The 56,789-nt window shown below is 74.3% G+C and carries 57 protein-coding genes and 1 tRNA gene (1 of these 58 running past the window's edge); 29 read left to right on the forward strand and 29 right to left on the reverse strand.

Translation table 11 applies throughout. The features are described from left to right. The first annotated feature begins 138 nt into the window (after positions 1 to 138). The 17 genes from E4P43_RS03320 (at position 139) to E4P43_RS03400 (ending at position 16,210) form a co-directional block, all read left to right on the forward strand. Positions 139 to 990, forward strand: coding sequence for a flagellar hook-length control protein FliK (locus E4P43_RS03320; protein ID WP_135144016.1), 852 nt, complete (start codon positions 139 to 141; stop codon positions 988 to 990). 18 nt (positions 991 to 1,008) lie between these two features. Next, a complete protein-coding gene (locus E4P43_RS03325; protein WP_245158916.1) occupies positions 1,009 to 1,440 on the forward strand; it encodes a flagellar hook capping FlgD N-terminal domain-containing protein in 432 nt (143 codons plus the stop codon). A 78-nt stretch (positions 1,441 to 1,518) separates the two neighbouring features. Further along, a complete protein-coding gene (locus E4P43_RS03330; protein ID WP_245158917.1) occupies positions 1,519 to 2,745 on the forward strand; it encodes a flagellar hook protein FlgE in 1,227 nt (408 codons plus the stop codon). Positions 2,746 to 2,922: 177 nt separating this feature from the next. Next, positions 2,923 to 3,204, forward strand: coding sequence for a flagellar FlbD family protein (locus E4P43_RS03335; RefSeq protein WP_135144018.1), 282 nt, complete (start codon positions 2,923 to 2,925; stop codon positions 3,202 to 3,204). A 3-nt stretch (positions 3,205 to 3,207) separates the two neighbouring features. After that, the gene (locus E4P43_RS03340) at positions 3,208 to 3,978 is read left to right on the forward strand and encodes a MotA/TolQ/ExbB proton channel family protein (RefSeq protein WP_209313700.1); all 771 of its coding nucleotides are present in this window, start codon (positions 3,208 to 3,210) and stop codon (positions 3,976 to 3,978) included. A 16-nt stretch (positions 3,979 to 3,994) separates the two neighbouring features. After that, the gene (locus E4P43_RS03345; RefSeq protein ID WP_135144019.1) at positions 3,995 to 4,894 is read left to right on the forward strand and encodes a flagellar motor protein MotB; all 900 of its coding nucleotides are present in this window, start codon (positions 3,995 to 3,997) and stop codon (positions 4,892 to 4,894) included. Further along, positions 4,891 to 5,370 carry a flagellar basal body-associated FliL family protein gene (locus tag E4P43_RS03350; RefSeq protein ID WP_135144020.1) on the forward strand — a complete coding sequence of 160 codons (480 nt, stop codon included), beginning with the start codon at positions 4,891 to 4,893 and terminating at the stop codon, positions 5,368 to 5,370. The genes E4P43_RS03345 and E4P43_RS03350 overlap by 4 nt, the downstream gene beginning before the upstream one ends. 153 nt (positions 5,371 to 5,523) lie before the next feature. Continuing rightward, positions 5,524 to 6,588, forward strand: a complete 1,065-nt coding sequence (locus tag E4P43_RS03355; RefSeq protein WP_135144021.1) for a flagellar motor switch protein FliM — start codon at positions 5,524 to 5,526, stop codon at positions 6,586 to 6,588. Then, entirely contained in the window at positions 6,585 to 7,322 is a 738-nt protein-coding gene (gene fliN, locus E4P43_RS03360) for a flagellar motor switch protein FliN (RefSeq protein WP_135144022.1), read from the forward strand. Before E4P43_RS03355 ends, fliN begins: the two co-directional genes overlap by 4 nt. Further along, a complete protein-coding gene (fliO, locus tag E4P43_RS03365; protein ID WP_135144023.1) occupies positions 7,319 to 7,762 on the forward strand; it encodes a flagellar biosynthetic protein FliO in 444 nt (147 codons plus the stop codon). The genes fliN and fliO overlap by 4 nt, the downstream gene beginning before the upstream one ends. Further along, on the forward strand, positions 7,759 to 8,598 hold the full coding sequence (fliP, locus tag E4P43_RS03370; RefSeq protein ID WP_135144024.1) for a flagellar type III secretion system pore protein FliP: 840 nt from the start codon (positions 7,759 to 7,761) through the stop codon (positions 8,596 to 8,598). Before fliO ends, fliP begins: the two co-directional genes overlap by 4 nt. A 1-nt stretch (position 8,599) precedes the next feature. Beyond that, entirely contained in the window at positions 8,600 to 8,875 is a 276-nt protein-coding gene (gene fliQ, locus E4P43_RS03375) for a flagellar biosynthesis protein FliQ (RefSeq protein ID WP_135144025.1), read from the forward strand. A 6-nt stretch (positions 8,876 to 8,881) separates the two neighbouring features. Further along, on the forward strand, positions 8,882 to 9,646 hold the full coding sequence (fliR, locus tag E4P43_RS03380; RefSeq protein ID WP_135144026.1) for a flagellar biosynthetic protein FliR: 765 nt from the start codon (positions 8,882 to 8,884) through the stop codon (positions 9,644 to 9,646). Between the two features lie 3 nt (positions 9,647 to 9,649). Continuing rightward, positions 9,650 to 10,798 carry an EscU/YscU/HrcU family type III secretion system export apparatus switch protein gene (locus E4P43_RS03385; RefSeq protein WP_135144027.1) on the forward strand — a complete coding sequence of 383 codons (1,149 nt, stop codon included), beginning with the start codon at positions 9,650 to 9,652 and terminating at the stop codon, positions 10,796 to 10,798. Between the two features lie 96 nt (positions 10,799 to 10,894). Then, positions 10,895 to 12,940, forward strand: coding sequence for a flagellar biosynthesis protein FlhA (gene flhA, locus E4P43_RS03390; protein ID WP_135144028.1), 2,046 nt, complete (start codon positions 10,895 to 10,897; stop codon positions 12,938 to 12,940). Beyond that, on the forward strand, positions 12,927 to 15,959 hold the full coding sequence (locus E4P43_RS19765) for a hypothetical protein (protein WP_167759048.1): 3,033 nt from the start codon (positions 12,927 to 12,929) through the stop codon (positions 15,957 to 15,959). The genes flhA and E4P43_RS19765 overlap by 14 nt, the downstream gene beginning before the upstream one ends. Then, positions 15,956 to 16,210 carry a hypothetical protein gene (locus E4P43_RS03400; RefSeq protein WP_209313701.1) on the forward strand — a complete coding sequence of 85 codons (255 nt, stop codon included), beginning with the start codon at positions 15,956 to 15,958 and terminating at the stop codon, positions 16,208 to 16,210. The genes E4P43_RS19765 and E4P43_RS03400 overlap by 4 nt, the downstream gene beginning before the upstream one ends. A gap of 57 nt (positions 16,211 to 16,267) precedes the next feature. Here E4P43_RS03400 and E4P43_RS03405 read toward each other — a convergent pair whose 3' ends face one another. From E4P43_RS03405 to E4P43_RS03430, 6 genes are all read right to left on the reverse strand, one after another. Next, positions 16,268 to 17,566, reverse strand: a complete 1,299-nt coding sequence (locus E4P43_RS03405) for a PhoH family protein (RefSeq protein WP_135144029.1) — start codon at positions 17,564 to 17,566, stop codon at positions 16,268 to 16,270. Positions 17,567 to 17,842: 276 nt separating this feature from the next. After that, positions 17,843 to 18,601: an ABC transporter permease gene (locus E4P43_RS03410; protein WP_135144030.1), complete on the reverse strand. Its 759-nt coding sequence runs from the start codon at positions 18,599 to 18,601 to the stop codon at positions 17,843 to 17,845. Beyond that, positions 18,598 to 19,587: an ATP-binding cassette domain-containing protein gene (locus tag E4P43_RS03415; protein WP_135144031.1), complete on the reverse strand. Its 990-nt coding sequence runs from the start codon at positions 19,585 to 19,587 to the stop codon at positions 18,598 to 18,600. Before E4P43_RS03415 ends, E4P43_RS03410 begins: the two co-directional genes overlap by 4 nt. 69 nt (positions 19,588 to 19,656) lie before the next feature. Beyond that, positions 19,657 to 20,067 (reverse strand): hypothetical protein, encoded by a 411-nt coding sequence (locus E4P43_RS03420; protein WP_135144032.1) that lies wholly within the window; start codon positions 20,065 to 20,067, stop codon positions 19,657 to 19,659. 3 nt (positions 20,068 to 20,070) lie between these two features. After that, entirely contained in the window at positions 20,071 to 21,288 is a 1,218-nt protein-coding gene (locus tag E4P43_RS03425) for a DUF885 domain-containing protein (protein WP_135144033.1), read from the reverse strand. Positions 21,289 to 21,310: 22 nt separating this feature from the next. Beyond that, on the reverse strand, positions 21,311 to 22,090 hold the full coding sequence (locus E4P43_RS03430; protein ID WP_135144034.1) for an isoprenyl transferase: 780 nt from the start codon (positions 22,088 to 22,090) through the stop codon (positions 21,311 to 21,313). Between the two features lie 130 nt (positions 22,091 to 22,220). On the opposite strand from E4P43_RS03430, the gene E4P43_RS03435 reads away from it, so the two are divergent. Continuing rightward, positions 22,221 to 23,033 (forward strand): hemolysin III family protein, encoded by an 813-nt coding sequence (locus tag E4P43_RS03435; protein WP_135144035.1) that lies wholly within the window; start codon positions 22,221 to 22,223, stop codon positions 23,031 to 23,033. On the opposite strand, the gene E4P43_RS03440 is transcribed toward E4P43_RS03435, so the two are convergent. From E4P43_RS03440 to mca, 4 genes are read right to left on the reverse strand one after another with little or no spacing between them, the layout of a single operon-like run. Beyond that, a complete protein-coding gene (locus E4P43_RS03440) occupies positions 23,030 to 24,280 on the reverse strand; it encodes a geranylgeranyl reductase family protein (protein WP_135144036.1) in 1,251 nt (416 codons plus the stop codon). The two genes, E4P43_RS03435 and E4P43_RS03440, sit on opposite strands and share 4 nt — an antisense overlap. A 42-nt stretch (positions 24,281 to 24,322) precedes the next feature. Then, complete coding sequence (locus tag E4P43_RS03445) at positions 24,323 to 24,988, reverse strand: maleylpyruvate isomerase N-terminal domain-containing protein (protein ID WP_167759049.1); 666 nt, start codon at positions 24,986 to 24,988, stop codon at positions 24,323 to 24,325. A gap of 30 nt (positions 24,989 to 25,018) precedes the next feature. Further along, positions 25,019 to 25,357 carry a hypothetical protein gene (locus E4P43_RS03450; RefSeq protein ID WP_135144038.1) on the reverse strand — a complete coding sequence of 113 codons (339 nt, stop codon included), beginning with the start codon at positions 25,355 to 25,357 and terminating at the stop codon, positions 25,019 to 25,021. Further along, on the reverse strand, positions 25,354 to 26,241 hold the full coding sequence (gene mca, locus E4P43_RS03455) for a mycothiol conjugate amidase Mca (RefSeq protein ID WP_135144039.1): 888 nt from the start codon (positions 26,239 to 26,241) through the stop codon (positions 25,354 to 25,356). The genes E4P43_RS03450 and mca overlap by 4 nt, the downstream gene beginning before the upstream one ends. 190 nt (positions 26,242 to 26,431) lie before the next feature. Here mca and greA point away from each other — a divergent pair, with 190 nt between their 5' ends. Together greA and E4P43_RS03465 are read left to right on the forward strand one after the other, a co-directional pair. After that, positions 26,432 to 26,992: a transcription elongation factor GreA gene (gene greA, locus E4P43_RS03460; protein ID WP_245158918.1), complete on the forward strand. Its 561-nt coding sequence runs from the start codon at positions 26,432 to 26,434 to the stop codon at positions 26,990 to 26,992. A gap of 7 nt (positions 26,993 to 26,999) precedes the next feature. Further along, entirely contained in the window at positions 27,000 to 27,332 is a 333-nt protein-coding gene (locus E4P43_RS03465) for an RNHCP domain-containing protein (RefSeq protein ID WP_167759050.1), read from the forward strand. A gap of 4 nt (positions 27,333 to 27,336) precedes the next feature. Here E4P43_RS03465 and E4P43_RS03470 read toward each other — a convergent pair whose 3' ends face one another. The 5 genes from E4P43_RS03470 to ilvA all read right to left on the reverse strand — a co-directional run bounded on the left by E4P43_RS03470 (position 27,337) and on the right by ilvA (position 32,999). After that, positions 27,337 to 27,651 (reverse strand): hypothetical protein, encoded by a 315-nt coding sequence (locus tag E4P43_RS03470; protein ID WP_135144041.1) that lies wholly within the window; start codon positions 27,649 to 27,651, stop codon positions 27,337 to 27,339. A 65-nt stretch (positions 27,652 to 27,716) separates the two neighbouring features. Further along, the gene (locus E4P43_RS03475) at positions 27,717 to 29,780 is read right to left on the reverse strand and encodes a M3 family metallopeptidase (protein WP_135144042.1); all 2,064 of its coding nucleotides are present in this window, start codon (positions 29,778 to 29,780) and stop codon (positions 27,717 to 27,719) included. Between the two features lie 49 nt (positions 29,781 to 29,829). Further along, complete coding sequence (locus tag E4P43_RS03480) at positions 29,830 to 30,639, reverse strand: ABC transporter permease (RefSeq protein WP_135144043.1); 810 nt, start codon at positions 30,637 to 30,639, stop codon at positions 29,830 to 29,832. Next, positions 30,636 to 31,631, reverse strand: coding sequence for an ATP-binding cassette domain-containing protein (locus E4P43_RS03485; RefSeq protein WP_135144044.1), 996 nt, complete (start codon positions 31,629 to 31,631; stop codon positions 30,636 to 30,638). The genes E4P43_RS03480 and E4P43_RS03485 overlap by 4 nt, the downstream gene beginning before the upstream one ends. A gap of 141 nt (positions 31,632 to 31,772) precedes the next feature. Continuing rightward, positions 31,773 to 32,999, reverse strand: coding sequence for a threonine ammonia-lyase (gene ilvA, locus E4P43_RS03490; protein WP_135144045.1), 1,227 nt, complete (start codon positions 32,997 to 32,999; stop codon positions 31,773 to 31,775). A gap of 147 nt (positions 33,000 to 33,146) precedes the next feature. Between ilvA and E4P43_RS03495 the strand changes: the two genes are divergently transcribed. Together E4P43_RS03495 and E4P43_RS03500 are read left to right on the forward strand one after the other, a co-directional pair. After that, positions 33,147 to 34,619: a sigma 54-interacting transcriptional regulator gene (locus E4P43_RS03495; protein ID WP_135144046.1), complete on the forward strand. Its 1,473-nt coding sequence runs from the start codon at positions 33,147 to 33,149 to the stop codon at positions 34,617 to 34,619. Between the two features lie 2 nt (positions 34,620 to 34,621). Continuing rightward, positions 34,622 to 36,616, forward strand: coding sequence for a VWA domain-containing protein (locus E4P43_RS03500; protein WP_135144047.1), 1,995 nt, complete (start codon positions 34,622 to 34,624; stop codon positions 36,614 to 36,616). On the opposite strand, the gene E4P43_RS03505 is transcribed toward E4P43_RS03500, so the two are convergent. Then, entirely contained in the window at positions 36,613 to 37,980 is a 1,368-nt protein-coding gene (locus tag E4P43_RS03505) for a DUF2252 domain-containing protein (RefSeq protein WP_209313703.1), read from the reverse strand. The genes E4P43_RS03500 and E4P43_RS03505 overlap by 4 nt on opposite strands. 86 nt (positions 37,981 to 38,066) lie before the next feature. Between E4P43_RS03505 and E4P43_RS03510 the strand changes: the two genes are divergently transcribed. After that, positions 38,067 to 39,098, forward strand: coding sequence for an SGNH/GDSL hydrolase family protein (locus E4P43_RS03510; RefSeq protein WP_135144048.1), 1,032 nt, complete (start codon positions 38,067 to 38,069; stop codon positions 39,096 to 39,098). 130 nt (positions 39,099 to 39,228) lie between these two features. Beyond that, positions 39,229 to 40,449, forward strand: coding sequence for an acetyl-CoA C-acetyltransferase (locus tag E4P43_RS03515; protein WP_135144049.1), 1,221 nt, complete (start codon positions 39,229 to 39,231; stop codon positions 40,447 to 40,449). Between the two features lie 121 nt (positions 40,450 to 40,570). Here the strand turns inward: E4P43_RS03515 and E4P43_RS03520 are convergent, their stop codons facing one another. The 5 genes from E4P43_RS03520 to E4P43_RS03540 all read right to left on the reverse strand — a co-directional run bounded on the left by E4P43_RS03520 (position 40,571) and on the right by E4P43_RS03540 (position 44,843). Continuing rightward, the gene (locus tag E4P43_RS03520) at positions 40,571 to 41,413 is read right to left on the reverse strand and encodes a Bax inhibitor-1/YccA family protein (RefSeq protein ID WP_135144050.1); all 843 of its coding nucleotides are present in this window, start codon (positions 41,411 to 41,413) and stop codon (positions 40,571 to 40,573) included. A 151-nt stretch (positions 41,414 to 41,564) separates the two neighbouring features. After that, the gene (locus E4P43_RS03525; RefSeq protein WP_135144051.1) at positions 41,565 to 41,858 is read right to left on the reverse strand and encodes a hypothetical protein; all 294 of its coding nucleotides are present in this window, start codon (positions 41,856 to 41,858) and stop codon (positions 41,565 to 41,567) included. Between the two features lie 48 nt (positions 41,859 to 41,906). After that, complete coding sequence (locus tag E4P43_RS03530) at positions 41,907 to 44,087, reverse strand: MMPL family transporter (RefSeq protein WP_135144052.1); 2,181 nt, start codon at positions 44,085 to 44,087, stop codon at positions 41,907 to 41,909. Positions 44,088 to 44,092: 5 nt separating this feature from the next. Then, positions 44,093 to 44,689, reverse strand: a complete 597-nt coding sequence (locus E4P43_RS03535; protein WP_135144053.1) for a TetR/AcrR family transcriptional regulator — start codon at positions 44,687 to 44,689, stop codon at positions 44,093 to 44,095. An 80-nt stretch (positions 44,690 to 44,769) separates the two neighbouring features. Next, a tRNA-Leu gene (locus E4P43_RS03540) sits at positions 44,770 to 44,843 on the reverse strand. Positions 44,844 to 44,913: 70 nt separating this feature from the next. Here E4P43_RS03540 and E4P43_RS03545 point away from each other — a divergent pair. Next, positions 44,914 to 45,825, forward strand: coding sequence for an alpha/beta hydrolase (locus E4P43_RS03545; protein ID WP_209313704.1), 912 nt, complete (start codon positions 44,914 to 44,916; stop codon positions 45,823 to 45,825). On the opposite strand, the gene E4P43_RS03550 is transcribed toward E4P43_RS03545, so the two are convergent. From E4P43_RS03550 to E4P43_RS03575, 6 genes are all read right to left on the reverse strand, one after another. Continuing rightward, entirely contained in the window at positions 45,826 to 46,593 is a 768-nt protein-coding gene (locus E4P43_RS03550; RefSeq protein ID WP_135144054.1) for a uracil-DNA glycosylase, read from the reverse strand. A 13-nt stretch (positions 46,594 to 46,606) separates the two neighbouring features. Beyond that, a complete protein-coding gene (locus E4P43_RS03555) occupies positions 46,607 to 47,557 on the reverse strand; it encodes a Ppx/GppA phosphatase family protein (RefSeq protein WP_135144055.1) in 951 nt (316 codons plus the stop codon). Further along, the gene (locus E4P43_RS03560) at positions 47,554 to 48,078 is read right to left on the reverse strand and encodes a DUF501 domain-containing protein (protein WP_209313705.1); all 525 of its coding nucleotides are present in this window, start codon (positions 48,076 to 48,078) and stop codon (positions 47,554 to 47,556) included. The genes E4P43_RS03555 and E4P43_RS03560 overlap by 4 nt, the downstream gene beginning before the upstream one ends. A gap of 62 nt (positions 48,079 to 48,140) precedes the next feature. Further along, a complete protein-coding gene (locus E4P43_RS03565) occupies positions 48,141 to 48,659 on the reverse strand; it encodes a septum formation initiator family protein (RefSeq protein ID WP_245158919.1) in 519 nt (172 codons plus the stop codon). A gap of 70 nt (positions 48,660 to 48,729) precedes the next feature. After that, positions 48,730 to 50,007, reverse strand: a complete 1,278-nt coding sequence (eno, locus tag E4P43_RS03570; protein ID WP_135144058.1) for a phosphopyruvate hydratase — start codon at positions 50,005 to 50,007, stop codon at positions 48,730 to 48,732. 9 nt (positions 50,008 to 50,016) lie between these two features. Further along, on the reverse strand, positions 50,017 to 50,931 hold the full coding sequence (locus tag E4P43_RS03575) for a MazG family protein (RefSeq protein WP_135144059.1): 915 nt from the start codon (positions 50,929 to 50,931) through the stop codon (positions 50,017 to 50,019). A 180-nt stretch (positions 50,932 to 51,111) separates the two neighbouring features. On the opposite strand from E4P43_RS03575, the gene E4P43_RS20750 reads away from it, so the two are divergent. From E4P43_RS20750 to E4P43_RS03595, 4 genes are all read left to right on the forward strand, one after another. Next, entirely contained in the window at positions 51,112 to 51,903 is a 792-nt protein-coding gene (locus E4P43_RS20750) for a phospholipase A2 (protein WP_135144060.1), read from the forward strand. A 128-nt stretch (positions 51,904 to 52,031) separates the two neighbouring features. Next, positions 52,032 to 52,376 carry a hypothetical protein gene (locus tag E4P43_RS03585; RefSeq protein WP_167759051.1) on the forward strand — a complete coding sequence of 115 codons (345 nt, stop codon included), beginning with the start codon at positions 52,032 to 52,034 and terminating at the stop codon, positions 52,374 to 52,376. A 116-nt stretch (positions 52,377 to 52,492) separates the two neighbouring features. After that, positions 52,493 to 52,882, forward strand: a complete 390-nt coding sequence (locus tag E4P43_RS03590) for a LysR family transcriptional regulator (RefSeq protein WP_209313706.1) — start codon at positions 52,493 to 52,495, stop codon at positions 52,880 to 52,882. Beyond that, positions 52,879 to 55,611, forward strand: a complete 2,733-nt coding sequence (locus E4P43_RS03595) for a S8 family serine peptidase (RefSeq protein ID WP_135144063.1) — start codon at positions 52,879 to 52,881, stop codon at positions 55,609 to 55,611. Before E4P43_RS03590 ends, E4P43_RS03595 begins: the two co-directional genes overlap by 4 nt. Positions 55,612 to 55,688: 77 nt before the next feature. Here E4P43_RS03595 and E4P43_RS03600 read toward each other — a convergent pair whose 3' ends face one another. Together E4P43_RS03600 and E4P43_RS03605 are read right to left on the reverse strand one after the other, a co-directional pair. Next, positions 55,689 to 56,669 (reverse strand): SurA N-terminal domain-containing protein, encoded by a 981-nt coding sequence (locus tag E4P43_RS03600; protein ID WP_135144064.1) that lies wholly within the window; start codon positions 56,667 to 56,669, stop codon positions 55,689 to 55,691. Between the two features lie 71 nt (positions 56,670 to 56,740). Continuing rightward, positions 56,741 to 56,789, reverse strand: the end of a protein-coding gene (locus E4P43_RS03605) for a methyltransferase domain-containing protein (protein WP_135144065.1). 635 nt of this gene lie beyond the right edge of the window; 49 of the gene's 684 nt are visible here — the last part of the coding sequence; the start codon falls outside the window, past its right edge; its stop codon occupies positions 56,741 to 56,743.

The following is a 56,789-nucleotide window of genomic DNA, read 5'->3' on the forward strand; positions in this document are numbered from 1 at the left end:
GCGACGTGGCGCTGCCGCTCGGGGTCGCGCAGGGCGACCCAGCCGGCATCAAAGGGAACGATCCGACCCAGCCGGTGCAGCACCTCCGCAGCGCGTTCCGCCACCGCGTCTCGCGACACGGCCACCGCGGCGACCGCTGTGGCCCCGGCCGTCGTGCCGGCCGGGACCGCGCCCGACGCGGCCGGGCTCACCGTCCTCGCGCAGGCGTCCGCCGTCCCCGGCGGGACCACGACGACCTCCGCCCCGGCGCCGGGCGCCCCGGCGGGCACCGCGGACGGCGCCGCGCCGGTCCTGCCCACGACCGTCCTCCCGCCGGCCCGGGCCGGCGCGGGTGACACCGGCGCCGGCCCGGGCGGTGAGGGCGCGAGCCGCGGTGAGACCGCCTCCGTGCCGTCCGCCGGGACCGACCCCGCCGCCGGCGCGGACACGTTCGTGGCGCCCACCACCGGCAGCGCCCCGGCCGCCACCGTCGCCCCGGCCGCCTCGGTCGCCGCGACCGAGGGCGCGACCGGCGCGGACGCGACCCTGCCCGTCTCGGGCCAGGTCGCCCGCCAGGTGGCCGTCCTCAGCGCCTCGGGCAACGGCGTGCACACGATGACCCTGGTCCTGAACCCCGAGAACCTCGGGCCGGTCGAGGTCCAGGTGACCGTCGCCCAGGGCAGCCTCGACCTGCACCTGCGCGGCGCCCACGAGCAGGGCCGCCTGGCCCTGCTCGACGCCCTGCCCGAGCTGCGCCGGGACCTGGAGTCGGCCGGGCTGAGCCCGTCCCGCGTCGAGGTCGACGCGGACGCGGGCGGCTCCTGGCTGGCCAAGCACGCTGCCGAGCAGCAGGCCCACCAGCAGAGCCAGCAGCACGGCTCCGGCGGCCGCGGCGCCGAGAACCAGGCCGGCGAACGGTCACGGTCCTGGGGTCTGCCTGCCGATAGCGGAGAAGGACGTCCCCAGCCGTCCCAGCGATCCACGTCGTCCGGCGTGGACGTGCGCGTCTGAGAAGGAGGCCGACGACCGATGCCGGACGCAGTGACCGGGACCGTCCCGAACGGTGCCACCTACACCGCGAAGAGCAGCGTGGACCGCGGCGACCAGATGGGGAAGGACACCTTCCTCAAGCTGCTGGTCGCCCAGATGAAGTACCAGGACCCCAGCAACCCGGCCGACACGAACCAGATGATGTCGCAGACCGCGACCTTCACCCAGGTCGAGAAGCTGCAGGAGCTCGCCAAGCAGAACGCCTCGATGCTCGCGCTGCAGCGGTCCAGCACCGCCGGGGCGATGGTCGGCCAGACCGTCACCTACACCGACGAGGCCGGCGCGGCGAAGACCGGCGTCGTCTCCTCGGTCCGCCTCGGGACCGACACGGCCGACAGCGTGGCCACCGTCGACGGGGTGAAGGTGCCCATCGGCCGGATCACCGAGATCGGCAAGACGACCACCAGCTGACCACCCGCTGACCCCGCGCCGACCCGCGCCCCCGACCAGCGACCCCCATCCGGAGGGACTCCCCCCATGCTCCGCTCGATGTTCTCCGCCATCTCCGGCCTGCGCGCCCACCAGACGAAGATGGACGTCACCAGCAACAACATCGCCAACGTCAACACCGTCGGCTTCAAGAGCAGCCAGACCGTCTTCCAGGACACGCTGTCCCAGGTGCTGCGCGGCGGCGGCCAGCCCGCCGCGGACCGTGGTGGCACGAACCCCGCCCAGGTCGGCCTCGGCGTCAAGCTCGCCGGCGTCACCACGAACTGGACCCAGGGCGCCACCCAGTCCACCGGCCGGTCGACGGACTTCATGATCGAGGGCGACGGCTTCTTCGTGGTCCAGGGCCCCGGCGGTGAGCAGCTGTTCACCCGCGCCGGCTCGTTCGACTTCGACGCCAACGGCAACCTGGTCACCCCGGACGGCTCCATCCTGCAGGGCTGGATGGCCGACGACGGCGTCGTCAACGCCAACGGCCCGGTCGGGCCGCTGCGCGTGCCCTACGGCCAGATGGTGAACCCCACCTCCACCGCCGCGGGCTCGGTCATCGGCAACCTGCCCTCGAACGCCCCCGCCACGGCGGCCGGCGACCCGGCGTCGTTCCAGCTCGGCGCGGACATGTACGACAGCCAGGGCGTCCTGCAGAAGGTCACCTACAACTTCGTCAAGACCGGCGACAACAGCTGGGACTTCAGCGTCGTCCACTCCGACGGCACCCCGCTGCTGGCCCCCACGCCGGTCACCTTCGACGACGCCGGCGAGATCACGCCGACCACCTCGGAGTTCACCTTCACCCCGCCGATCGGCACCTACCCCAGCTGGGGCAACGACGTCACCATCGACCTCTCGGGCATGACCCAGTACGGCGGCGCCAACACCCTCTCGGCCCCGAAGCCGAACGGCTACGCGCTGGGCTCGCTGCAGTCGTTCACCCTCGGCAACGACGGCACGATCATGGGCATCTACTCCAACGGCCTGCGCCAGCCGCTGGGCCAGCTGGCCCTCGCCTCCTTCAACAACCCCAGCGGCCTGGAGAAGGCCGGCAACTCGACCTTCCGCGTCGGGGACAACTCCGGCGTCGCGATGGTCGGCCTGGCTGGCCAGGGCGGGCGCGGTGTGCTGAACGCCGGCGCGCTCGAGATGTCGAACGTGGACCTGAGCGAGGAGTTCACCGGCCTGATCGTCGCCCAGCGCGGCTTCCAGGCGAACAGCCGCGTGATCACCGCCTCCGACGAGATCCTCCAGGACCTGGTCAACCTCAAGCGGTAACGCACGGTCCCACCGGACGGCCCGGCCACCCGTGAGGGGTGACCGGGCCGTTCGTCACACACCCCTCAGACGCCCCCGGCCAGGGCCTTTCGGCTCAAGGAAGCCCTGCCGCGGGCCGATGACAACAGTGCCGTTCCTGCCCGTCCGCCGGGCCCCACCGAGCAAGAGGACCCACCCGTGATCCGAGTGACGCGCCTGAACGGCGACCAGTTCGCGCTCAACCCCGACCTCATCGAGAAGGTCGAGGGCCACCCCGACACGGTCGCGTTCCTCGTCGACGGCACGAAGTACCTGCTGCGGGAGAGCGTGGACGAGGTTCTCCAGGAGATCCGCGAGTACCGCGCCGGCATCCTCGCGATCTCCTACGAGATGGACCGCGGGACCTACCGCTCCGTCCTCGCCGAGCAGGGGTCCGCCGACTCCTCGGTGGTGCCCTTCCCGATCCGAGAGGAGCGCTGACCCGTGGACCCCGCCACCCTGATCGGGTTCGCCATCTCGCTCATCGCCCTGGTCGTCTTCATGATCCTCGAGGGCGCGGACCCGACGTCGCTGATCTTCCTCCCGGCGATCGTCCTGGTGGTCATCGCCACCTTCGGCGCGGCGGCGGCGAGCCAGACCCTGGACGACCTGAAGAAGGTCGGCGGCTGGTTCAAGATGGCCGTGATGCCGGCCAAGGTGCCGCCGCCGACCGACCAGATCCAGACGCTGGTGTCGCTGGCGGAGAAGGCCCGCAAGGAGGGCCTGCTCGCCCTCGAGGCCCAGGTCAAGAACATCGAGGACGAGTTCCTGCGCCGCGGCCTGCAGATGGGCATCGACGGCACCGACCCCGAGGAGCTGCGCGCCGTCCTCGAGAGCGAGATCGCGGCCAAGAAGGCCGAGGACAAGGTCGCCGCCAAGTTCATGAACAACATGGGCGGCTACGCGCCGACCATCGGCATCCTGGGCTGCATCGTCGGCCTGATGAACGTCATGGGGAACCTGTCCAACCCGGAGCTCCTCGGCCCGATGGTCTCCGCGGCCTTCATCGCCACCCTGTGGGGCGTCATGGCGGCCAACTTCTGGTTCCTGCCCATGGGCGCGAAGATCCTGCGGGTCAGCGAGCTGCAGGCCGCGCAGATGGAGCTGCTCGTCGAGGGCATCACCGAGATCCAGGCCGGCACCAGCCCGCGTGCCGTCCGGCTCAAGCTGACCTCTCTCGTGCCGCCGGGCGCCATCGCCAAGGAGGCGGCGTGACCGCCGGGGGCTCGGCGTGAGCAGCGGTCACGGCCGTCGCCGCAAGAAGCACGAGGAGCACGAGGAGCACGAGAACCACGAGCGGTGGCTGGTGTCGGGCTTCGACATGATGACGCTGCTCTTCGTGCTGTTCGTCGTCCTCTACGCGATGAGCAAGGTCGACGAGGACAAGTTCGCCGCCCTGGCCAAGGGCATGGCCGAGGCCTTCGGTGGGCCGGTCGTCGTGCAGCCGGGCCCCACCCCGGAGGGCTCGGTGCTCGACGGCCTCCCCGGCGTCATCGACATCGCCTCGGCGATCCCCCCGGACCCGACGGTGGAGCAGGCCGAGATCGACAAGGCCGCCGCCGCCGCGGCCGCCCAGCGGGCGGAGAACGTCGCCGCCGAGGCCCAGGAGGCCTACGACGAGCTCGCCGCCGCCCGCGAGAAGATCGAGGCCGCGCTCGCGGCAGCGGGGTACTCCGGCGCCGCGCAGTACGAGATCGACGAACGCGGCCTGGTGGTGCACATCGTGGCCGACCAGGTCCTCTTCGACGCCGAGGAGGCCGTGCTGCGGCCCGAGGGCCGCGAGATCCTCGCCGCCGTCGCCCCGGCGCTGGTCGAGCTGCCCAACGGCATCGGGGTGGAGGGCCACGCGAACCACCTGCCCGTCACCCGCGGCGGCCCCTGGCCCTCGAACTGGGAGCTGTCCGCCGTGCGTGCGACCACCGTCGTCCGCTACCTCGCCGGCGAAGGCGTGCCGCAGCCGCGGCTCACCGCCGTCGGCTACTCCTCGACGCGGCCACTGGTGCCCGAGTCGGCCCCCAACGCACTCACCGTCAACCGACGGGTCGACGTCGTCGTCCTGTCCGACGCCTCCGCCGAGGCGAACGCGCTGCTGCCGGACCTCGCGGCCGCACACCAGGGAGGGACCCCATGAGCAAGAAGGACAAGAACGCCCCGGCCGAGGGCGAGGAGACCGAGGCGAAGGGGGGGAAGAAGAAGCTCTTCATCATCCTGGCCGTCGTCCTGCTCGCCGGCGCCGGTGCCGCCTACTTTTTCCTCTTCGCCGGCTCCGGCGAGGCCGACGCCGCCCCGGCGCCGGAGCACGGCGGCTACACCGCCCTGGAGCCGGTCGCGGTCAACCTGGCCGGTGGCGGCTACCTGAAGATCGGCGTCACCCTGGAGTACACCACCGCGGCCGCCGCAGGTGGGCACGGCGCCTCCGGTGTCGACGGTGCCAAGGCCTACGACAAGATCATCTCCACCTTCTCCCAGGCGCAGCCCGCCGACGTCATCGGCGCCCGCGAGGCCCTCAAGGAGGCCCTGGAGGAGAAGATCATCGAGGCCTACACCGACGAGGAGGGCGTCCAGATGGTGATGGGCATCTACTACACCGAGTACGTCACGCAGTAGCTCAGCCGCACGACCACGCAGGGGTGCCCTCCGCTCACGGAGGGCACCCCTGACGTGCATCAGGTGTCCCACCCGTCACCCGCTCCCCTGCCGGCACGGGGCTCCGGCGGCGCCCGGTCAGGGTGGCCCCGGGGCCCGCCGATGAAGCGTTCTGTGACCACCCCCGAGACCGGACCGGCCCCGGCCGCCGCGCCGGCCCCGGACGCGGCTCCCGAGACCGCGCCGCCCGCGGCCCCCGAGGCCCAGCAGGCCGCGGCCCCGGCCGCTCCCCCGGCTTCCGCACCCCCGGCCGGCGCCGCCGGCGGCCGCAGCCGCCGTGGTGCGCCCCGCACCTACGACTTCCGCCGCCCGACGAAGCTCTCCCGCGAGCACGTCCGGGTCATGCAGATCGCCCAGGAGTCGTTCGCCCGCCAGGCGACGACGATCCTGACCACGTTCCTGCGCGCCGGCGCCCGGCTCGAGCTGGTCGGCATCGAGCAGTTCTCCTACGACGACTACATCGGGACGCTCGACAACCCCAGCTTCATCTCCACGTTCACGATGGAGCCGCTGGCCGGCAAGGGCCTGCTGGCCTTCCCGCTGGACATCGCCATGTCGATGGTCGACCACATGCTGGGCGGCTCGGGCAACACCGCGCAGCCCAACCGGCCGATGACGGCGATGGAGACCACCATCACCAACCACCTCCTCGAGCGGCTGTTCGAGGAGTTCGCCCGCTCGCTGAGCACCATCACCGAGATCCAGCCGGTGCTCGTGGGCCGCGAGTACAACCCGCAGCTCGCCCAGGCCGCCGCCGGGTCCGACACCGTCATGGTCGCGCGGTTCGAGATGGCGGTCGGCTCCCGCGAGGGCGAGTGCACGGTGGTGCTGCCGTTCTCCTCGTTCGCGCAGTCGCTCAACAACGCCGCGTCCCCGCAGCTGTCGGAGCAGGCGCTGCGCAAGCGCCAGCGGGCCCGTGAGGCCCTCACCGACCGGCTGAACCTCGTGCCGGTCGACGTGAGCGTGCGCTTCGCGCCGCTGACCGTCTCCTCGAACGACCTGCTCTCCCTCGCCGTCGACGACGTGCTGCTGCTCCGCCACCCGCGGGACAGCCCGCTGGAGGTCACCACCAACGACGTGACGTTCGCCTACGCGATCGCCAGCAACCACCGGCGCCGACTGGCCGCCTCCATCGTCCCCACCCCGCACGCTCCGCACGCCGCGAAGGACTCAGCATGACCGCGCCCCGCACCGACTCGCAGGACTCCCAGACCGTCACGGCGGTCGTCGCCGCCGCAGCCCGGGCCGCGGCCGCACTGGTCCCCTCGACCTCCGCGCTCGTCCCCGGCAGCCCCGTGAACGACCCGGACGCCGTCCCGCTGCCGCCGACCGCCGCCATCGCGGTCACCGCCGGCCTGTCCGGTGAGGTCTCCGGCGACGTGGTGCTGGTGATCTCCGGCGAGGTCGTCGACGCGCTGGAGAACTCCCCCGTCGGCCAGATGGACGTCTCCGCCGCGCTGCGCCCGGCCCTCGAGGCCGCCGCCGCGGCCCTCGGCCGGGTCCGGGTCGCCTCCGAGCGCACCGAGGAGCCGGTCGCGGCGCTCGACGGCCTCCGGGACAAGGGCATGTTCGTCGCCATCCCGCTCATGGGCGACGGCGAGCACCAGGCCACCTTTGCGCTGCAGGTCACCCTGCCGGCCACCCGCGAGCAGCGGGGCAGCCTCGAGCTCCTCCGCCACGTGGCCATGGAGGTCACCGTGGAGATCGGCCGCACCCGCATGACCGTGCAGGAGCTCCTCTCGCTGCACCCCGGCGAGGTCGTCGAGCTCGACCGTGCCGCCAGCGCGCCGGCCGACCTGCTGGTCAACGGCACGCTGATCGCCCGCGGCGAGGTCGTCGTCGTCGACGAGGACTTCGGCCTGCGGATCAGCGAGATCGTGACCGACGCCGCCGAGCTGGGCCAGGCGTCATGACCTGGATGGTCATCCGGCTCGTCCTGACCCTGGCGCTGATCGCCGGTGTCCTCTGGTACGCCGCGAAGTATGCGAAGAAGCGCGGCATCGGCCAGGGCAACGGCCTGATCGAGGTCGTCGCGCGCCAGCGGATGGGGCGCACGAGCTCGGTCAACGTCGTGCGCATCGCCGACGTCGTGCTGGTCATCGGCGCGACCGAGGAGCAGGTCACCCTGCTCGCGGAGGTCGACGGCGACGCCGTGGACGCCGCGCTCGGCGAGCGCCGCCCGGCCCGCGTGCGCGACGAGGAGGAGCACGACGACGTCGAGGACACCCGGGCGCTCGCCCCGGCCCGCGTCGCCCGCTCCTCCGAGGGCGTGCTGGCCGGCTCGGTGCTCGACCGCAACGGCTGGGGCTCGCTGGTCGACGACCTGCGCGAGCGGACGGTGCGCAGGTCATGACGGCCTCCGTGCGCCCGCTGCCGCGCGGAGCCGGCACGCGGCGCCGCGCCGCCCTGGTCCTGCTCCTGGCGCTGCTGGCCACGCTGGCGACCGTCCTCCTGGCCGGCCCCGCGTCGGCCGCCCCGACCGCGCCCACGGCCCCGACGGCGCCCACCGCGCCCGCGGTGGACGGGAACGTCGACATCTCGATCGGCAACGGCTCGCCGTCGAGCTCCATCACGCTGATCCTGGCGATCACGGTGCTGTCCGTGGCGCCCTCGGTGCTGCTGCTGGCCACCTCGTTCACCAAGATCATCGTGGTGCTGGGCCTCACCCGGAACGCGCTCGGCATGGCCACCTCGCCGCCGAACCAGGTGCTCACCGGCATCGCCCTGTTCCTCACGCTGTTCGTGATGGGCCCGGTCTTCTCCGACATCAACGACGTCGCGGTCCAGCCCTACATGGAGGGCGGCATGACGGTGTCGCAGGCCTACGAGGCCGGCGTCGTCCCGCTGCGGGAGTTCCTCCTGGACAACACCCGCGAGGACGAGCTCAAGCTGATGATCGGGCTGTCCGGCGAGGAGGCCCCGGCCGACGCGACGCAGGTCAGCATGACCACGCTCATCCCGGCGTTCGTCCTCTCGGAGCTGAAGAGCGCCTTCATCATCGGGCTGGTCATCTTCATCCCGTTCCTGGTGCTCGACATGCTCGTCGGTGCCGCCCTGATGGCGCTGGGCATGATGATGGTCCCGCCGACCATCGTGTCGCTGCCCTTCAAGCTGCTGCTCTTCGTCGTCGTCGACGGCTGGGCGCTGATCACCACCGCCTTGGTGGGTTCCTACGGGGGTGGGGGCTGACATGAGCGACGCCGACGTCACCGACATCGCGGCGCAGACCATGATGGTCGCCGCGAAGGTCGCCGCCCCCATCCTGGTCACCGCCCTGCTCGTGGGCTTCCTGATCTCGCTGTTCCAGGCGGCGACCCAGATCCAGGAGGCGACGCTCTCCTTCGTCCCCAAGATGATCGCCGTCGCGATCGCCCTGCTGGTGACCGGGAACTGGGTCCTCGCGGAGCTGGTCAGCTTCACCCACGCCCTGTTCGAGCAGCTCCCGGCACTCCTCGACCGGACGTAGCCCGCCATGGACCTGTCGGTCCCGGCTGTCACGCTCGCGGCCCTCCTCCTCGGGACGGCGCGTGCCGCCGGATTCGTGCTGATGGCGCCGCCGTTCAACTCGCGGGTCATCCCCGCACCGGTCAAGGGCGCGCTCGCCCTGGCCCTGTCGGTGCTGCTGTCGACGCAGATCGCGACGACCCTCCCGGCTCCCACCGCCGGCTTCCTGCTGGTCACCGCGGTGACGGAGGTCGTGATCGGCGCGGCCCTGGGCTTCGTCGTCCAGGTGCTGTTCACCGCCGTGCAGATGGCCGGCGACGTGCTCGACCTCGCCGGCGGCTTCTCCATGCAGCCGGGCTACGACCCGCTGTCCATGACCCAGAACAGCTCGCTGGGCAAGCTGCACTACCTGCTGGCCAGCACCCTGCTGTTCAGCAGCGGCGGGCACCTGCTCATGGTCAAGGGGTTCGCCACGTCCTACGAGGGGCTCCCCCTGGGTGGCGACGTGCCCACCGAGGAGATCGCCTCGGTGCTCATCACCGCGTTCTCCATGATGTTCCTCGCCGCGGTCCAGATCGCCGGCCCGATGGTCGCCGTGCTGCTCCTGGCCGACGTCGCCCTCGCGCTGCTGAGCCGGGCCGCGCCCTCGCTCAACGTCTTCACCATGGGCCCGCCGGCCAAGATCCTGCTGACCCTGACGATGCTCGGGCTGACCTTCCCGCTGCTGCCCCCCGCGCTCGACGCGCTGCTCGAGCACGGTGCCCGCGCCATGGTCTCGCTGCGGAGCGGGTGAGCCGTGGCCAAGGACGGACCGGGTGGTGAGAAGACAGAGAAGCCCACTCCCCAGCGCCTGAAGAAGGCGCGCAAGGACGGGCAGATCCCGCGGACCCAGGAGCTCGGCACCTGGCTGGGCGTCGCCGCGGCGAGCGCGCTGCTGCCGATGCTGGTGCAGAACGCGTTCGAGGCGGTCCAGCAGCTCTTCGTGCACGTCGGCACGGTGGTCAACCACCCCGAGATCGAGACCGTGACCGCACTGCTGGGCCAGGCGTTCATGACGTTCCTCTGGACGCTCATGCCCACCGCGCTCGTGCTGATGGTCGTCGGCGTGGCGTCCGCGGCCGCCCAGGGCGGTGTGCACCCGACCGGCAAGCCGATGAAGCCGACCCTGAAGAAGCTGAACCCCTTCCCGGGCATGAAGCGCATGTTCGGCACCCAGGGCCTGTGGGAGACCAGCAAGGCGCTCATCAAGACCGTCGCCCTCGGGGCCGTCGTCATCATCACCAGCGACCGGGCGCAGTCGCTGGTGTCCGCGTCCGGGGCGCTGCCGCTCTCGGCGGTGGCGGCCACCTTCGCCGACTCCGCCATCCTGATGTTCCGCGTCGTCGCCGTCACCGGCCTGGTGCTGGCCGTCGCCGACTACATCGTCGTCCGCAAGAAGATGATGAAGCAGCTCAAGATGAGCAAGTACGAGATCACCCAGGAGCACAAGCAGGCCGAGGGCGACCCGTACATGAAGGCGCACCGACGCGGCGTGCAGATGCAGATGTCCCGCAACCGGATGATGGCCGAGGTCGCCGAGGCCGACGTGCTGCTGGTGAACCCGACCCACGTCGCCGTCGCCCTCAAGTACGAGGCCGCGAAGGGCGCCCCGCGCGTCGTCGCGAAGGGCGCCGGCGAGGTGGCGGCGAAGCTCCGCGAGCGGGCGGCCGAGGCGCGCGTCCCGCTGGTCCAGGACATCCCGCTCGCCCGTGCGCTGCACGCCTCCTGCGAGCTCGGCCAGGAGGTCCCGCCGCAGCTGTTCAACGCCGTCGCGCGGGTGCTCGCCTTCGTCATGCACCTCGGCGCGCGCGGGGTGAAGGGCGGCTTCCACCGCCCCGGGTTCGAGGCACCCGACACCGAGGGCCTGCCCAAGGCCGGACGACGCCGGACCCCGACCGCGGCCTGAGCGAGGACGCCGTCCCGCCGCGGTACCACCCCCTCCTCGGCCTGCCGATGAGGGAAGGGTGAGTCAGCGTCCGTCGTCAGCGCCCGGAGCGGGCCGGTGAAGGGGCTCGGCAAGGCCGCCGTCCCGATCGGCGTCGTCGCCATCGTCCTCATGCTGGTCGTGCCGATGCCGGCCGCCCTGATGGACATGCTGATCGGCCTGAACCTGGCCATCGCGCTGCTGGTCCTGCTCGTCGCGATGCAGATCAAGCGGCCGCTGGACTTCGCGGTGTTCCCCTCGCTGCTGCTCATCGCCACGCTGTTCCGGCTGGCCCTGAACGTCTCCTCGACCCGGCTGGTGCTCACCGACGGCTACGCCGGCAAGGTGATCGAGGCCTTCGGGCACATCGTCATCGGCGGCTCGCTGATCGTCGGCATGGTCATCTTCCTGATCCTGACCATCGTGCAGTTCGTGGTCATCACCAACGGTGCGGGGCGCGTGGCCGAGGTCGGCGCCCGCTTCACCCTCGACGCCATGCCCGGCAAGCAGATGGCGATCGACGCCGACCTGAACGCCGGCCTGATCAACGAGGCGCAGGCCCGCAAGCGCCGGCACGAGGTCACCGCCGAGGCCGACTTCTACGGCTCGATGGACGGTGCGTCGAAGTTCGTGAAGGGCGACGCCATCGCCGGCATCGTCGTCACGCTGGTCAACCTCATCGGTGGCTTCGCGATCGGCGTCATGCAGCGCGGGATGGCTCCCGCCGAGGCGGTCTCGACCTTCTCGCTGCTGACCGTCGGCGACGGCCTGGTCTCGATGATCCCCGCCCTGCTGATGTCCACGGCGACCGGCATCATCGTGACCCGGTCGGCCACCGAGGGCGACATGGGCACCGACCTGCTCGACCAGCTGGGCCGGTTCAAGCAGCCGGTCCGCATCGCCGGCGGCGCCGCCCTCGCCCTGTGCCTGATCCCGGGCCTGCCGAAGCTGCCCTTCCTCGTCGTGGGCCTGCTGTTCCTCCTCATGGCCTCCCGCATGAGCGACCCGGTGGAGGTCGACGAGGAGGCGGAGGCCGCGGCGGCCGCCCTGGACAACGAGCCGTCCCCGGACTCCCCGGAGGCCATCGCCCAGAAGATGCGGGTCGACCCCCTGGAGCTCGAGGTCGCCTTCGACCTCGTCGAGCTCGTCGACGCCTCCCGCGGCGGCGACCTGCTGGACCGCGTCAAGGCGCTGCGCCGGAAGGTCGCCATGGAGACCGGCCTGGTGATCCCGCTGGTCCGGACCCGCGACAACCTCGACCTCCCGTCCTCCCAGTACGTCATCTGGCTCAACGGCGTCCCCGTGGCCAAGGGCAGCTCCCCGTCGGGCACCGTCCTGGCCATCGGCGACGCGCTCGACGGCCTGCCCGGCCGGCCGACCCGCGAGCCGGTGTTCGGCCTGGCGGCCAAGTGGGTGCCGGCCGAGCTCCAGCGGGCCGCGGAGATGGCCGGCGCGACCGTCGTCGACCGCTCCTCGGTGATCACCACGCACCTGGCCGAGGTCGTCCGGCAGAACGCCGCGGACCTGCTCGGGCGGGAGGACGTGCGCCTCCTCGTGGAGATGGTGCGCCGCACCCACCCGGTCGTCGTGGAGGAGCTCACCCCGGCCCTGCTCACCCTGGGAGAGGTGCAACGCGTGTTGCACGCGTTGCTCGCCGAGGGTGTGTCGATCCGGGACCTGGTCCGCATCTTCGAGGCACTCTCTGTGCGTGCGAAGCAGTCGACCGAACTCGACGGTCTCGTCGAGGCGGCCCGGTCGGCGCTCGGCTCGGCGATCAGCCAGCCCTACGTCACCCCGGACGAGCGGCTGCACGTCTTCACCCTCGAGCCGGGCTTCGAGCAGCGGCTCCTGGAGGCCGTCCGCCAGACCGACATGGGTGCGGTCCTGGCCCTCGACGCCGGCGCCGTGGACGCCCTCGTCCACGGGTGCAGCGGCCTCCTCGAGGACGCCGAGCGCGCCGGGTTCTCACCGGTCCTCGTGTGCTCGCCGCAGGTCCGCGCGGCCCTGTCGCGCCTGATGCGCCAGATTCTTCCCCGGCTGCCCGTCATCTCCTACGCGGAGGTGTCCCGGACAGCGCAGATCGAGTCGCTGGGAGTGGTGAGCGGTGCCGTTGCGATCCGTTGAGGCCGCCACGCGCGACGACGCGATCGCCGCGGCGCGGGAGCAGTTCGGTCCCCACGCGCGCGTGGTGGGCGTCCGCCGCGTGCGCTCCGGCGGCGTGCTCGGCTTCTTCGCCACCGAGCGGTACGTGGCCGAGGTCGCCGACCAGTTCGCCCGCCCGGGCGTGCCCACGCCCTCCGCCGGGCCGGCCCCCGCCGCCCCGGTGAGCTCCTTCGAGTCCCCGCTCGCGTCCGCCGCGCCGGCGCGCGCGCGTGCCACCGCCCCGGCCCGCAACGGTGCCGCGGCCTGGGCCGCCGAGGCCGCCCGCTCCGGCGACGCACACCGGGGACCGGTGACCGGCGCCCGCGCCGCGGCACCCGCGCCGTCCACCCCGGCCGGCCCCACCCCGGCGTCCTCCACCCCGGCGTCCTCCACCACGGCAGGCTCCGCCTCACTGGCGGAGGACGAGCGGCTCGACGAGCTCGCCGGCCTGCTCGGCGGCCTGCCGTCGGCCACGCCGCGGTCGACGGCTGCGCCGCGCGCCGCGTTCACCCCCGCACCGTCGGCGCCCTCCTCGCCCGCCCGGCCGGCCGGCTCCTCGGCCGCGCCCAAGGCCTCCTTCTCCTCCTCCCGTCCGGCGCCCGCCGCGGCGTTCCCGGACGTCGCGGCACCTGCCGGGACCGCCCGTGCGACGTTCCCGCGCGCGACCGCGACCAAGGCGACCCGGCCGGCCGCGACGCCTGCGCCGAGCGAGGAGGAGACCCCGGTCCTCCTCTCCCCCTTCGCCGCGGCCCTCGAGGCCTCCGGTGCGCCGTCGCCGTTCACCGCCGCGCTGGCCCGCATGGTGGCCGGGGACCGCGACGTCGAGCAGGCGGTCGCCCAGGCCATGGAGGAGCCGGCCCTCCCGGACCTCGCGCCGCCGGTCGGGAAGCCGGCCCGCGCCGCGAAGGAGCCGGCCGCACCGGCCCGGCAGCAGGACCCGGTCCAGGTCCCGGACACCCCGGCGCCCCGGCCCTCCCTGGCCGCGGCCATCCGTTCAGCAGACTCGTCGAAGCGGTCCAAGGCCGTGCACCAGGAGGAGACCACCGTGGGAGAACAGGTCGTCACGGCGCCCTCCACCAGCACCCCCGCCACCGCCCCCGTCCGGGCGGCCGAGGACGAGGCACCGGCCCCGGCCGTGTCCACCCGCGAGGAGGAGATCGCCGAGGCCCTCCGCGCCGCCCTGGCCCAGGGGCACTCGGACGAGGCCCTCGCCGGGATCCTGCGCAAGATGCTCGCGGGCGACTCCCCGAAGGAGGCGCTGGCCGAGCCCACCGCGGCTCCCGCTGTGCCCGCCCCCGCGGTCGCGGAGCCCGTCGTCGAGCCGGTCCCCGCCGTCATGGAGGCCACCGTCGTGGAGGCCGCCGTCGAGCCGGTCCCCGCCGTCGCGGGGCCCGTGGCCGAGCCGGTCGCCGAGGCCGTCGCCGAGCCGGTCGTCGAGGCCGCCGTGGAGCCGGCCGCGGAGACCGCGCAGACCGCGCAGACCGTCGAGGCCCCCCGTCCCACCGTCGAGCCCGCCCTCACCTGGGACCTCGGGACGTCGGCGAACTACTCGCTGTTCGGCCTGCCCGCCCCGACCTCGGGCAGCAGCGGCCTGGGCTGGGACGTCCCCGCCCCGGCTGCGACCTGCACGCCGCTGTGGGGCGAGCCGGTCCCCGAGCCGTCGCCGGCCCCGGCCGTCAGCGACGCCCCCATCTGGGCCGAGGTCGTCCGCCGGGACCCCGCGCCGTCGACCGGCGCCGGCACCGAGCCGGCCGCCGTCGAGGAGCCGGCCGCCGCCGAGGCGGAGGACCTCTTCCAGGAGCCGGCCGCCGCCGAGGAGACCACCCCGGCCACCGTCGAGGCCACCGCCACCGAGGAGGTCGCCACCGAGGACGCCGCCGTCGAGGCGGAGGCGGCCGAGGCTGCCGCGCCGGCCGACGGGGCCGAGCTCACCGGTGCCGACGAGCTCGCCCCGCTCCTCGCGCGCACGGCCAGCGACCCGGCACCGATGACGATGTCGATGGACGCCACGACCGTCATGCCCCGGGTCTCCCTGCTCCCCGGCCTCGCCGGGTCGCGTGGCCGCGGGCTGCCGCCGGTCCCGCCGTCCTCCAGCCGCCCCGCCGTGCCCCCGGCCCGGCCCCGGCCCGAGCGGCCGGCGGCCCCGAGCCAGGACGAGGCGACCGACCGCGACGCCGACCGCGCGCCGGCGAGGACCCGCGAGACCGCTGCTCCCCGGGCCCTGGCGACGGTCACCCGCCTGCCGGTGGCCCCGCTCATGGCCGGCCCGGACCTGCCCGACATGCCCGAGCTGGACGAGCCCGAGGACGCTGCGGAGACGACCCGCGCGGTGTCCGGGACCGTCTCCCGGCTGACCGCCCTCGGCGTGCCCGAGGCCCTGCTCGGCGAGGACTTCGACGACGCGGTCGCCGCCGACGGGACCTACGCCGCCCTCACCCGCGCCCTGGCCCGGAACCTGCCCCAGCTGCCGCAGGTGCCCTCCGGCGCCGGCGAGGTCCTGTTCGTGGTCGGCCCCGGCATGGAGACGCTGCGCGCCGCGCAGTCGCTCGCCGCGACCCTGCGCCTGGACCCCGACCGCGTGCAGTGGGCCACCCGCGGTGACCTGGCCGGTCTCGCCCCGCGGTCCAGCCGGGTGACGACGACCGACACCGCGGTCGAGCGGCACCAGGAGGCCACCGCGAGCGGCAGCCTGACCATCGTGGCCGTCGACGCCCCGCTGCGCAGCGACCCGTACTGGATGGCGCAGATGCTGGGGATCTGGTCCCCGGCCGCGGTCTGGGCGGTCGTCGAGGCCACCCGCAAGCCCGAGGACGTCGAGGTGTGGCTCGACGGCCTGGCCCGCGTGGACGCGCTCGTCGTGCAGGACACCGACCTCAGCGCCGACCCGGCGGCCGTGCTGCGGCGGCTGACCACGCCCGTGGCCCTCCTCGACGGCGTCCGCGCCACCCCGCACCGCTGGGCCTCCCTGCTGTGCGAGCGCCTGGAGAGCCCGCAGGCATGAGCCCCTTCCGCTGGGACGTCCTCCTCGTCGGGTTCGTGCTGGCGCTGCCGGTGCTCGCGCTCGGCATGCGGGGGGACTTCACGACCGAGGAGATGGTGAGCCGGCTGCCGTGGTGCCTGCTCGCCGGCTGGGGCGCCGTCGCCCTGGTGCGGGCGGTGTTCACCCCGCCGAAGCCGGTGCCGCAGCCCAAGCGCCGTCCGGCTGCGCGCCCGGTCGACGTCGACGAGGACGAGGAGCGGGACGCCGCGTGAACGGGGCGTCCCGCTCCGGGGGCGCGCAGGACGCGCCCCCGGGGCAGGGCGTCGGCCTCAGAGCGGGAGGTCCTCCAGCATCTCGGTGACCAGCGCCGCGATCGGCGAGCGCTCGGACCGGGTGAGGGTCGTGTGCGCGAACAGCACGTGCCCCTTCAGCTTCTCGATGACGGCGGTGACGCCGTCGTGCCGGCCGACCCGGAGGTTGTCCCGCTGGGCGACGTCGTGGGTGAGGACGACCCGGGAGTTCGTCCCGAGCCGGGAGAGCACGGTCAGCAGCACGCCGCGCTCCAGGGACTGCGCCTCGTCGACGATCACGAACGAGTCGTGCAGCGACCGGCCGCGGATGTGGGTGAGCGGCAGCACCTCGATGAGGTCCCGCGCGGCGATCTCCTCCAGGACCTCCTTGGAGACCAGCGCCCCCAGGGTGTCGTAGACCGCCTGCGCCCAGGGCGACATCTTCTCGCCCTCGCCGCCGGGCAGGTACCCGAGCTCCTGCCCGCCGACGGCGTACAGCGGCCGGAAGATCACGACCTTCTTGTGCGCCCGGCGCTCCAGCACCGACTCCAGCCCCGCGCACAGCGCCAGCGCCGACTTGCCCGTGCCCGCGCGGCCGCCGAGGGAGACGATCCCGATCTCCGGGTCCAGCAGCAGGTCCAGGGCCACCCGCTGCTCCGCCGAGCGGCCGTGCAGCCCGAAGGCCTCCCGGTCGCCCCGGATCAGCCGCACCTGCTTGTCCGGGGTCACCCGGCCCAGCCCGGACCCACGGGAGGAGAGCAGCACCAGGCCGGTGTGCGTGGGCAGCTCCGCCGCGGCGGGCAGGAACACCTCACCGGCCTCGTAGAGGGCGTCGAGGTCGGCGTCGTCCACCGACAGCTCCGCCATGCCGGTCCAGCCGGCGTCGACGACGTCGTGCGCCCGGTACTCGTCGGTGTCCAGCCCCACCGCGGCCGCCTTGACCCGCAGCGGGACGTCCTTGGTGATCAGGCAGACGTCGCGCCCCTCGGCCCGCAGGTTGAGCGCGACGACCATGATCCGCGAGTCGTTGCTGTCGTTGCGGAAGCCGGCCGGGAGCACCGACGGGTCGCTGTGGTTGAGCTCGACGTGCAGCGTGCCGCCGGACTCGCCGACCGGGACCGGGGCGTCGAGCCGGCCGTGCGTGACGCGCAGGTCGTCGAGCATCCGCAGCGTCTGCCGGGCGAACCAGCCGAGCTCGGGGTGGTGGCGCTTGTCCTCCAGCTCACCGATGACGACGAGCGGCAGGACCACGTCGGCGTCGCCGAAGCGCAGCAGCGCCCGGGGGTCGGAGAGCAGGACCGAGGTGTCGAGGACGAACGTGCGGCGGGCAGTGGTCACGAGTCGGCTCCCGTGGGACGCGGCCTCGCGGCAGAGGCGCGCCCCGGTTCGAAGGTGGCCGGGCCCCGGCGCAGAGGCCGGGTACCGGCCCCCCCTGGTCGACGAACTCGTCAGCACCAACCGGGCCTCCCGTGGACGGCGAGGACAGCTCGTCGTCCACCGCGGACGTTAGGCCCGACCACCGACAACGGCGCCCCCACCGACCCGGTCGGAACCTGAAGTTCACCCAACGGGGTAACGGCCGTCACATCCGTCCCACGGGTGCTCGCCCGTCGCTCAGCTGGACTCGCGCCGGAAACGCCGGACGCCGAAGAACCAGCCGAGCACCGCCAGGAGCAGCGTCATCGCCACGCCCCACCAGGCGGTCGAGGTGCCGTAGCCGCCCTCGAAGAAGGCCCGCGCGCCCTCGACGACGTGCTTGAGCGGGTTGACGTCGCTCACCGCCTGGAGCCAGCCGGGGGCCAGCGACATCGGCAGCAGGATGCCCGAGAGCAGCAGCACCGGGAGGACGAAGGCGTTGAGCAGCGGCGCGAACGCATCCTCGCTCTTCAACGTGAGGGCCAGCGCGTAGGAGACCGACGCGAACGCCGCGCCGAGCAGCGCGATCACCACGAGGGTGAGCAGCACCCCGAGCACCGGCGCGCGCAGCCCCAGCGGGATGGACACCAGCACCAGGAGCGTGCCCTGCACGAGCAGGACGACGACGTCGCGCAGCACCCGGCCCAGCAGCAGGGCGGTCCGGCTGGCCGGGGTGACCCGCTGGCTCTCGATGACGCCCGCCCGGTACTCCGCGATCAGGCCGAACCCCACGAACAGCGCCCCGAAGATGCCCAGCTGCACGAGAATGCCGGGCACGAAGGTCTGGTAGGCGTTCCCCGACCCCAGCTGGCCGGACAACGGCTCGAGCAGCGGCCCGAACAGCAGGATGTAGAGGATCGGCTGCATCAGGCTGATGACCAGCCAGGCGGGGTTGCGCAGCGACAGGCGCATGGCGCGGGCGAAGACGATGCCGGTGTCGCGCAGCAGGGTGCTCATCGGGCGGCCACCTCCGGGGCCGGTGCGGGCGCCGGGGCACCCGCCTCGCGCAGGGACCGGCCGGTCAGGCCGAGGAAGACGTCGTCGAGGCTGGGCCGGCGGCTCTCGATCCCGCTGACCGCGACCCCCGACCGGTCGAGCGCGCGGACCAGCTCCACCAGCGCCGTGCCACCGTGCGGCACGCGCGCCACCACCCGGTCGTCGAGCACCTGCGGGGGCTCGGCACCCGGCAGCTGCGCGGCCAGGCGGGCCACCTCCGCGACCTGCCCCCGGTCGGCGGTCACCGTGACGACGTCGCCGCCGACCTGGGACTTCAGCGCGTCCGGCGTGCCCGCGGCCACGATCGACCCGTGGTCGATGACCAGGATCCGGTCGCAGAGCGCATCGGCCTCGTCCAGGTAGTGCGTGGTCAGGAAGACGGTGGTGCCGCGGTCGGCGCGCAGCGCCCGGATGTGCTGCCAGAGGTTCGCCCGGGCCTGCGGGTCCAGGCCGGTGGTCGGCTCGTCGAGGAAGACCAGCCCGGGCTGGTGGATCAGGCCCATGGCGATGTCCAGCCGCCGGCGCTGGCCCCCGGACATGGCCTTGGGCTGGCGCTCCCACAGACCGTCGAGGTCCAGCTCGGCGAACAGCCGCTGCCCGCGCTCGGTCGCGTCGGCCCGGGTCATCCCGTAGAGCCGGGCGTGGTCGACGACCTCCTCCCCCGCGCGTGCCTCCGGCGCGGTGGAGCCGCTCTGCGACACGTAGCCGATCCGCCGGCGCACGCCGACCGGGTCGGTCCGCAGGTCGCACCCGGCCACGGTCGCCTCGCCGGCCGAGGGCTCCAGCAGCGTGGTGAGCATCCGCAGCGTCGTCGTCTTGCCCGCGCCGTTGGGGCCGAGGAAGCCGACGATCTCGCCGGCCTCGACGTCGAGGTCGACGCCGACGACGGCGTGCACCTCCTGCTTGCGCTTGCGGAAGGTGCGGGCCAGGCCGCGGGCGGAGATCACGGACGACAGCATCGTGCAGCCCACCGACGACCCGCCAGCGGTTTCCCGGGGCGCGTCAGGACGCGCCGCTCACCACCGGCCGTCGTCCTCGTACGGGTCCTGCCGGCGGCGCAGCGCCGGGCGCTCCACGGTATCGGTGCGCATGCCGGGCGGGAGCGCCGGCGGGTCGTCGTCGTACCCGTCGTACCGCTCGTCGTACCGGTCGTCGTAGCGCTCGTCGGCGGGGTGCCGGTCGTCCTCGGCCCAGCCGTCGTCCACCGGCCGCTGCCGTCGGGGCGGGCGCTCGCGCTCGACGACCGCCATCCGCGAGCGGCGGCGCGGGCGCAGGGCGACCAGCGCCCAGACCGCGGGCACGAGCAGCACCGGCCACTGCACGGCCGGGTCGCCGAACCGGAGCATCCCGAGCACCAGCAGGACCGCCAGCCAGGCGGCGCTCCACAGACCGAGGAACCGCGCCTGGGCGGGTGACCGGCGGGACACGGCTCAGGCGGCCCGGAGCTCGGCGGCGACGCGGCCGGGCGTGAGCGGCTCGTCGAGCAGCCGGAGGAACCGGTCGGCCACCGGCTGCTCGGCCGGCCGCGCGTCGAGCCAGCGCGAGAGCAGGGCGAAGCCCTCCACGTAGGTGGAGGTGTAGGCCCGCCACAGCGGGTCGGTCAGGAACCGGATCTGCTGGCGGGCGCGCTCGGGGCTGACCAGCGACCAGCGCTGCAGGAAGGCGCTGACCTCGTCGGCGTCCGCGCCGCGGTCGTGCAGCAGCACGGCGGCGTCCTGGCGGACCCGGTTCAGCGGGCCCGCGGCGGCCGCGATGCGCTCGGCGAGGTGGCCGTCGAAGCGCAGCCCCAGGTCGCCGAGGATCTCCGCCGCCCACGGTCCCCAGCCCGGGCCGACGGCGGCCTGCACGCCGAGGTCGGCCAGCCCTTCGGCCATGAGGCACTCGGGGGTGTTGACGAGGAAGACCGTGTGCTCGAGGCGCCCGGTGCGCTCGACCAGCCCGCGCTCCTTGCGGCAGTGCTCGGTGTGGTGGCCGGGGTAGGACTCGTGGGCGACCAGGTGCGCCAGCTGGGAGAGGCGGTGCGGCAGGTCGGCGTTGATCGCCACGCGCGAGCGGAACCCGCCCTCGTAGTAGTTGAAGCCCGACCAGGGCTTGTCGGTGACCACCTCGTACCGGACGGTCTCGACCTCGGGCAGCCCGTACTGGCCGCGGACCCGGTCGCGCAGCGCGCTGGAGAGGGCGTGCACCGCCGTCTCCAGCCGGTCCGGCGGGCACTCCTCGCGACGGCGGTGCGCGGCGTACCGCTCGGCGAGGGTGCCGTCGCCCGGCAGCAGCGCGTCCAGCTCCGCGTGCGCCGCGGCGTAGGCGGACTCGTCGCCCAGCTCGACGTCGACCTGGAAGTAGCTGCGGACCTCCTCGACGAACCCGACCGGCTCGCCGCTCATCTTCCGGGCGCTGCACTCCAGGCCGGTCAGCTGGCCGCGCAGGAAGTCCGCCCGGTCCTCCGGCAGCCCCGCTGCGCCGAGCTCGCCGAGCAGCTCCCGGGCCCGGTCGCGCAGCTGCTGCGGGGTGGGCGCGGGCTCGTCCCGCACCTGCGCGCGGATGCGCGGGTCACCGGTGTAGGCGTCGACGAAGCCGGGCTCCAGCCGGTCGAAACGCAGCCCCAGGCGCACGTACTCGAGGGCGATGTCGAGGGCTCCGGCGGTCATGGACGCAGTTTCGCAGCCGCGCCTACTCGCCGAACCGGCGGTGCCGGGCGGCGTAGTCGCGCAGCGCGCGCAGGAAGTCGACGCGGCGGAAGTCCGGCCAGTAGACGTCGGTGAAGTAGAACTCCGCGTGCGCGGTCTGCCACAGCAGGAAGCCCGACAGCCGCTGCTCCCCGCTGGTCCGGATGATCAGGTCGGGGTCGGGCTGGCCCTTGGTGTAGAGGTGCTCGGCGATGTGGTCGACGTCGAGGACCTCGACCAGCTCGTCGAGCGTCGTCCCGCGCTCGGCGTGCTCGGCCAGCAGCGACCGCACGGCGTCGGCGATCTCCCGGCGCCCGCCGTAGCCCACGGCCAGGTTGACGGTGGCGCCCGGACGGTCGCGGGTGACGTCCTCGGCCCGCTTGAGGACGGCGACGGTCTCGGCCGGCAGCAGCTCCAGGGCGCCGACGGCGCGCAGCCGCCACCGGCGGCCGGCCCCGGAGAGGTCGGCGACGACGCCCTCGATGATGCGCAGCAGCGGCACCAGCTCCGGCTGGGGGCGGGACAGGTTGTCGGTGGACAGCATGAAGATCGTGACCACCTCGACCCCGGCCTCGTCGCACCAGTCGAGGAAGTCGGCGATCATGCCGGCGCCGCGGCGATGGCCCTCGCTGACGTCCTCCAGGCCCATGTCCCGGGCCCACCGCCTGTTGCCGTCGATGATCACGCCGACGTGCCGCGGGACCTGCGCGCCCACGAGCGCCCGGGCCAGCCGCCGCTCGTACACCTGGATCAGCGCGTCCCGTACCCGCTGACGCACCCCCACGGGCCCACCCTAGTGACCCGCGGCGGTCCCGCTCGCCACGCGCGGGCCGGCGGCGAGCCTCGTGGCGGGGCCGTGCAGGTCACAGCCGCTTCCGGGTGACGGCGAACCTACGCCTCCGTAACCTCGCCTCATGAGCGTCTCCCCGAACGATCGCGACACGGTCCGGGTGGAGGCTGACGGTTCCGAGCTCGAGGCTCCCGCGCAGGAGGCGGTCGAGACCGTCGTCGCCGAGGGCGAGCAGGTCGAGCGGGCCTGGGACGCCTCGGACTTCGCTGACAAGGACTGGACCCATCCCGACACCCGTCCCCGGGCCCGCGGCTGGATCCACCTGGTCTCGTTCTTCGGCGCCATCGTCGCCGGCGCGGTGCTGATCCCGCTGGCCGCGGTCCAGGGCGCCCGGGCCGGCTGGTCGGTGTCGGTCTACTGCCTGACGATCTGCGGCCTCTTCGGCATCAGCGCGCTGTACCACCGGCGGCGCTGGTCACCCCGCGGCTGGCGGATCATGAAGCGCCTCGACCACTCGATGATCTTCCTCTTCATCGCCGGCACCTACACGCCGTTCGCGCTGCTGGCGGTCGACCAGCCCACCGGCTTCATCGTGCTGGCCGCCGTCTGGGCCGGCGCCCTGGCCGGCGTGACGCTGAAGATGACCTGGCCGACGGCGCCGCGGTGGGTCGGCGTCCCGCTCTACATCGGCCTGGGCTGGGTGGCGGTGTTCGTCCTCACCGACATCCTGCACATCGCGGGCGTGACCTCGATGGTGCTGCTCGCCGTCGGTGGCGTGCTCTACACCCTCGGCGGCATCGCCTACGGCCTCAAGCGGCCCAACCCGTGGCCGGGCACCTTCGGCTACCACGAGGTGTTCCACGCGATGACGGTCGTGGCGGCGATCTGCCACTACATCGCCGTCTACTTCGCCGTCTTCAACTCGCCGTTCGTCTAGCCGAACGGGGGCCGGTCGTCCAGCCTCACCGAGGCCCTGCCGGCCAGCCGCCAGAGCCGGCCGGTGAGGTCGCGGTCCTCGTCGGTGACCAGGTTCCCCATCACCCGCAGGGCCACGGTCATCAGCGGGCGCGAGCGCATGCCGACCGGCCCGGCCGCCGGCAGGAAGCGCGGGACGGTGAGCAGACCGGCCAGCCGGCGGGCGATCGAGAACGCCTCGCCGTAGTGCCGGCGCAGGGTGGCCGGCCACGCCGCCGTCCAGTCGTCCTCGCCGAGCATCCCGGCCAGCGTGCGGCCGGTCTCCATGCCGTAGTCGATGCCCTCGCCGTTGAGCGGGTTCACGCAGCCGGCGGCGTCCCCGACCAGGGCCCAGTTGCGCCCGGCGACGCCGGAGACCGCACCTCCCATGGGCAGCAGCGCCGAGGCGACGTCGCGCACCTTCCCGTCCAGCTGCCACTCCTCGCGGCGGCTCTCCGCGTAGAACTCCAGCAGCGACTTCAGCTGCACGCCCGCCGGCCGGCGGGAGGTCGCCAGCGTGCCGACGCCAAGGTTCACCTCGCCGGCCTCGCGGCCCAGCGGGAACACCCAGCCGTAGCCGGACAGCAGCTCGCCCTCGGTGCCGCGCAGCTCCAGGTGCGAGCTGATCCACTCGTCGTCGCTGCGCCCCGAGCGCACGTAGCTCCGGGCGGCGACCCCGTACGCGGTGTCCCGGTGCCAGGTCCGCCCGAGCACCCGCCCCAGCGGCGAGCGGACGCCGTCGGCGACGACGAGACGGCGGCACGCGACGGTCACCCGGCTGTCGTCCTCGAGCTCGAAGACGACGCCGGTGACCCGGTCGCCGTCCCGCTCCACGTCGACCGCCCGCGCACCCTCCCAGGGGAGGGCGCCGGCCTCGACGGCCACCTGGCGGATGCGGGCGTCGAGCTCGGTGCGCGGCACGGCGCTGCCGTGGTCGGGGAACTCGCCACCCGGCCAGGGCAGCTCCCACTGCCGGCCGAACCCGGCGGCCCGCAGGCCCCGGTTGCGCGCCTTCGACCGCGCCCAGTCGCCCAGCCCGAGCAGGTCCAGCTCGGCGATGGCGCGCGGGGTCAGGCCGTCGCCGCAGGTCTTGTCCCGCGGGAACACCGCCGCGTCGGCGAGGACGACGTCGTGCCCGGCACGGGCAGCCCACGCGGCGGCCGAGGACCCGGCCGGCCCGGCACCGACCACGAGGACGTCGGTCGAGCTCGGCACGGCTGCGGCGGTCACCGTCCCAGTGTCCCTGGTGGCGACGACGGACCGAGCACCTGATCAGCCGAACAGGGGGAAGGCGCCGGCCCGCTCCCCCAGCTCGGCGCGGTCGGCCCCGGTGAGCGTCTCCCGGCCGGTGCCGCGGCGGGCGGCCGTGGCGTCGTCCCAGGTGGCGGGGAGCGGCCCCCCGGCCAGCCCTTCCAGCACGCGGCGGACCTCCGCCAGCGGCCCGGCCGACGGGCCCGGCCGGTCGAGGTGGGCGACCAGGTCCAGGTGGTGGACGGCGGCCTCGACGGTGAGCGTGGAGAGCAGCGCGTCCACCGTCATCGCCAGGTCCTGCGTGCGCACCAGCTCACCGGCCGGCACCCGGGAGGCCGCCACGAGCACCGCGGCGGTGGTCCCGGCGTACTCCTCGACCAGGTCGGCGAAGGCGATCCCGACGGCAGCCACCGCACGGGTCCGGACCAGCGCCTCGTCGTCGCCGGGCCCCGGCGGGCTCCACCCGCGCCAGTACGTGACGGCGTCCCGGTCGGCCGGCCCACGGGCAGGGGTGTTCAGGCCGACGACGGCGCGGCGGGCGTCACCGAGCAGGTGGAACGCGAGGTCGTGGACGGCCCACCCGCGGCAGCCGGTCGGCGCCCACGGGTCGCCGGACGCGGCGCTCCCGTACAGGGCCGCGGACAGGTCGCCGTAGGCGGTGCGGAGCAGTTCCAGCGGCGCGGCCACCGGGGCAGCCTGGCACACCGGCGCCCCGGCTCAGCCCCGCGCGGTGGTGCCCTGCCCGCCCTCGTCGTCGCGGTCCCGCGGCGCCTCGATCGCCAGCGGCGCCCGCCGCAGCGTGTCGAGCAGCTCCTGGCCCGGCTCCGGCCGCGGCCGGTCCAGCTCGGAGATGTCGTCGGGGACCTCGATCCGCGGCTCCTGGTCGGCCGGGTCGAAGCTCCGCGGCAGCTTCTTGAGGTGGCCGCTCATCGACCGCACCAGCAGGGCGGAGGCGATGAGCAGCAGCACGAGCAGCAGGAGCCCGAACGGCCCGGCCTTGCCGACGTCCTCGGGCGCCTGCTCGGCCGCCGCCAGGACCAGGACGGCGGTGCTCATCGGACGGTCACCTCGCTGCGGATGCCGGCGAACAGGTCGTCTTCGGGGAGGGTCGTGTCCACCAGGGAGCGGGCCAGCTCGTAGTCCTCGGTCGGCCAGACCTCCTGCTGGGTCTCCACCGGGCAGGCGAACCAGCGGCCGAGGGGGTCGATCTGCGTGGCGTGCGCGATGAGCGCCGCGTCGCGCACCGGGAAGTACTCGGCGCACGGGACCCGGGTGGTCACGCGGTGGGAGATGTCGTGGGCCGGGTCCCAGTTGGCCAGCCACTCGGCGTAGGGCGACTCGGCACCGGTCGCCAGGATCGCCTCGTGCAGCGCCTTCGTCCGGGGCAGCGTGAAGCTCATGTGGTAGTAGAGCTTGCTCGGCTGCCAGGGCTCGCCGAGCTCCGGGTAGCGGTCGGGGTCACCGGCGGCCTCGAAGGCGTGCACCGAGATGTCGTGGGTCTTGATGTGGTCCGGGTGCGGGTAGCCCCCGCGCTCGTCGTAGGTGGTGATCACCTGGGGCTTGAAGCGCCGGATCAGGGCGACCAGCGGCGCGGCGGCCTCCTCGACCGGCACCAGGGCGAAGCACCCCTCCGGGAGCGGGGGCAGCGGGTCGCCCTCGGGCAGGCCGGAGTCGACGAAGCCCAGGAACTCCTGCTCGATCCCGAGGATCTCGCGGGCCCGGTCCATCTCCTCCACGCGGATCTGGGGCAGCCGCTCCCAGACCTCGGGGCGGTCCATGGCCGGGTTCAGCACCGAGCCCCGCTCGCCGCCGGTGGCCGTCGCCACCATGACGCGAACGCCCTCGGCCACGTACTTCGCCATCGTGGCGGCGCCCTTGCTCGACTCGTCGTCCGGGTGTGCGTGCACGGCGAGCAGGCGCAGCTGGTCGGGTTGGGTCACCGCAACAGTGTCCCTCGCCCGGCGGCAGGGATGACGGAAGGCCGGCCAGGTGTGGCCCACACCTCGCCCGAGGTCCACCCGGACGGGCGGCTCGTGGGCCCGGTCACGTCCCGGTACGTTACGGTTCCGGTTCGCTCGCAGCGCGTCGCACCGGTGCACGGCCCCGATCCGCAGTGTTAGCTTGGCCGGATTGACCTACGGCCTCCGCACCCGGGGGGCCACCCACGAGTTCCAGGAGTTCTCCCGCGTGTCCACCCCCACTGACGAGCAGGACCAGGGCATCTGGCTGACCCAGGAGGCCCACGACCGGCTGAAGGCCGAGCTCGACCAGCTGGTGGCGAACCGACCGGCCATGGCCGCCGAGATCAACGCCCGCCGCGAGGAGGGCGACCTCAAGGAGAACGGCGGCTACCACGCCGCCAAGGAGGAGCAGGGCAAGCAGGAGGGCCGCATCCGCCAGCTCACCGACCTGCTCCGCAAGGCCCACGTGGGCGAGCCGCCGACCAAGGTCACCCACGCGGCGACCGGGACCGTGATCACCATCCGGTTCGACGGCGACGACGACACCGAGAAGTTCCTGCTCGGCTCCCGCGAGATCGCCGGCACCACCGACCTCACCGTCTACTCCCCCGAGTCGGCGCTGGGCGCGGCGATCATGGGCGCGAAGCCCGGCCAGAAGGTCACCTACCAGACGCCGAACGGCCGGGACATCACCGTCGAGGTCGTCGGCATCGAGCCGTTCGTCCCCTGACCGCTCGGTGAGCGCACCGCGCGCCCGCTCCCGGCGGGCGGAGAACACCGGCTTCCCGTGCGTGCACTGCGCCGCACCGGTGCCGGCGAACACCGACGGGCACTACCGCAACCACTGCCCGTACTGCCTGTGGTCGCTGCACGTGGACGAGCTGCCCGGGGACCGGGCCAGCGGGTGCCGGCAGCCCATGGAGCCGGTCGGCCTGGTGGAGAAGTCGGGCAAGGGCTGGCAGGTGGTCCACCGCTGCACGGCCTGCGGCCACCGCCAGCCCAACCGGCTGGTCCGCGACGGGGCGGCCCCCGACGACCTGGACCTGGTGCTCTCGCTCCCCTGGCTCTGAGGGGTCAGGCCCGGGTGGCGGGCGCCGGCGGGGAACGGCGCAGCGAGGCGACGACGGAGCCGGCGGCCGCCGCGAGGGCCGGGACGAGCCAGCCGCTGCCGGCGAAGGCGCTGCCCTGCCCGCCCGTGCGGTCGGCCCACTCCATGTGGTCGACAGCGGCGACGACCCACGCGGCCACGAACGTCAGCGCGGCGACGTAGGACGCGGCGGCCAGCAGCGGACGGCGGCGTCCCACCGCCAGCACGACCGGCGGCAGGAGCACCACCGCGATCGCGCTCGCCGGCACGAGCACCGCCACGAGGCCGAGCAGGACGTCCATGCCCGGCATCGTGGCGGACCGCAGCCCTTCCCGGCATCACCCGGTACGGGGTGTCCCCCGGCGGGTCACGCGGCCGGCGCCAGCCCGCGGCGGCGGAGCAGCGGGCCCGGGTCGGCGTCGCGTCCCCGGACGGCCCGGAAGGCGGCCAGCGGGTCGACCGAGCCACCGACGGCGAGCAGCCGTTCCCGGAAGGCGTCCCCGTTCTCCCGGCGCAGGCCGCCGTTCTCGCGGAACCACTCGACGGTGTCGGCGTCGAGCACCTCCGACCAGATGTAGGAGTAGTAGCCGGCCGAGTAGCCCCCGGCGAAGATGTGCTGGAAGTACGTCGTCCGGTAGCGCGGCGGCACCAGCTCCGAGGACACCCCCGCACGGCGCAGCGCCTCGGCCTCGAACTCCACCGGGTCACCGACCTCGGTGTCCGGCGTGATGCGGTGCCAGGCCTGGTCCAGCAGGGTCGCGGCCAGGTACTCCAGCGTCCCGAAGCCCTCACCCCACAGCTGCGCGGCGTCGATGGCCTCGACCACCGACTGCGGCAGCGGCTCGCCGGTCTCCACGTGCCGGGCGTAGTGCGTGAGCACCTCAGGCCACAGCGCCCACATCTCGTTGACCTGGCTGGGGAACTCGACGAAGTCCCGCGGCACGCTGGTCCCGGAGAACCGCGGGTAGGTGACCGCGGAGCTGAGGCCGTGCAGCGCGTGCCCGAACTCGTGGAACAGCGTGTTGACCTCGTCGAGGGTGAGCAGCGTCGGACGGCCCTCGGGGGCCCGCGTGACGTTCAGGTTGTTCACGACGACCGGCGCGGTGCCCAGCAGCCCCGACTGGCGGACGAAGGAGCTCATCCACGCCCCGCCGCGCTTGCCCTCGCGGGCGAAGAAGTCGCCCAGGTAGAGACCCACCTGCGCGCCGTCGGCGTCGGTGACCTCCCAGACCCGGACGTCGGGGTGGTAGCCGGCCAGGTCCGGTCGGGGCGTGAAGCGGAGGCCGTAGAGCAGCTCGGCGGCGTGGAAGACGCCGTCGACCAGCACGCGGTCCAGCTCGAAGTACGGGCGCAGCGCCGTGGTGTCGACGGCGTACCGCTCGGCCCGCACCCGCTCGCTGTAGTACGCCCAGTCCCAGGCGGCGAGCTCGACGCCGTCGCGCGCGGCCGCCTCGCGCAGCACCGCGGCCTCGGCCTCCGCGTTGGCCACCGAGGCCGGGACCATCGAGCCGAGCATGCGGTCGACCGCCTCGGTGGTGGCCGCCGTCTGGTCGGCGAGCACGAGGTCGGCGTGGGTGCCGAAGCCCAGCAGCCGCGCGCGCTCGGCGCGGGCCCGGGCGATCCGCTCGGCCACCGGCCGGTTGTCGTGCTCGCCGGCCGAGGCCCGGCCCACCGACGCCTCGAACACCCGGCGGCGCAGCTCCCGGTCGCGCAGCTTCGCCAGCAGCGGCTGCCCGGTGGGCAGGACGAGGGTGAGCAGGAAGCCCTCGAGACCGCGGTCGGCGGCGGCGCGCTGCGCGGCGGCCACCTCCTCCTCGCTCAGCCCGTCCAGCTCCGCTGCGTCCGTGACGCGGACGGCGGCGGCCTCGGTGGCCAGCTGCAGGTTCTGCCCGAAGGTCGTCGAGAGCTCCGACAGCTCCTGGTTCAGCTCGCTGAGCCGGGCGCGGCCCGCGTCGTCCAGCCGGGCGCCGGCCAGGACGAAGTCCAGGTGGTAGCGCTCGACCAGCCGGAGCTGCTCGGCGTCGAGGCCCGCGGTGCCGCGGGCGGCGTGCACGGCGTCGACGCGCGCGAACAGCTCCGGGTCCAGCCGCAGCGCGTCGTCGTGGGCGGCGGCGAGCGGGGCGATCTCCCGCTCGATCTCGCGCAGCCTCGGCGTGGCCACCGACGAGGACAGGTTCCCGAACACCGACCAGGCCCGGTCGAGCAGGGCCCCGGACCGCTCCAGCGCCACGATGGTGTTCTCGAAGCCGGGCGGCTCCGCCGACCCCACGATCCCGGCGACCTCCCGGCGCTGCTCGGCCATACCGGCCAGCAGCGCCTCACGGCAGTGCTCGAGGGTGATGCCGGCGAACGGCGGGAGCCGGAACGGCAGCTCCGAGACCCGGGCCAGGGGGTTGTCGGCGGAGAGGGCGGGAGTGGGGTCGGCGCTCATCGAACGCCAGTCTCCACCCCGCCCCCTCCGCTGCGCAGCGGTGCCGGTGTCAGCGGCTCGCGGCGCTGCCGAAGCGGCGGACCGACAGGGGCACGAACACCGCCAGGATGACCCCGACCCAGATGAGCGTGTAGAGCACCGGGTTCTGCAGCGACCACACCTCGGGGGTCGGCGCGAGCGGCGAGGTGTTGCCGAACACGTCCCGGGCCGCCTGCACCACGGCCGAGACCGGGTTCCACTCCGCGAACGTGCGCAGCACCGACGGGAGGGACTCCAGCGGGACGAACGTGTTGGCCAGGAACGTCAGCGGGAAGATCACCATGAAGCTGGCGTTGTTCACCACCTCCGGGACGCGGACCAGCAGGCCCACCAGCGCCATGAACCAGGAGATGGCGTAGGCGAACAGCAGCAGCACCGCGAAGCCGGCGATCGCCTCGGGCACCGAGGAGTGGATCCGCCAGCCGACGACCAGGCCGGTCAGCGCCATCACCGCGATGGAGATGGCGTTGAGCCCGAGGTCGGCAACGGTGCGCCCCACCAGGACCGCCGAGCGGGCCATGGGGAGGGACCGGAAACGGTCGATGAGGCCCTTCTGCAGGTCCTCGGCGATGCTGGCGCCGGTCGTCGTCGAGCCGAGGACGATCGTCTGGGCGAAGATCCCGGGCAGCAGGAACTCCGCGTAGGAGACGCCCGGTGGCAGGCCACCGATCGCGCCGCCGAACACGTAGCGGAACAGCAGCACGAACATGATCGGCGACAGCGTGGCGAACACGATCAGGTCCGGCACCCGCTTGACCTTGATCAGGTTCCGCTTGGTGATGACGACGCTGTCGGACAACGTCGCGGCCAGGCTGCTCATCGGGCACCTCCGGTCGTGGCCGGCTCGGCCGTCGGGTCGTCGGCGGCGACCTCCTCGGCCGCACGGCCGGTGAGGGCGAGGAACACGTCGTCCAGGTCGGGCCGGCGCAGCCCGACGTCGACGATCTGCGCGGTGCCGCCGTCCAGCCGGCGCAGCGCCTCGACCAGCACCTCGGCACCGCCGCTGACCGGGAGCGAGAGCCGCCGGCCCTGGTCGCCGACGTTCGGCTCGTCCACCGCGAGGGGCCGCAGGCGCTCCACCATGCCGGGCAGGACCGCGGCGTCGGTGACGGTGAGCTCCAGCCGCTGCCCGCCGACCTGCGCCTTGAGCTCGTCGGCGGTGCCCCGGGCGATCACCCGGCCGCGGTCGATGACGACCATGCGGTCGGCGAGCCGGTCGGCCTCCTCCAGGTACTGCGTGGTCAGCAGGATCGTCGTCCCGCCGTCGGCCAGCTCGGCGATGAACTCCCACATGGCCAGCCGGCTGCGCGGGTCCAGGCCGGTCGTCGGCTCGTCGAGGAAGAGCACCCGCGGCCGGTTGATCAGCGATGCGGCGATGTCCAGCCGGCGGCGCATGCCGCCGGAGTAGGTCTTGGCCGGCCGGTTCGCGGCATCGGTGAGGTCGAACCGCTCCAGCAGCTCGCCGGCCCGCCGCCGGGACTCGGCCTTCCCGAGCCGGTACAGCCGCCCGACCATCTCCAGGTTCTCGTAGCCGGTGAGGTACTCGTCGACGGCGGCGTACTGGCCGGTGAGCCCGATGGCCGCCCGCACCTGGTCCGCGCCCCGGCCCACGTCCAGGCCGAGCACCTCCACCCGGCCGGCGTCCGGCGCCAGCAGCGTCGCCAGCGTGCGCACCACCGTCGTCTTGCCCGCGCCGTTCGGCCCGAGGAGCCCGAGCACCGAGCCCTCGGCCACCGTCAGGTCCACCCCGTCGAGAGCGGTGGTGGCGCCGTAGCGCTTGACCAGCCCCTCGACCACGATCGCGTCGGTCATGCCGCGGACGCTAGGCCCGCCCACCGACAGTTCCCCAGCCGATTTCCCAGTCGCGTGCACGCGCACGTCCTCCGTCCCTTCCCGCGAGCGCGGGACACGGACTCAGACCGCGGGCGGCCCGGGGACTCATCGGTGCGGCGGCTACTCCGGGGTGACGGCGTAGCCCGCGCTGCGCAGCGCGCCGATGACCTCGCCGGCGTGCGCCGGCCCGCGGGTCTCCACGACGACGAAGACCTCGACCTCGCCGATGCCCAGCCGCGTCGCCGTCCGCTCGTGCTCGACCTCCAGCACGTTGGCCCCGGCCGTGGCGAGCTCGGCCAGGACGGCGGCCAGCGACCCGGGCCGGTCGGGCACCCGCAGGCGCAGCGACAGGTAGCGGCCCGCCGCGGCCATGCCGTGCTGGACGACCTTGAGCAGCAGCACCGGGTCGATGTTGCCGCCGGAGACGACCGCGACCACCGGCGCGCGGAAGGCCGTCGGGTCGGCGAGCACCGCGGCGACCGCGGCCACCCCCGCCGGCTCCACGACGAGCTTGGCCCGCTCCAGGCAGTACAGCAGCGCCCGGGACAGGTCCTCCTCGCTGACCGTGCGCACCTCGTCGACCAGGCCCTGCACGTGCGCGAAGGTGAGGTCGGTGGGCTTCGGGACGGCGATCCCGTCGGCCATGGTGCTCATGGCCGGCAGCGCCACCGGCCGGCCGGCGGCCAGCGAGCCGGGGAACGCGGCGGCCGCCTCCGCCTGCACCGCCACCACCCGGACGTCGGGACGGCGCTCCTTGACCACCGCGGCGACCCCGGACACCAGCCCTCCCCCGCCCGCGCAGACCACCACGGTGGCCACCTCGGGGCACTGCTCGAGGACCTCGAGACCCACCGTCCCCTGCCCGGCGATGACGTCGGCGTGGTCGAACGGGTGGATGAAGACCGCGCCGGTCCGCTCGGCGTGCTCGGCGGCGGCCAGCAGCGGCTCGGCGAGCGACTGGCCGAACATCTCGATCTGCGCCCCGTAGGACTCCGTCGCCGCGACCTTGGGCAGCGGCGCGCTCTCGGGCATGTAGACGGTCGCCCGCGCTCCCAGCAGGCGGGCGGCCAGCGCCACCCCCTGCGCGTGGTTGCCGGCGCTGGCCGCGACGACGCCCCGGGCCCGCTCCTCGTCGGTCAGCCGGGCGATGCGGGTGTAGGCACCGCGGATCTTGAACGACCCGGTGCGCTGGAGGTTCTCGCACTTGAGCCAGACCGGTCCGCCGACGCGGTCGGCCAGCGCGCCGGAGTACTCGAGCGGGGTGCGGCGGACGACGCCGGCCAGCAGGTCCGCCGCCGCCTCGACGTCCGCCCCGCTGACCAGGGGCAGTCCACCAGGAGCGAGCACGTGGCGATCCTCGCAGCAACTCCCGACCGCGTGGACCAGGCGCGTCGCTCGCGCAGGTCGCCCCTGCCGAGGACCACCGGCCCGGCCGGGACGGAGGCGGTGCCGAGGACCGACCAGGACGCGCGCGACCGTCGTACCGTGGCGGGGGTGACGGAGACCCCCGCACCCGCTCCCGCTTCCCCCGAACCCACGACCCTCGGCGAGCTGCGCGCCACCGGGGCCGCCTTCCGGCCGGTCAAGGCCGAGATCCGCGCCAACCTGCTGGCCCGGCTGCGTGCCGGCGAGCCGAGCCTGCCCGGCATGGTCGGGTTCGAGGACACCGTCCTCCCCGAGGTCGAGCGGGCCCTGATCGCCGGCCACGACCTGGTGCTGCTCGGCGAGCGCGGGCAGGGCAAGACCCGGCTGATCCGCACCCTCGTGGGCCTGCTCGACGAGTGGACCCCGGTCCTCGTCGGCAGCGAGCTCAACGAGCACCCGCTGCACCCGGTCAGCGTCTGGGCGCACCGGCAGATCGCCGAGCACGGCGACGCCACGCCCGTGGGCTGGCTGCACCGCAGCGACCGCTTCGGCGAGAAGCTGGCGACGCCGGACACCAGCGTCGGCGACCTGATCGGCGACGTCGACCCGATCAAGGTGGCCGAGGGCCGCACGCTGGGCGACCCGGAGACCGTCCACTACGGCCTGGTGCCCCGCACCAACCGCGGGATCTTCAGCGTCAACGAGCTGCCCGACCTCGCCGAGCGCATCCAGGTCGCCCTGCTCAACGTGCTCGAGGAGCGCGACATCCAGATCCGCGGCTACCGGGTGCGCCTGCCGCTGGACCTGCTCCTGGTGGCCAGCGCCAACCCGGAGGACTACACCAACCGCGGCCGGATCATCACCCCGCTCAAGGACCGGTTCGGCACCGAGGTCCGCACGCACTACCCGGTGGAGCTCGCCGACGAGATCCGGCTGCTGCACCAGGAGGCGCAGACCACCTGGCGCGACGGCGCCGTGCGGGCCGGCGACGCGGTGTACGCCACCCCGCTGGTCCCCGAGCACCTCGTGGAGATCGTCGCCCGCTTCACCCGGCTCGTGCGCGAGTCCAGCCACGTCGACCAGCGCTCCGGGGTCAGCGCCCGGTTCGCCGTCGCCGCCCTCGAGACGGTCGCCGCCTCCGCGGTCCGCCGCGCCGCGGTCGCCGGCGAGACCCGCCCGGTGGCGCGGGTGGTCGACCTGCCGTCGGTCGTCCCCGCCAGCCGCGGCAAGGTGGAGTTCGCCGACGCCGGGTCCGACCCGGACGACGACCGCGAGCTGGAGGTCCTCGACCACCTGCTGCGCCAGGCGACGGCCCAGACGTTCCGCGCCCGGTGCGCCGGCCTGGACCTGACCGGCCTGCAGGAGCACTTCAGCGGCGGGGAGACCGTCGAGTCGGGCGACCTGGTCCCCGCGCCCGCGCTGCTCGGCCAGCTGGGCACCATCCCCAGGCTCGCCGAGCTGCTCGGCCGCCTGGGTGTGCCCGAGGGCGAGCAGTCCGCCGAGCAGGCCGCGGCCGCGGTCGAGTTCGCGCTCGAGGGCCTCTACCTCACCCGCCGGCTGGCCAAGGACACCGACGGCGGCCGCACCGTGTACGGGGCCTGACGGTGGCCGGGCGAGGGCGCAGCTCCCCGAAGGGGTACCGGTACGGGCGGTGGGCCGGTGGCCCCGACCCGCTCGCCCCGCCCTACGACCTCGGCAACGCCGTCGACGAGATCGGGGACTCCGTCCTCGGCGGCAGCGGGGTGCGCGAGGCCCTGCGCGAGCTGCTGCGCCGCGGCGCCGAGGGCCGCCGCGGCCTGGACGAGCTGCGCCGGGCCGTGCGCGACCGGCTGCGCCAGGCCCGCACCGCCGGGCGGATGGACGGCACCCTGCAGGAGGTGCGGGAGCTGCTCGACCGGGCCGTCGAGTCCGAGCGGCGCGAGCTGTTCCCCGACCCCGACGACATGGCGCGGCTCAAGGAGGCCGAGCTCGACGCCCTGCCCGAGGACACCGCGGGCGCCGTCCGGGCGCTCAAGGAGTACGAGTGGCGGTCGGCCGAGGCGCGGCAGGCCTACGACCGCATCCAGGACCTGCTGCGCCGGGAGGTGCTCGACAGCTCCTTCGCCTCGATGAAGCAGTCGCTGGAGAACGCGACCCCGGAGGACATGCAGGCGGTCAAGGACATGGTCGCCGACCTGTCCCGGCTGGTCGACGCGCACAACCGCGGCGAGGACACCGACCAGCAGTTCGTCGACTTCATGGAGAGGCACGGGCAGTTCTTCCCCGACCAGCCCGGGTCGGTCGAGGAGCTCATCGACTCCCTCGCCCGCCGGGCGGCCGCCCAGGAACGCATGATGGCCGGCCTCTCCCCCGAGCAGCGCGCGGAGCTCGGCGAGCTCATGGCCCAGACGATGGAGGACATGGGGCTGGCCAGCGAGATGGCCCACCTCTCCGACGCGCTGCGCCAGGCCCGGCCCGACCTGCCGTGGGGGCAGCGCGGCCAGGTGCCCGACGGCGAGCCCTCGCTCGGCCTGGGGGACGCCACCAGCGCCGTCGCGGAGCTGGCCGACCTGGAGGCGCTGTCCAACCAGCTGTCCCAGGGCTACGCCGGCGCCTCGCTCTCCGACGTCGACGAGGAGCTGCTGGAGCGGGCGCTGGGCCGCTCGGCCGCCGACGACCTGGCAGCGCTCCGCCGGCTGGAGCGGGAGCTGGAGCGCCAGGGCTACCTGGACCGGACCGACGGCAGGCTCGAGCTCTCCCCCAAGGCGGTCCGCCGGCTCGGCGCCACGGCGCTGCGCCGGGTGTTCGCGAAGCTGGACGCCACCGGCCGCGGCGAGCACGACGTCGCCGACGCCGGCGCCGCCGGGGAGCTGACCGGCAGCTCGCGGGAGTGGCGGTTCGGCGACGAGCAGCCGCTGGACGTCGTCCGCACCGTCAAGAACGCCGTCCTGCGCACGGCGCACGAGCCGCGGCTGGACGGCCGGCGGCGGGTGCGCATCGCCGTCGACGACTTCGAGGTGGTGGAGACCGAGCGGCGCACCGGCGCCGCCGTCGCGCTCCTGGTCGACCTCTCCTACTCGATGGCGCTGCGCGGCACCTGGGGCGCGGCCAAGTCCACGGCCATGGCGCTGCACTCGCTGGTGACGACGAAGTTCCCGCAGGACGCCATCGAGATCATCGGCTTCTCCTCGACCGCGCAGGTGCTGCGGCCCGAGACCCTCGCCGAGCTCAGCGTCGACACGCTGCAGGGCACCAACCTGCAGCACGGCCTGATGCTGGCGCGCCGGTTTCTCGCCCGGCACCGCGACGCCGAGCCGGTGGTCCTGGTGGTCACCGACGGCGAGCCGACGGCGCACCTGGAGGACGACGGGACGCCGTTCTTCTGCTGGCCGCCGATGCCCGAGACGATCGCGCGCACCGTGGCCGAGGTGGAGCGGGTGGCCCGGTCCGGGGCGACGGTGAACGTCTTCGCCCTGGACCCCGACCCGGGCCTGGTCCACTTCGTGCACGACCTCACCCAGCGGGCGGGTGGCCGGGTGTTCGAGCCCGACGCCGACCGGCTGGGCGAGTACGTCGTCGCCGACTACCTGCGGGCCCGGAGGGGCCGGCGGGCCCGCTAGTCGCCGGGCAGCGGGTGCGAGCCGCTGGAGCTGATCCCGGGGATCTGGCCGGCGCGGAACGCGTTCACGAACAGGCGGTGGTCCTCCTGCGTGCGCAGTGCGTAGGACCGCGCGAACTCGACCATGTCCGAGACGAACTCCTCGCGGCGGTCGGCGAGCAGCCCGGTGATCGCCTCCTCGGTCTGGAACGGCACCAGCGTGTGGTCGCTGTCGGCGTCGCCCACGCAGTGCAGCTTCGCCGTCGCGCGGCCCAGCTGCGCCATCACCGGCTCGATCTCCTCGGGCTCGGTGAGGTCCTCCCAGTCCAGGTCCAGCTCGTAGGGCGAGAGCTCGGCGACGACGAAGCCTCGCCCGTCGATCTCGGTGTAGCCGAGGAACTGGGAGGTGTTGGCCTGCAGGGCCCGCTGGCTCAGCGCCGTCCGGTGCCCCTCGTTCTCGAAGTAGGAGCGGATCTCCGGGTCGGTGACCACCCGGCTGGGCGCCGGCACGTTGCCCTGCTTCAGCGAGAGGACGACGTCGTTCTCCAGCGCCTGGTCGTACCCCTCCAGCAGCACGTTGTAGGCGGGCAGCCCGGCGCTGCCGATGCCGAAGCCGCCGGTGCCGATGACGTCCTTGACGTCGTAGGTGACCTCGCGCCGCCGCTGCCCCTTCGGCACCGTCTCCCGGTAGCGCTCCAGGGCGGCGAGCACCCGGTCGCGCTCGGCGTCGTCGAGCCGGCGGTTGCGCGGCCGGTCGGCGAACCGCCGCCGGAAGCCCTCGACCACGGTCATGCGCTCGAGCAGGCCCAGCCGGGTGCGCGCGGTCGTCTCCAGGATCACGTCGCGGACCGCTCCCTCGGTGGTGGCGGCGGTCAGGGCGAAGGAGCGGTCCTCGTCGGAGTGCGTGAACGCCTCCACCTGGTCGAGGTAGGCGGTCAGGTAGGTCCCCAGCAGGTCGCCGATGACGTCGTCCCCGAGCGCCTTGCGCCAGGCCAGGAGCGCGAAGCTGGCGGCGAACCGGCGCAGGTCCCAGCTGACGTGCCCGAGGTAGGCCTCGTCGAAGTCGTTGACGTCGAAGACGATCCGGCCGGCGCTGTCCATGTAGGTGCCGAAGTTCTCCGCGTGCAGGTCACCCTGGATCCACACGCGCGACGTCCGCTCGTCGCTCCAGCGGTCCTCGAACGTCGCCATGTCCGCGTAGAACAGGGGCGCGCTCCCCCGGTAGAAGGCGAAGGGGTCGGCCGCCATCTTGCGGAACTTCGTGCGGAAGGCGTCGGCGTCGGCGTCCATGAGCTCGCCGAAGGCCTCGACGAGGACCTCGACGATCTGCCGGGTGCGCTGGTCGTCATCGCCCGAACGGGTCAGGCCGGGGAGGGAAGGTGCCACAGGTCGCACCGTAGGGGGCCGATAACGTCAGTGGTGCCACCGGGACGACGAGCGACCGGGCGCCGACGAGCAGGGACGGAGGCACGATGACGCGTACCGACACCGCCCGACGACTCGCGACCAGCGCCGCCTACGGCGGTGGCAGCGTGACGATCGCCGGCGCAGCCCTGTTCGCCCTCCTCCGCGAGGAGGCCCGCTCGGCCCGCCGCAAGGTCGAGGCCCGCACCGACAAGCAGGACCCGCCCTCGGGCGACGGCGTCTACGGGCGCGGCCGCGCCAAGCCGATCGTCCTCGCCGTGCTGGGCGACTCCAGCGCCGTGGGCCTCGGCGTCACCCGCGCCTCCCAGACCCCCGGGGTGCTCGTCGCCGCCGGCCTGGCCGAGCTGGCGGAGCGTCCCGTGCGGCTGGTGCGGCTGGCCGTCTCCGGGGCCCGCGCCCGCGACCTCGAGGCGCAGGTGGACCGCGCCCTGGCGGAGAAGCCGGCCGTCGCGCTGATCATGATCGGTGCCAACGACGTGACCAGCCGGACGCCCACCGCCGTCTCGGTCGGGCACCTCACCGACGCCGTCCGCCGGCTGACCGCCGCCGGCTGCGAGGTCGTCGTCGGCACCTGCCCGGATCTCGGCACCATCCGCCCGATCGCCCAGCCGCTGCGCACCCTGGCCCGGCGGTGGAGCCGGCAGATGGCCGCCGCGCAGACGATCGCCGTCGTCGAGGCCGGCGGGCGCACCGTCTCGCTGGGCTCCCTGCTGGGCCCCGCGTTCGCCTCCGACCACGGGATGTTCAGCAACGACGAGTTCCACCCGAGCGCCGCGGGCTACGCCGCGGCGGCCGCGGTGCTGCTGCCCGCGGTGGCCGACGCGGTGGGCGTGTGGCCGACCGGCGCCGACCGCGGCCTGCGCTCGCTGCGCCGCGACTCCGTCCGGCCGGTGGCCCGGGCCGCCGCCCGCGCCGCGAACCGGCCGGGCACCGAGGTGCAGGCCACCGAGGTCGCCGGCTCCGACACCGGGCCGCGCGGCCCGTGGGCGCTGCTCCGCCGTCCCCGGCCGACCGACGTGCCCACCCCCGAGGAGGCCGAGCGCGCCGAGACCGAGGCCGAGCCCACCTCCGCCTCCTGAGGACGTGACGCGGAGCACACCTCCGCTCCGGCCGCTCCACAGCGCGATGCGCCCCCGGGACTCCGGGGTACGTTCCGAGATGACCGATGTCCGGCGACCCGTGTCGGACCCCCTCATCGTGGAGGACCCCATGCCCGAAGCCGTCATCGTCTCGACCGCACGCTCGCCCATCGGCCGAGCGTTCAAGGGGTCGCTCAAGGACATGCGGCCCGACGACCTGGCCGCCGCCGTCGTCCGTGCCGCCCTCGACAAGGTGCCCGCCCTCGACCCCCGCGACATCGACGACCTGATGCTCGGCTGCGGCCTCCCTGGCGGCGAGCAGGGCCACAACATGGGCCGCGTCGTCAGCGTGCTGCTCGGGATGGACCACCTGCCCGGCACCACCATCACCCGGTACTGCTCCTCGTCGCTGCAGACCACCCGCATGGCCCTGCACGCCATCAAGGCCGGCGAGGGCGACGTCTTCATCTCCGCCGGTGTGGAGACGGTGTCGCGGTTCGTGAAGGGCAACAGCGACTCGCTGCCCGACACGCAGAACCCGTTCTTCGCCGACGCCCAGGCCCGCGGCGCCAAGGTCGCCGAGAGCGGCGCCGACTCGTGGACCGACCCGCGCGAGGACGGCCAGGTCCCCGACATCTACATCGCCATGGGCCAGACCGCCGAGAACCTGGCGCTGCTCAAGGGCGTCTCCCGCCAGGAGATGGACGAGTTCGCCGTCCGCAGCCAGAACCTCGCCGAGGAGTCCATCAACAACGGCTTCTGGGAGCGGGAGATCACCCCGATCACCCTCCCGGACGGCACCGTCGTCTCCAAGGACGACGGCCCGCGCCCCGGCACCACCCTCGAGGGCATCTCCGGCCTCAAGCCGGTCTTCCGCCCCGACGGCCGCGTCACCGCCGGCAACGCCTGCCCGCTGAACGACGGCGCCTCCGCGGTGGTCATCATGAGCGACACCAAGGCCGCCGAGCTGGGCCTCACCCCGCTGGCCCGCGTCGTCTCCACCGCGGTCACCGGCCTCTCGCCGGAGATCATGGGCTACGGGCCGGTCGACGCCTCCCGCCTGGCTCTCCAGCGGGCCGGCATGACCATCGACGACATCGACCTCGTGGAGATCAACGAGGCCTTCGCCGCGCAGGTCATCCCCAGCTACCGCGACCTGGGCATCGACATCGACAAGCTGAACGTGCACGGTGGCGCCATCGCCGTCGGGCACCCCTTCGGCAGCACCGGCGCCCGCATCACCGGCACGCTGATCAACGGCCTGCAGACCAAGGACAAGACCTTCGGCCTGGAGACCATGTGCGTCGGTGGCGGCATGGGCATGGCGATGGTGCTCGAGCGCCTCAGCTGACCAACCCCGGACATGACAGTGGCCCGGTCCCCGCGAGGGGGCCGGGCCACTGCGTGTTCTACGGCCCCGTCCCGGGCCCCACCCTGAGCGTGCGAAGGGTGGGGAGGACGGGGTCCTTCAATCAGTCGTCCTGGAGGTAGGACAGCAGGCGCAGGATCTCCAGGTACAGCCAGACGACGGTGACCAGCAGGCCGAAGGCGATGTACCAGGCGAACTTCGCCGGGGCGCCGCGGCGGATGGCCTCGTCGGCCATGTCGAAGTCGAGCAGCAGCGAGAACGCCGCCACACCGATCACGACGAGGCTGAAGACGATGGCCAGCGGGCTGCCGTCACGCAGGCCCAGGTTCACGCCGAACAGCGAGGCGATCAGGTTGGCGCCCATGAGGACCAGGACGCCGATCATCGCGCCGAGCATCCAGCGGGTGAACTTCGGGGTCACCCGGACGGCGCCGGTCTTGTAGACCACCAGCATGCCGGCGAAGACACCGAAGGTGCCGATGACGGCCTGCATCACGATGCCGTCGTAGATCGAGTTGAAGGCCTCGCTGATCGCGCCGAGGGCCACGCCGTAGAGCGCGCCGTAGGCCAGCGTGGCTGCCGGGTTGGCGATCTGCTTGAAGCTGATGACCAGGCCGAGGACGAAGGCGACCAGCACCGCGGGGAGCGCGAGGCCCCATGCGGCGTTGCCCGGCATCGCCCAGACGGCGGCGGCGGCGAGGACGGTCACCAGGAACGAGATGCCGGTCTTGGTGACGACGTCGTCCATCGTCATGTAGCGCGTCGCCGGCGTCGTGCCGTAGGGCGACGGCGCGGCGTACTGGTCCTGCGGGGCCGGGGCGCCGTACTGCGGGGCCCCGTACTGCGGCGCGCCGTACTGGGGCTGGTTGCCCCAACCGGCGTACTGCTGGCCGGGGCCGGCGTTGTTCCCGAACCCTCGGCTGAACGCCGGGTTCTTACTGGGCATCGTCATCTCCTCGAGAGGACTCGTCGGTCGTGGAGCCAACTTCGTGCACTCCACTCGGTCTGGTCAACGCCTGACACGCCCGAAGAGTTCCGCGGGGCCACGGAGTCCCTCGCGAGGGGTGCGTCCCGGCGGCACCGCTCACCTGCGGTGGTCACGGCCGGGGGTTGGTGCGCTGCCACCCGCGGTCGTCGCGGCGGGCGCCCTGCCCGGCCCGGCACCGCCGGCAGACCACCTGGACCTCCTCGGCGTGCCGCCCGGACTCCGGCTGGACGTCGGCCCACGGGACGTGCGGGAAGCGGGCCAGCCGCGACCTGCTGAGCGCCAGGCCGCAGACCGTCTCGTTGCGGCCGCGCTCCCACGCGTGCACCTCCCCGGCCGGGTACCGGATCCCGTCGTCCGGGTCGGTCCACTGCCCCGTCGCGGCCACCGCCGCGTTGCGCGCCATGGGGACGGGCGTACCCGCGCGGAGGCGGCTACGCCCGTCCCCGGCCGGTCAGCTGTCGGAGGAGACCAGCTCCGGCGCGGCGTGCCGGCCGGTCGGGCCCTTCTCCAGCGCGGCGCCCTCGACGTCGAGCACCGGCAGCCAGCGCAGCCAGCGGGGCAGCCACCAGGCCTTGTCCCCCAGCAGCGCCAGCGCGGCGGGGACCAGGACCATCCGGACGACGAAGGCGTCGAAGAGGATGCCCGCGGCGAGGGCGAAGGCGATCGACTTGATCGTCGCCTCGCCCGCCGGCACGAAGCCGGCGAACACCGAGAACATGATCAGCGCGGCGGCGACGACCACGGGCGCCGCCTGGCGGAAGCCGGTGCGGATCGCGTCCAACGGCGAGGCGCCGTGGCTGTGCGCCTCGTGCATCCGGGACACCAGGAAGATCTGGTAGTCCATCGCCAGGCCGAAGAGGATGCCGATCACCAGGATCGGCGTGAGGCTGATCAGCGGCCCCGTGCCGTCGAGGTTGACCACGTCGGCGAGCCAGCCCCACTGGAACACCGCGACCGTGGCGCCCAGCGAGGCGCCGACGGTGAGCACGAAGCCGAGGACCCCGACCAGCGGCACCAGGAGGGACCGGAAGACCAGCACCAGCAGGACCAGCGCCAGGCCCACGACCAGGCCGAGGTAGACCGGCAGCGCCTCGTCCAGGCTCTGCGCGACGTCCACGCTGACCGCCGTCGCACCGGTGACCGAGGCCTCGACGCCGCCGTCGAGGTCGGCCAGCTCGGCGCGCAGGTCGGCCACCAGCTGCTCCGTGGCCGGGTCCGTCGGGCCCGACTCGGGGATGACGTTGACCAGGGCGGCCGTGCCGTCGGCGTTGGGGGTCGGCGGGGTGACGGTGACGACGTCGTCGACCTCGCCGATCGCACCGGTCACCCCGGCGGCCACCTCCGCGGCGCCCTCGCCCTCGAACAGGATGGCCAGCGGGCCGTTGAAGCCCGGGCCGAAGCCGTCGGCGAGGAGCTGCTCGGCGCGCGCCTGGGTGCTGTCGGCCGCCGGCATCTGGACCAGCGTCGTCTGCATCGAGAAGAACGGGACGGCCAGCACCCCGAGGGCGACGACGGTCAGGAGCAGGCTCGCCAGGCGGAACCGGGTGACCGCGGCGACCCAGCCGGCGAGGAAGCCCCGCCCGACCGGCGCACCGCCGGGGGCGGCCGCGCGCTGCTTCTTCGGCAGCGCCCGGCGGCCGAAGAGGCCCAGCGCCGCCGGCACCAGGGTCAGCGCGACCAGGACGGCGACGACGATGGTCGCGGCGGCCGCGACACCCATCTGCGTGAGGAACGGGATGCCGACGACGAACAGGCCGGCCAGCGCGATGACCACGGTCAGGCCGGCGGTGACGACCGCGGACCCGGCGGTGCCCACGGCGGTGGAGATCGCGGTGCCGACGTCGGCGCCCTGGCGGAGCTCCTGCCGGTAGCGCGTGATGATGAACAGCGCGTAGTCGATGCCCACGGCCAGGCCGAGCATCGCGGCCAGCGTCGGGGTGGTCGAGGACAGGTCGGTGAAGCCGGTCGCGATGGTGACGCCGAGGACGCCGATCCCGACGCCGACCAGCGCCGTCAGCAGGTTCATGCCCGCGACGGCCAGGGCGCCGTAGGTGACGGCGAGGACGAGCAGCGCGATGACGACGCCCACCGCCTCGGCCGGGCCACCGACGTGCGGCGCCTCCTGGGTCGCCTCGCCGGCGGCCTCGACGGTGAAGCCGCCGTCCCGGGCGCCGTCGACCGCCTCGAGCAGCGCCTCCTGCTGGGCGGGGGTGACCTCGCCGGGCGCGGCGTCGTAGGTCACCGTGCTGTAGGCGGTGGTCTGCTCCCGGTTGACCGAGGGAGCAGCCGGGTCGAGCGGGTTGGTCGCGGAGACCACGCCCGGCAGCTGCCCCAGCTCGGCGACCAGCTCCCCGATCGCGGTGGCCCCCTCCGGCGTGGTGAGGGTCTGGCCCTCCGGGGCGACGACGACCACGCGCGCGGTGGCCCCCTCGCCGCCGGCGCCGAACTCGTCGCCGATCCGGTCGAGGGCGACGGTGGACTCCTGGCCGGGGATCGAGAAGCTGCTCGACGTCTCACCGGCCAGGGTGACCGCGCCGACGCCGCCACCGACGAGCACCGCCAGCCAGACGAGGACGACGGAGATTCGGTGCCGGTGCGAGAACGCACCGAGTCGGGACAACAGAAGAGCCATGCTGGTCAGGCCTCCACCTGGTCGGGGCGGGCAGGAGTGGCGCCCGGTCGGCGGTGGCCGAGCGCGTCGAAGCAGGTGGCGGCGACGTGCGCCCGCCACGCGGTGGTCTGGTCCTCCGGCTGGGCCGCGAGGGTCAGGACGGCGAGGGCGCCCAGGGCACCGATCACCCGGACGACCCGCTCCGGCGCGGTGGTCGCCGGGTCGACGCCGAAGGCCTCGAGGACGGCGGCCTCCGGGGACGCGTCCTCGGCCAGCCCCTCGCCGTCGGCCCGGGTCACCGGGGCGATCAGCAGGGCCACGAGTCCAGGGTGCGCCAGGGCGGCGTCCAGCACGACCTCGATGGCGAAGCGGTCGCGGTCGGCGCCGACGGGCAGCTGCCGGACGGCGTCGAGCACCCGGCGCGCGACGGTGGCGACCTGCGCCACGACGCCGTCGCGGAGCGCGTCCTTGGTCGGGAAGTGGTGCAGCAGGCCGGCCTTGGAGAGGCCCACGGCGTCGGCGACGTCCTGGATCGAGGTCTTGGCGAACCCGCGCCGGGCGAACAGCGCGGCGGCCCGATCGAGGATGCCCTCGTCGATCTGCTGCCGGAACGGTCGCGCCACCAGGACAGGTTATGCGCAACCGACCGGATCGGTCGGTTTTCCGGACGAAGAGGTCGGTGCCGTTGGTCATAGCGCCGCGGTGCCCCCGGTCGGGGTCGAACCGACACTCGGACCCTTTTAAGGGGCCTGCCTCTGCCGATTGGGCTACGGGGGCGCTCTGCGCACGCTAGCGCTCGCGGCCCGTACGGTGACCCCGCTGCCCCGTTCCCGCACCGGAGGACCCGTTGGCCACCAGGAGACCGCCCCAGCTGCCGGCCGCCGTCATGCGCACCGTCGTCCGCACCCTCGTGCGACCGGTGCTGGGCCCCCGCGTGCCGGTGTCTGCGCAGCGGCGCTGGCTGGACGCGGTCAGCGCGACCACCCCGCCCGCCCGGGACGTCGACATCCGGGCCGGCGAGCTGGGCGGCCGGCCGACGGAGGTCATGGTCCCCGCCACGACGCCGACGACCGGTGAGGTGCTCTACCTCCACGGCGGCGGCTTCACCACCGGCTCGGCGGCCACCCACCGGACGCTGGCCTCCCACCTCGCGTCCGCCTCCGGCGCCGTCGTGCACCTGCTCGACTACCGGCTCGCGCCCGAGCACCCGTTCCCCGCCGCGCTCGACGACGTGCTGGCCGCCTACCGCGAGCTCCGGGAGCGGGTGGACCGCCCGGAGCGCACCGTGCTGGCCGGGGACTCCGCCGGCGGGTGGCTCGCCTTGACCGCGGCCCTGCGGCTGCGCGACGAGGGCAGCCCGCTGCCCGCGGCGCTGGCGCTGGTCTCCCCCTGGCTGGACCTCTCCGGCGCCGACCGCCGGGACGACCGCACCGACCCGATGCTGCAGCCGGCCTGGATGGCCCGGTGCGCCGGGCAGTTCGCCCCCGGCCGGGACCTGCGCTCACCGGAGCTGGCCCCGCTGGCCGCCGACCTCGCCGGGCTGCCGCCGCTGGTGGTGCAGGTCGGCAGCGAGGAGATCCTGCTCGACGAGTCGGTCCGCCTGGCCCAGCGGGCCCGCGCCGCGGGCGTGCCGGTGGACCTGCGCCGGTTCGACGGCATGTGGCACGTCTTCCAGGTCTCGGCGGGCTCGGTCCGGGAGTCGACCACCGCCGTCGCCGCCCTCGGCGAGGCGGTGGCCGCGCACCTGTCGGCGCGCTGATCAGCCGGCGGTCGCCGCCAGCTCCGTCGCCCGGGTGAGGACCGCGTCCAGCATCGGCTCGGTCAGCTTTCCGGTGAAGGTGTTCTGCTGGCTGACGTGGTAGCTGCCCAGCAGGGTCAGCAGACCGCGCGGGCCCTCCAGAGCGACCTCCACCCCGTGGCCGAACGCGGGTCGCGGGCGGGGCAGCGCGTACCCCGCGGCGGCGAGCACCGGCCACAGCGCGGTCCAGCCGAAGCCGCCGAGGACCACGACGACCCGCAGCCGGGGCAGCAGCTCCAGCTCGCGGGCCAGCCACGGCGAGCAGGTGTCCCGCTCCTCCGGGGTCGGGGCGTTGGCCGGCGGGGCACAGCGCACCGCCGCCGCGACCCGCACGTCGGTGAGCTCCAGCCCGTCGCCGATGTGGGTCGAGGTGGGCTGGCTGGCCAGCCCGGCCCGCCACAGGGCGGCGAAGATCCAGTCGCCACTGCGGTCCCCGGTGAAGACCCGCCCGGTGCGGTTGCCGCCGTGCGCGGCCGGGGCGAGCCCGACGACGGCGATCCGCGCGTCGGCGGGGCCGAGACCGGGCACCGGCCGGCCCCAGTAGTCCTCCTCGCGGAACGAGGCCCGCTTGACCCGCGCGACCTCCTCGCGCCAGGCGACCAGCCGGGGGCAGGCGTAGCAGCCGGAGACCCGCGCGTCGAGGACCGCGAGGTCCGGGGTGCTCCGGGCCGAGCGGACCACCCCCGCGGGGGTGCGGGTGACGGGGAAGCCGCCTGCGTCGAGTGCCACCGGGGTCCTCCGGTCAGCCGCGGGCCAGCCGCAGCGCGATGCCGTCGAGGATGTCGTGCTCGCTGACCGTCACCTCGGCCAGCGAGAACTCGTCCATGAGCACCCGCAGGACCAGCGCGCCGGCACCGATGACGTCGACCCGGCCGGGGTGCATGACCGGCTCGGCGGCGCGGCGCTCGCGGGTGGCGGCCAGGAGCCCGGACGAGACCCGGCGGACGTCGTCGACCGCGATGCGCGAGCCGTGGATGGCCTCGGAGTCGTAGGCCGGGAGGCCGAGCGCGAGCGCGGCGACGGTGGTGACCGACCCGGCCAGCCCGACCAGGCTCGCCGCCCGGCCGACCGGCACCTCCGCGGCCACCTCGACCAGCGCGGCCCGGATGTCGCGCTCGGTCGCCGCCACCTGCTCGACCGTGGGCGGGTCGTCGTGCAGGTGCCGCTCGGTCAGCCGCACGCAGCCGATGTCCACCGAGCGGGCAGCCGCCACGCCCCTGCCGTCGCCCAGCACGAACTCCGTCGAGCCGCCGCCGATGTCCACGACCAGCCAGGGCGCCGCCGCCGGCTCCAGCCCGTGGGCGGCGGCCGCGGCGGCCAGCGACCCGGTGGCGCCGAGGAAGGACAGCTCGGCCTCCTCGCGCCCGGTCACGACGTCCGGGGCGCGCCCCAGGGTCGTGCGCACCATCTCCTCGAAGTCGGCGCGGTTGGCGGCGTCCCGGGTCGCGCTCGTGGCCACCATGCGGACGTCCTCGGCACCGAGGTCCCGGGCGGCCGCGGCGTACTCGGCCAGCACCAGCCGGGTGCGCTCGACCGCCTCCGGCGCGAGGCGGCCGGTGGCGTCGACCCCCTGGCCCAGCCGCACGACCTCCATCCGGCGCAGCAGGTCGGTGTGCCCGCCCTCGGCCGGGACGTCGGCCACCAGCAGGCGGATCGAGTTGGTGCCGCAGTCGATGGCCGCGACCCGGGTCACGCGTCCGCCTCGCCCTCGGGGAGGGCGCACGGCCCCTTCGCCCACCACTCCCCCATCTCCTCGACCGCGCGGTCGCCGATGGGGTTCACGCCGGGCCCCGCGGCCAGGGCGTGCCCGGCCAGCGCGTGCAGGCACTTCACCCGGTCCGGCATGCCGCCGGCGGTGTTGCGGGTCTCCAGCACCGGCTCGCCCGGCCGGGCCGCGGCGTCGCGCGCGGCCAGGTAGGCCTCGTGCGCGGCGCGGTAGCCGGCGGCCAGCTCTGGGTCGGTGCCCAGCTCGTCCTGCCACTCGCGCATCCGGCCACCCGACTCCAGCCGGCTCGCCGCGGCGGACGCCCGGGGGCAGGTCAGGTAGTACAGCGTGGGAAACGGGGTGCCGTCCTCCAGCCGCGGGGAGGTCTCGACGACGTCCGGCTGGCCGCACGGGCACCGGTGCGCCACGGCGGTCAGCGCCCGCGGGGTGCGGCCGAGCTGGCGGGCGATGATCTCCCGCTCCTCGGCGGTGACAGGGGAAGAGCTCACCCGTCGAGTCTGCGGCAGACCGTCACCGGCCCGCGCACGGCCCCCCGGAACCGGCGGGCAGCTCAGCGGTCGGCGTCGGCCACGGACTCCATCAGGCCCTCGTACCAGGACAGCGGCTCCGGCTCCTCGGTCGCCTCGGCCAGCGTGCCGGCGTCGCCCTCCACGGCCTCGCCGTCGACGACGATGACCAGCCGGTCACCGGGGAGCACGTAGGCCAGCCGCTCCCGCGCCTGCCGCTCGGTGTAGGCGGGGTCGGACTGCCGGTCCAGCTCCGCCTGCAGGTCGGCGGCGCGCTGGTCGAGCTCCTCGCCCTCGGCGGCCAGCCGGGCCAGCTCGGCCTGGCCGGCCAGGTACTGGCGCACCGGGCCGGCCAGGGTGAGCGCGAGCAGGAGGACGAGGCCGACCAGGACGACACCGCGGCCGGTGAACAGCGGCCGGCGTCGCGGCGCGGCGGCGGGACGGCGCTCGGGACGGCGGTCGGTGCGCCGCTGCCCGGGCCGGCTGGAGGCACCCGACCGCAGGCCGGTGCGCACCGGCCGGGTCGAGTGCACCCGGGGCACCCGGCCGGTGGCACGGGACACGCGGCCGCTGCCGCGAGGCCCGTCGGCCGGGCCGCCCCTCGGCCGCCGAACGCTGCTCATCCCCGCCCGGTCAGCCCTTCAGCCGCGGGAAGGCCGAGGCACCCGCGTACCGGGCGGCGTCGTCGAGCTCCTCCTCGATGCGCAGCAGCTGGTTGTACTTGGCCACGCGCTCGCTGCGGGCCGGGGCACCGGTCTTGATCTGCCCGCAGTCGGTGGCGACGGCGAGGTCGGCGATCGTGGTGTCCTCGGTCTCGCCCGAGCGGTGGCTCATCATGCTGCGGTAGCCGCTGCGGTGGGCCAGGTTGACCGCGTCGAGGGTCTCGGTCAGGGTGCCGATCTGGTTGACCTTGACCAGGAGGGCGTTGCCCGCGCCCTGGTCGATGCCGTCGGCCAGCCGCGCGGGGTTGGTGACGAACAGGTCGTCGCCGACCAGCTGCACCTTGTCGCCGAGGGCCTGGGTGAGGGCCACCCAGCCCTCCCAGTCCTCCTCCGACAGCGGGTCCTCGATCGAGACGATCGGGTAGGCGCCCACCAGCTCGGTGTAGTAGTCGGCGAGGTCGCCGGCGGTCAGCTGCTTGCCCTCGAAGGTGTAGCCACCCTCGCCGTGGAACTCGGTCGCGGCGACGTCCAGGGCGAAGGCGATGTCGCTGCCCACGGAGTAGCCGGCCTGCTCGACCGCGCGGGTGATGAGGTCCAGCGCCGCCCGGTTGCTCGACAGGTTCGGCGCGAAGCCGCCCTCGTCGCCCAGCCCGGTGGACAGGCCCTCCTTCTTCAGGACGGCCTTCAGCGCGTGGTAGGTCTCGGTGCCCATGGCCAGGGCCTCGGCGAAGGTGGCCGCGCCGATCGGGGCGATCATGAACTCCTGCACGTCGACGTTGCTGTCGGCGTGGGCGCCACCGTTGAGGATGTTCATCATCGGCACCGGCAGGAGGTGCGCCGAGGGCCCGCCGACATAGCGGAACAGCGGCAGGCCGGTGGAGTCCGCGGCGGCGCGGGCGACGGCCAGGCTGACGCCAAGGATGGCGTTGGCGCCCAGCCGCGACTTGTCCGGCGTGCCGTCGAGGTCGATGAGCCGCTGGTCGACCAGCCGCTGCTCGGTGGCCTCGTAGCCGACGAGCTCGGGGCCGATGACGTCGAGGACGCCGTCGACCGCCTTGGTCACGCCCTTGCCGCCGTAGCGCTCACCCCCGTCCCGCAGCTCGACCGCCTCGAAGGCGCCCGTCGAGGCCCCGCTGGGCACGGCGGCCCGGGCGATCGTCCCGTCGTCGAGGGCGACCTCGACCTCAACGGTGGGGTTTCCGCGCGAGTCCAGGATCTCCCGCGCGCCTACGGCATCGATGCTCGGCACGGGGGCAGCCTAGCCAGCCGCGGCCCCGGCTTCCGCGTCTAGTTCCCCGGCGTATCGCCGCACGGCCTCGCGCAGCGCGTCCTCGACGTCCCAGCCCCGCCCCTCGGCAGCCGCGACGACGGCCAGCAGCCGCTCCCCCAGCGCCTCCGGGCTGTCCACGGTGAGCTCCGCCGGCTCGGGTGTCGACAGCCCCGCCCGGCCGGCCCGGCGCACCAGCGCGGCTCCCCAGGAGGCGGCCGGCTGCGACCGGGACACGCCCTCGGTGGGCGACGTCCGCTGCTTCTCGGCCTTCTTGATCTCCTCCCACCCGGCCTCCACCTGCTCGACATCGCGCGGGCCGGCGTCGGAGAACACGTGGGGGTGCCGGCGGACCAGCTTGTCGACCAGGTCCCCGGCGACGTCGTCCACGTCGAAGCGCCGTTCGGCCGCGGCCTCGGCGGCGACCCGCGCGTGGAAGACGACCTGCAGGAGCACGTCGCCGAGCTCCTCGCGCATGCCGGCCGGGTCGTCGTCGACGATCGCGTCGTAGGCCTCGTGCGCCTCCTCCAGCAGGTAGCCGCGCAGCGAGGCGTGCGTCTGCTCGGCGTCCCAGGGGCAGCCCCCGGGCGACCGGAGCCGGTCCATCACGGCGACGACCTCCAGCAGCCGGGACCCGGCCGGCTGCGGCGAGCCCACCACGACGGTGGCACCCGGCAGCTCGACCGCTTCCGGCGGCGAGGCCAGGCACACGACGTCGTCGGCCCGCGCGCCGGCCGCGGCGGCGTCGGGCACGTCGGTGACCTCGACGTCGGCCGCCCGCAGGTCGGCGGACAGCGCCGCCGCACCCGGCAGCGACAGCACCGGCAGGCCGCCGGTGACGGCCCGCCAGCCGGCGGCGGTGAGGCCCAGCGCGGGACGGACCACGACGACCGAGACGACCGGCACGACGTCAGCCCGAGCCGACGGGAGAGGTGCGGGGATGAGCGTTGCTCATGACGGTCGACCACCGATCCGATCCGGGTCAGTATCCCCCGCGGGAGGGGGGAGGAGGCAGGGCCAAGCCTGCCAGCAACCCCGTCTCGCGCGACGCCTCACCTGCCATCACCAGCTCACGAGGAGACCCCTGTGCCGAGATCCGCTGTGAGAACGGGGGCGCACCTGCGCCCGATCCTGCTCCTGACGCTCCTGTTCGTGGTCCTCGCGACCGCCCTGGCCGCCCCCGCGAAGGCCGAGGACCCCGCCCCCGCCGTCGACCCCGCCGGCGTCACGATCGACCAGGGCGTCGGGACCCAGACGTACCGGTTCCCCGTGCTCCTGCCGGCGGGTGCATCGCTGCAGCCCGCGGACCCCGCCGAGCCGGCCGACGCCGTCACCGGGGAGGTGCTGGTCGTCGACGCCGCCGACGCGGTCGTGGGCGCCTACGACTCGCCGGTCGCCGTCGACGCCTCCGGCGCGCTGCTGCAGACCTCCTACGCCATCGAGGGCAGCGTCCTCGTGCAGAGCGTGACGTTCACCGACACGACCGTCTTCCCCGTCGTCGTCGACCCGGCCTACACCAAGGCCGGCCTGGTGGCCACGACGCCGCCCCCGCCGTCGGAGGGCATCGCCACGTCCGCCTACGTCGGGGTCCCGTCGAACTACGTCTACAACCCGCGCCGCGGCTCGCTGCACGACTACTGCACCAGGTCGCCCGACGAGTTCCCCGGCATCGGCAAGAACGCCAGCTTCAAGGGCCCCTGCGCTCGCCACGACCTCTGCTACGGCGGTGGGCGGACGAGCAAGTTCACCTGCGACAACCGGCTCCGCACCGACATGCGCAGCAACTGCGCGTACACGTACGGCGTCTGGAACCCGCAGCGCGCTGCCTGCTACCGCACGGCCGACATCTACTGGGCGGCCGTGGTCATCCACAACTGACCGAGCAGCCGGTCCGGGGGTGCGCGGGTGCGCACCCCCGGCCCGGCCGCGTCGCACGTCCCCCCTGCACGCACGCCCCCTGCCCCACGCCACCGAAGGGTGTCCCTGTGCGCTCGAGACGTACCCCGTTGACCCTGCTCGTGCTCTTCGCGGCCCTCACGGTGGCGGCGGTCGTCGTCGACGGGACCCGCCCGGCGGCCGACCCCGGCGCGCTCGCGACGGCCTTCCGCGGAGCCGGGTACGCGTGCGTCCTCGCCGCCGCGGTGCTGCTGGTGCGGGAGCCGTCGCCGGGACGGCGGCTCGGCGGCGTCCTGGTGGCCGCCGTCGCGCTGCTGGTGGGCATCGAGGTCACCGGTCCCACGTCCGACCCGGCCGGCGCGGACATCGGTCTCGGGCTGGTCCGGCTCCTGGCCCTGGGCGCCGTCGTGGTCTCGGCGTGCGTGCTCGCCAGCAGGGCCGGTCGGTCGTCGTGATCACCGCTCGTCACCGTCCGGCCACGCGGCGCATGAAGTCATTGACACCCTCGTCGGCCGCTCGCTTGACTGCGCCGCCCTCCGACCCCAGCCGAGACGTGAGGTTCCCGAGCGAAGTGTTGAACGTCGTCTTCCTCCGCCAGTCACAGCTCTCGCTCGTCCACCTCAGCTCCTTCCTCCGGGTCGCGGAGCTGGCCTCGGTCACCAAGGCCGCCGCCGAGAGCGGGTACACCCAGTCCGCCGTCTCCCTGCACCTCAAGGCCCTCGAGCGGAGCCTGGGGACGCCCCTCTTCCACCGGGACCGGGCCGGCATGCCGCTGACCGTGGCCGGGCAGCAGATCCTCGACGAGGTCCGGGCGCTGATGCAGGCCGTGGACGCCCTCCGCCGGCGGTCGCAGCTCCTCCGCCAGCAGCTGCCCGCCACCGGCCCCGTGACCTGCCTCGGGGCCTGCCCCGCCATCCCGGCGCCCCGCCTCGCCGGTGCCGTCTCGGTGGACGAGCCGTGACCGCCCGACGCGGCACCGCGGCCTGCGTGCTCGTGACCGCGGCGCTCGCCGCCGCCATGTCGCTCGCGGCCGTCCCCGCAGCCGCCGCCGACGAGCCCGAGCGCTACGTCGTCGTGCTCGACGCGTCCGTGGAGGACGCCGGGGCGGTCGCGGCCACCCACGAGCAGCGCCTGGGCGTCGACGAGCAGGGCGTGTTCGACGCCTCCGTCGAGGGCTACGTCGCGGAGATGACGACCTCCGAGGTCACCGCCGTCACGGCCGACCCGCGCGTCGACTTCGTCGTCCCCGACTTCCGGTTCACCGCCTTCGGTGCGGATGCCGCAGCGCCGTGCGAGGTCGGCCCCGCCGCCCCGGCCTGCCACCCGCTGTGGGCCCAGCGCATCGGAGCGGGCGGTCCCGCCCCCGTCTCCGGCCCCGTCGCGCCGGGCGCGGTCACCGTCGCGGTGCTGGACACCGGCATCTCGCAGTCCCACCCCGACCTCGACGTCCGGGGCGGCACCGACTGCGGCAGCGGCAGCGCCGTGCCGGTGGGCGGGCCCGTCGTCGACGACTTCGGCCACGGGACCGCCGTGGCCGGTCTCGTGGCCGCCAAGGACGACGGCGCCGGCATCGCCGGCGCCGCCCCGGGCCAGCCGCTGCACTCCGTCGACGTGGTCGACCCCCTCGGCAGCGCCTGGCTCTCGACCGTCATCTGCGGCGTGGACTGGGTCGCCTCGACCCGGCTCGACGCCGACACCACGAACGACGTCTCGGTCGCCAACATGAGCCTCACGGCGTACGGGGAGGACGACGGCGACTGCGGCCGGACGAGCCAGGACGCGCTGCACGCCGCGATCTGCCAGGCCACGGCCGCGGGCGTCACCTTCGTGGCCGCGGCCGGGAACGACGCCGTCGACCTCGGCACCTCCATCCCCGCCGCCTACGACGAGGTCCTGGCCGTCACCGCCATGACCGACCTCGACGGCCGCCCGGGCGGCGAGCAGCCGGTGGACTGCACCGGCGTCGACGTCACCGTCTTCGGCGACGCGGACGACTCCGCCGCCACGTTCAGCAACTACGCCTCGTCGGACGCCGACCTCGCCCACACGGTGAGCGCGCCCGGCGTGTGCATGGACACCACCGTCCTGGACGACACCGGTGGCCCGTCCTACGGGACCATGAGCGGGACCAGCTTCGCCGCGCCGGTGGTGGCCGGGGTGCTGGCCTCGTGCATCCAGCAGGGCGCGTGCCGCGCCGGCGCCGGGCTGGAGAACGTCGCCACGCTCACCGGCCTGGTGGCGGGCTACAACGCGGCGAACCCGTCGCACGGCTTCGCGGGTGACCCGGCACGCCCCTTCGACGACGGCCGGCGCTTCGGCCACCTGGTGCACGCCGCCGCCGTCCCGCCGGCGGCCACCGCCCCGGTGACCCCGCCGATCGCGAAGATGGCGGTCTGGGCGACCCAGACGCCCGTCCTCCACGGCAAGGCGACCGCTGCCGAGACCGGCCCGCAGAGCATCCGCTTCTACGCGCGGACGGTCGGCGCGACCACCTGGAACCTCCTCGACGGCGTGAGCGTCGACGGGCCGGAGGCACGCCAGGCGGTCCCCGCGGGCCGGCTGGCCATCGCGCAGCGCTTCGAGTACCAGATCGCCCACTGCAACGACGTCGGCTGCACGCCCGGCGAGGTCCGCTCGGCCTCGGTGTCGTCGGCCCTGGGCGCGGGCCGTCGCGAGGGTGCGACCCGGCTGCCGTTCACGATCGGCGGACGGATCCCGACCGACGTCGACGTGGGCTCGGGCAACGTCATGGTGAGCGTCCCCGCCTTCTCGGTCCCCCGCCGCAACGGGACGTCGCTGGACGTCTCCGTGGTCTACAACAGCGTCACCCGGGAGGGCTGGGCGCACTTCAACGGGTCGATCGGCTCGGCAGCGTCGGGCTGGCGGCTCTCGACCGGGGCGGACGTGCGGCTGGCCCGCGAGCCGGGGACGGGGCAGGTCGTCTACCACGGCGACTCCGGCCTCACCGGAACGTTCGTGCCCGACTCCTACGCCCCCGGTGGCTACCGGCCGCCGCCCGGCATCCCGCTGCAGCTCTCGGGCAGCCCGAGCAAGGGGTGGGTCCTCCTCGACGCCCGCAGCGGCGACGAGCGGCACTTCAGCGGCTCCGGCCGGCTGCTGCGACTCGAGGACAAGCTCGACAACGCCGTGACGTTCCAGTACGGCGCCGGGGGTGTGCTCACCCGGATCACCAGCGACCTCGGGACGGCCGGCACCCACACCGTCGACGTCGTCTCCGGCGCCTCGGGTGAGATCACCAGGATCTCGCGCACCGTGACCGTCAAGGACCCGACGACCGGCTACCCGAGCGCCCGGACGGAGAGCGTCGCCCTGACCTACGACGCCCAGCTCTACCTGACCGGCATGACCGACCCCGCCGGCCGCCGGACGGGCTTCGTCCACTCGCCCTCCAGCGGCAACCTGAACCAGGTCCTGCCGCCGGACTCGAGCGTGACCACCCTCCGGTACGACGACAAGGGCCGGGTGGAGTCCCTGGCGCAGACCCCGGCGGGCTCGCAGACGGCGGCGACGACCCGCTTCCAGTACAGCCCGACCTCCACGCGGGTCGCGGGTCCGGCGACCAACCAGTCGGTGCCGCTGCTGGAGACCGCGCACACCCGGTACCAGCTCACCACCGACGGACGGCTGCTCATCGCCAACGTGATGCAGATGGCCGCCACCCCTCGCTGAGGGCCGCACCTCGTCCTCGTCCCCGTCACCCTGGGGGCGAGGACGAGGCGGCGCCGGCGGCCGTGCCGCCGGCCGGCCTACTCGTCGGCGGAGGCGCCCGCCTCCTCGAGGAGGTCGACCACGCCGCCCTCACCGGGCTCCACGCGGTTCTCCTCCAGGACGCCGTAGCGCGGGTTGACGGTGACGTCCAGGTCGGCGCGCACCTCGTCGACCAGCTCCGCGCCCGCGGCGTCGACCTGGCCGCCGGCCTCCTCCTCCAGCCGCGGCCGGACCTCCTCGAAGGTCGGGTACACGGTGCCGGCGAGGAAGGCCACGACCACGCCGCCGGTCTCCTCGACGGCCACGGTGAAGCCGGTGCCCGGGGCGGCAGCCTGCAGCTGCTCGGCCAGCGAGGGCGGGACGTCCTCGGCCGGGCGGGCCTCCAGCTCCGGCAGCGTGTACGCCCCCTGGAACGGCGCGACCAGCTCGGCGTAGCGGCCGGGGTCGGCGGTGATGGCGGCGAGCAGCGCGTCGGCGCCCGCCTGGTCCGGCACGGTCGCGTAGCCGAACTCGACCTGCGCGAGGCCCGGCCGCACCTCGTCGTAGCGGGCGCGGAGCGCGGACTCCTCCAGCGCGCCGGCCTCGCCCTCGCGGCCGGCCAGCTCGCGCCGCAGCAGCTGCTGGCGGATGGTCTCGCGCACGTCGGCGCGGGCGATGCCCTGCTGCGCGAGCTGCTGGTAGACCGCGTCCGGGTCGTCGCGCACCAGGAGCTGGTCGATCCGCCGGGAGACCTCGTCGTCGGTGACGCGCAGGTCGGCGCGCTCCGCCGCCGCGGCGTGGACCTCCTGCTCGACCAGTCCGGTCAGCACCCGCCGGGTGAGCTCGTCCTCGCGCCCCTCGGCCCAGGCGGCGACGTCCTCGTCGGCGAGCCGTTCCCGGACCGCGGCCTCGAGCTCGGCCACGGTGATCCGCTCGTCACCGACGTAGGCGGCGACGTCGGGCGCCGACCGGCAGCCCGCGAGCGCGGCGACGGACAGGAGCGCGACTGTGCCCGTGCGGGCGACCCGGTGGATCAGCACGCCGGGAGACTCCCACACCGGGGGCCGCGCCGTGGCCCGAAACCGTCGGGACGGTCGCGGGGAGCCGCCGGTCAGGTGGAGAGCGGCTTGCGGCCCTCGACCAGCAGCTGCGTCGCCTGC

The organism is Blastococcus sp. TF02A-35 (assembly GCF_004571075.1).
Taxonomy (GTDB): Bacteria; Actinomycetota; Actinomycetes; order Mycobacteriales; family Geodermatophilaceae; genus Blastococcus.

Coding starts and splice junctions, on each gene's coding strand:
- E4P43_RS03485 (WP_135144044.1), bottom strand. CDS start 31,631: ATGACCGACGCGATCGTGGTCGAGGGGCTGGTCAAGCGCTACGGCGCC.
- fliR (WP_135144026.1), top strand. CDS start 8,882: ATGGACCTGTCGGTCCCGGCTGTCACGCTCGCGGCCCTCCTCCTCGGG.
- E4P43_RS03350 (WP_135144020.1), top strand. CDS start 4,891: ATGAGCAAGAAGGACAAGAACGCCCCGGCCGAGGGCGAGGAGACCGAG.
- E4P43_RS03330 (WP_245158917.1), top strand. CDS start 1,519: ATGTTCTCCGCCATCTCCGGCCTGCGCGCCCACCAGACGAAGATGGAC.
- E4P43_RS03530 (WP_135144052.1), bottom strand. CDS start 44,087: ATGGCTCTTCTGTTGTCCCGACTCGGTGCGTTCTCGCACCGGCACCGA.
- E4P43_RS03450 (WP_135144038.1), bottom strand. CDS start 25,357: ATGAGCACCGCCGTCCTGGTCCTGGCGGCGGCCGAGCAGGCGCCCGAG.
- E4P43_RS03480 (WP_135144043.1), bottom strand. CDS start 30,639: ATGAGCAGCCTGGCCGCGACGTTGTCCGACAGCGTCGTCATCACCAAG.
- E4P43_RS03400 (WP_209313701.1), top strand. CDS start 15,956: ATGAGCCCCTTCCGCTGGGACGTCCTCCTCGTCGGGTTCGTGCTGGCG.
- E4P43_RS03325 (WP_245158916.1), top strand. CDS start 1,009: ATGCCGGACGCAGTGACCGGGACCGTCCCGAACGGTGCCACCTACACC.
- E4P43_RS03435 (WP_135144035.1), top strand. CDS start 22,221: ATGAGCGTCTCCCCGAACGATCGCGACACGGTCCGGGTGGAGGCTGAC.
- fliN (WP_135144022.1), top strand. CDS start 6,585: ATGACCGCGCCCCGCACCGACTCGCAGGACTCCCAGACCGTCACGGCG.
- E4P43_RS03425 (WP_135144033.1), bottom strand. CDS start 21,288: ATGACCGCCGGAGCCCTCGACATCGCCCTCGAGTACGTGCGCCTGGGG.
- E4P43_RS03525 (WP_135144051.1), bottom strand. CDS start 41,858: ATGGCGCGCAACGCGGCGGTGGCCGCGACGGGGCAGTGGACCGACCCG.
- E4P43_RS03520 (WP_135144050.1), bottom strand. CDS start 41,413: ATGCCCAGTAAGAACCCGGCGTTCAGCCGAGGGTTCGGGAACAACGCC.
- fliO (WP_135144023.1), top strand. CDS start 7,319: ATGACCTGGATGGTCATCCGGCTCGTCCTGACCCTGGCGCTGATCGCC.
- fliQ (WP_135144025.1), top strand. CDS start 8,600: ATGAGCGACGCCGACGTCACCGACATCGCGGCGCAGACCATGATGGTC.
- E4P43_RS03410 (WP_135144030.1), bottom strand. CDS start 18,601: ATGAGCACCCTGCTGCGCGACACCGGCATCGTCTTCGCCCGCGCCATG.
- fliP (WP_135144024.1), top strand. CDS start 7,759: ATGACGGCCTCCGTGCGCCCGCTGCCGCGCGGAGCCGGCACGCGGCGC.
- E4P43_RS03475 (WP_135144042.1), bottom strand. CDS start 29,780: ATGAGCGCCGACCCCACTCCCGCCCTCTCCGCCGACAACCCCCTGGCC.
- E4P43_RS03510 (WP_135144048.1), top strand. CDS start 38,067: ATGACGCGTACCGACACCGCCCGACGACTCGCGACCAGCGCCGCCTAC.
- E4P43_RS03470 (WP_135144041.1), bottom strand. CDS start 27,651: ATGGACGTCCTGCTCGGCCTCGTGGCGGTGCTCGTGCCGGCGAGCGCG.
- E4P43_RS03515 (WP_135144049.1), top strand. CDS start 39,229: ATGCCCGAAGCCGTCATCGTCTCGACCGCACGCTCGCCCATCGGCCGA.